General features: G+C 30.9%; 46 protein-coding genes and 1 pseudogene. 37 read left to right on the forward strand and 10 right to left on the reverse strand.

The window, feature by feature from the left end; genetic code table 11:
- Nucleotides 1-180: 180 nt before the first annotated feature.
- From K292_RS0105720 to K292_RS16135, 7 genes and pseudogenes are all read right to left on the reverse strand, one after another.
- Nucleotides 181-906, reverse strand: a pseudogene (locus K292_RS0105720) (RHS repeat-associated core domain-containing protein); the annotation flags it as partial.
- 85 nt (nt 907-991) lie between these two features.
- Nucleotides 992-1,186, reverse strand: coding sequence for a DUF4368 domain-containing protein (locus K292_RS19520; protein ID WP_084145908.1), 195 nt, complete (start codon nt 1,184-1,186; stop codon nt 992-994).
- A 546-nt stretch (nt 1,187-1,732) separates the two neighbouring features.
- The gene (locus K292_RS0105725) at nt 1,733-2,308 is read right to left on the reverse strand and encodes a hypothetical protein (protein ID WP_027399035.1); all 576 of its coding nucleotides are present in this window, start codon (nt 2,306-2,308) and stop codon (nt 1,733-1,735) included.
- Between the two features lie 18 nt (nt 2,309-2,326).
- Nucleotides 2,327-8,224: an RHS repeat-associated core domain-containing protein gene (locus tag K292_RS0105730; protein WP_027399036.1), complete on the reverse strand. Its 5,898-nt coding sequence runs from the start codon at nt 8,222-8,224 to the stop codon at nt 2,327-2,329.
- A gap of 325 nt (nt 8,225-8,549) precedes the next feature.
- Complete coding sequence (locus tag K292_RS19250) at nt 8,550-8,675, reverse strand: hypothetical protein (protein WP_281168534.1); 126 nt, start codon at nt 8,673-8,675, stop codon at nt 8,550-8,552.
- Nucleotides 8,676-9,224: 549 nt separating this feature from the next.
- Nucleotides 9,225-9,980, reverse strand: a complete 756-nt coding sequence (locus K292_RS0105740) for a hypothetical protein (protein WP_027399037.1) — start codon at nt 9,978-9,980, stop codon at nt 9,225-9,227.
- Nucleotides 9,964-12,726 (reverse strand): hypothetical protein, encoded by a 2,763-nt coding sequence (locus K292_RS16135; RefSeq protein WP_051280411.1) that lies wholly within the window; start codon nt 12,724-12,726, stop codon nt 9,964-9,966. The genes K292_RS0105740 and K292_RS16135 overlap by 17 nt, the downstream gene beginning before the upstream one ends.
- Before the next feature lie 669 nt (nt 12,727-13,395).
- Here K292_RS16135 and K292_RS0105755 point away from each other — a divergent pair.
- From K292_RS0105755 to K292_RS0105885, 27 genes are all read left to right on the forward strand, one after another.
- The gene (locus K292_RS0105755) at nt 13,396-13,803 is read left to right on the forward strand and encodes a hypothetical protein (RefSeq protein ID WP_027399038.1); all 408 of its coding nucleotides are present in this window, start codon (nt 13,396-13,398) and stop codon (nt 13,801-13,803) included.
- 149 nt (nt 13,804-13,952) lie between these two features.
- Nucleotides 13,953-15,284: a DNA sulfur modification protein DndB gene (locus K292_RS0105760; protein ID WP_027399039.1), complete on the forward strand. Its 1,332-nt coding sequence runs from the start codon at nt 13,953-13,955 to the stop codon at nt 15,282-15,284.
- Nucleotides 15,285-15,297: 13 nt separating this feature from the next.
- Nucleotides 15,298-16,293: a phage lytic cycle repressor MrpR family protein gene (locus tag K292_RS0105765; RefSeq protein ID WP_027399040.1), complete on the forward strand. Its 996-nt coding sequence runs from the start codon at nt 15,298-15,300 to the stop codon at nt 16,291-16,293.
- 1 nt (nt 16,294) lies between these two features.
- The gene (locus K292_RS0105770) at nt 16,295-16,726 is read left to right on the forward strand and encodes a hypothetical protein (protein WP_027399041.1); all 432 of its coding nucleotides are present in this window, start codon (nt 16,295-16,297) and stop codon (nt 16,724-16,726) included.
- 9 nt (nt 16,727-16,735) lie between these two features.
- Nucleotides 16,736-17,152 carry a helix-turn-helix domain-containing protein gene (locus tag K292_RS0105775; RefSeq protein ID WP_027399042.1) on the forward strand — a complete coding sequence of 139 codons (417 nt, stop codon included), beginning with the start codon at nt 16,736-16,738 and terminating at the stop codon, nt 17,150-17,152.
- 73 nt (nt 17,153-17,225) lie between these two features.
- Complete coding sequence (locus K292_RS0105780; protein ID WP_027399043.1) at nt 17,226-17,483, forward strand: hypothetical protein; 258 nt, start codon at nt 17,226-17,228, stop codon at nt 17,481-17,483.
- Nucleotides 17,484-17,706: 223 nt separating this feature from the next.
- Complete coding sequence (spoIVA, locus tag K292_RS0105785; RefSeq protein WP_027399044.1) at nt 17,707-19,185, forward strand: stage IV sporulation protein A; 1,479 nt, start codon at nt 17,707-17,709, stop codon at nt 19,183-19,185.
- A gap of 268 nt (nt 19,186-19,453) precedes the next feature.
- Entirely contained in the window at nt 19,454-20,839 is a 1,386-nt protein-coding gene (locus K292_RS0105790; protein WP_027399045.1) for a sigma-54 interaction domain-containing protein, read from the forward strand.
- Between the two features lie 300 nt (nt 20,840-21,139).
- Nucleotides 21,140-22,468 (forward strand): purine-cytosine permease family protein, encoded by a 1,329-nt coding sequence (locus tag K292_RS16140; protein WP_037372640.1) that lies wholly within the window; start codon nt 21,140-21,142, stop codon nt 22,466-22,468.
- A 61-nt stretch (nt 22,469-22,529) separates the two neighbouring features.
- Complete coding sequence (locus K292_RS0105800) at nt 22,530-23,183, forward strand: cyclase family protein (protein WP_027399046.1); 654 nt, start codon at nt 22,530-22,532, stop codon at nt 23,181-23,183.
- 655 nt (nt 23,184-23,838) lie between these two features.
- Nucleotides 23,839-24,189: a metal-sensing transcriptional repressor gene (locus K292_RS0105805; protein WP_027399047.1), complete on the forward strand. Its 351-nt coding sequence runs from the start codon at nt 23,839-23,841 to the stop codon at nt 24,187-24,189.
- A 397-nt stretch (nt 24,190-24,586) separates the two neighbouring features.
- Nucleotides 24,587-25,249, forward strand: coding sequence for a Crp/Fnr family transcriptional regulator (locus K292_RS0105810; protein WP_027399048.1), 663 nt, complete (start codon nt 24,587-24,589; stop codon nt 25,247-25,249).
- Nucleotides 25,250-25,546: 297 nt separating this feature from the next.
- Nucleotides 25,547-26,203, forward strand: coding sequence for a MotA/TolQ/ExbB proton channel family protein (locus K292_RS0105815; protein WP_027399049.1), 657 nt, complete (start codon nt 25,547-25,549; stop codon nt 26,201-26,203).
- The gene (locus K292_RS16145) at nt 26,175-26,498 is read left to right on the forward strand and encodes a DUF2149 domain-containing protein (RefSeq protein ID WP_027399050.1); all 324 of its coding nucleotides are present in this window, start codon (nt 26,175-26,177) and stop codon (nt 26,496-26,498) included. The genes K292_RS0105815 and K292_RS16145 overlap by 29 nt, the downstream gene beginning before the upstream one ends.
- Nucleotides 26,499-26,533: 35 nt before the next feature.
- Nucleotides 26,534-28,231 (forward strand): chitobiase/beta-hexosaminidase C-terminal domain-containing protein, encoded by a 1,698-nt coding sequence (locus tag K292_RS0105825; RefSeq protein ID WP_027399051.1) that lies wholly within the window; start codon nt 26,534-26,536, stop codon nt 28,229-28,231.
- Between the two features lie 32 nt (nt 28,232-28,263).
- The gene (locus K292_RS0105830; RefSeq protein WP_027399052.1) at nt 28,264-31,029 is read left to right on the forward strand and encodes an S-layer homology domain-containing protein; all 2,766 of its coding nucleotides are present in this window, start codon (nt 28,264-28,266) and stop codon (nt 31,027-31,029) included.
- A gap of 55 nt (nt 31,030-31,084) precedes the next feature.
- On the forward strand, nt 31,085-31,678 hold the full coding sequence (locus tag K292_RS0105835; RefSeq protein ID WP_027399053.1) for a hypothetical protein: 594 nt from the start codon (nt 31,085-31,087) through the stop codon (nt 31,676-31,678).
- Between the two features lie 179 nt (nt 31,679-31,857).
- The gene (locus K292_RS0105840) at nt 31,858-35,349 is read left to right on the forward strand and encodes a cadherin-like beta sandwich domain-containing protein (RefSeq protein ID WP_027399054.1); all 3,492 of its coding nucleotides are present in this window, start codon (nt 31,858-31,860) and stop codon (nt 35,347-35,349) included.
- 31 nt (nt 35,350-35,380) lie between these two features.
- The gene (locus K292_RS16150) at nt 35,381-36,994 is read left to right on the forward strand and encodes a purple acid phosphatase family protein (protein WP_051280413.1); all 1,614 of its coding nucleotides are present in this window, start codon (nt 35,381-35,383) and stop codon (nt 36,992-36,994) included.
- Between the two features lie 60 nt (nt 36,995-37,054).
- Nucleotides 37,055-37,630: a molybdopterin-dependent oxidoreductase gene (locus K292_RS0105850; RefSeq protein ID WP_027399055.1), complete on the forward strand. Its 576-nt coding sequence runs from the start codon at nt 37,055-37,057 to the stop codon at nt 37,628-37,630.
- A 14-nt stretch (nt 37,631-37,644) separates the two neighbouring features.
- Complete coding sequence (locus K292_RS0105855) at nt 37,645-39,111, forward strand: S-layer homology domain-containing protein (RefSeq protein ID WP_027399056.1); 1,467 nt, start codon at nt 37,645-37,647, stop codon at nt 39,109-39,111.
- A gap of 84 nt (nt 39,112-39,195) precedes the next feature.
- Nucleotides 39,196-39,768, forward strand: coding sequence for an ECF transporter S component (locus K292_RS0105860; protein ID WP_027399057.1), 573 nt, complete (start codon nt 39,196-39,198; stop codon nt 39,766-39,768).
- On the forward strand, nt 39,758-40,486 hold the full coding sequence (locus K292_RS16155; protein ID WP_051280415.1) for an energy-coupling factor ABC transporter ATP-binding protein: 729 nt from the start codon (nt 39,758-39,760) through the stop codon (nt 40,484-40,486). The genes K292_RS0105860 and K292_RS16155 overlap by 11 nt, the downstream gene beginning before the upstream one ends.
- Nucleotides 40,474-41,166 carry an energy-coupling factor ABC transporter ATP-binding protein gene (locus K292_RS0105870; protein ID WP_027399058.1) on the forward strand — a complete coding sequence of 231 codons (693 nt, stop codon included), beginning with the start codon at nt 40,474-40,476 and terminating at the stop codon, nt 41,164-41,166. The genes K292_RS16155 and K292_RS0105870 overlap by 13 nt, the downstream gene beginning before the upstream one ends.
- On the forward strand, nt 41,156-41,890 hold the full coding sequence (locus K292_RS0105875; protein WP_027399059.1) for an energy-coupling factor transporter transmembrane component T family protein: 735 nt from the start codon (nt 41,156-41,158) through the stop codon (nt 41,888-41,890). The genes K292_RS0105870 and K292_RS0105875 overlap by 11 nt, the downstream gene beginning before the upstream one ends.
- 28 nt (nt 41,891-41,918) lie before the next feature.
- Nucleotides 41,919-43,256 (forward strand): Ig-like domain-containing protein, encoded by a 1,338-nt coding sequence (locus K292_RS17770; RefSeq protein WP_051280417.1) that lies wholly within the window; start codon nt 41,919-41,921, stop codon nt 43,254-43,256.
- Nucleotides 43,257-43,858: 602 nt separating this feature from the next.
- Complete coding sequence (locus K292_RS0105885) at nt 43,859-44,389, forward strand: nucleoside-triphosphatase (protein ID WP_027399060.1); 531 nt, start codon at nt 43,859-43,861, stop codon at nt 44,387-44,389.
- A gap of 29 nt (nt 44,390-44,418) precedes the next feature.
- On the opposite strand, the gene K292_RS0105890 is transcribed toward K292_RS0105885, so the two are convergent.
- Both K292_RS0105890 and K292_RS0105895 read right to left on the reverse strand, forming a co-directional pair.
- The gene (locus K292_RS0105890; protein ID WP_207637159.1) at nt 44,419-45,087 is read right to left on the reverse strand and encodes a class I SAM-dependent methyltransferase; all 669 of its coding nucleotides are present in this window, start codon (nt 45,085-45,087) and stop codon (nt 44,419-44,421) included.
- 325 nt (nt 45,088-45,412) lie between these two features.
- Nucleotides 45,413-46,828 carry an MFS transporter gene (locus tag K292_RS0105895; RefSeq protein WP_084145909.1) on the reverse strand — a complete coding sequence of 472 codons (1,416 nt, stop codon included), beginning with the start codon at nt 46,826-46,828 and terminating at the stop codon, nt 45,413-45,415.
- Between the two features lie 195 nt (nt 46,829-47,023).
- Here K292_RS0105895 and K292_RS0105900 point away from each other — a divergent pair, with 195 nt between their 5' ends.
- The 8 genes from K292_RS0105900 to K292_RS0105935 all read left to right on the forward strand — a co-directional run bounded on the left by K292_RS0105900 (nt 47,024) and on the right by K292_RS0105935 (nt 54,635).
- Nucleotides 47,024-47,329 carry a DUF6506 family protein gene (locus K292_RS0105900; protein WP_027399063.1) on the forward strand — a complete coding sequence of 102 codons (306 nt, stop codon included), beginning with the start codon at nt 47,024-47,026 and terminating at the stop codon, nt 47,327-47,329.
- Between the two features lie 637 nt (nt 47,330-47,966).
- Nucleotides 47,967-48,971: an ABC transporter substrate-binding protein gene (locus K292_RS0105905; RefSeq protein WP_027399064.1), complete on the forward strand. Its 1,005-nt coding sequence runs from the start codon at nt 47,967-47,969 to the stop codon at nt 48,969-48,971.
- Nucleotides 48,972-49,015: 44 nt separating this feature from the next.
- Nucleotides 49,016-49,921, forward strand: a complete 906-nt coding sequence (locus K292_RS16165) for an ABC transporter permease (protein ID WP_051280420.1) — start codon at nt 49,016-49,018, stop codon at nt 49,919-49,921.
- Between the two features lies 1 nt (nt 49,922).
- A complete protein-coding gene (locus K292_RS0105915) occupies nt 49,923-50,696 on the forward strand; it encodes an ABC transporter ATP-binding protein (protein ID WP_027399065.1) in 774 nt (257 codons plus the stop codon).
- Between the two features lie 190 nt (nt 50,697-50,886).
- Entirely contained in the window at nt 50,887-51,210 is a 324-nt protein-coding gene (gene trxA / locus K292_RS0105920; RefSeq protein ID WP_027399066.1) for a thioredoxin, read from the forward strand.
- Between the two features lie 44 nt (nt 51,211-51,254).
- Nucleotides 51,255-52,715, forward strand: a complete 1,461-nt coding sequence (cls, locus tag K292_RS0105925; RefSeq protein WP_027399067.1) for a cardiolipin synthase — start codon at nt 51,255-51,257, stop codon at nt 52,713-52,715.
- Nucleotides 52,716-52,854: 139 nt separating this feature from the next.
- Nucleotides 52,855-54,099 carry a serine hydroxymethyltransferase gene (locus K292_RS0105930; protein ID WP_156900482.1) on the forward strand — a complete coding sequence of 415 codons (1,245 nt, stop codon included), beginning with the start codon at nt 52,855-52,857 and terminating at the stop codon, nt 54,097-54,099.
- 125 nt (nt 54,100-54,224) lie between these two features.
- Nucleotides 54,225-54,635 (forward strand): GNAT family N-acetyltransferase, encoded by a 411-nt coding sequence (locus K292_RS0105935; RefSeq protein WP_027399069.1) that lies wholly within the window; start codon nt 54,225-54,227, stop codon nt 54,633-54,635.
- 95 nt (nt 54,636-54,730) lie between these two features.
- On the opposite strand, the gene rocF is transcribed toward K292_RS0105935, so the two are convergent.
- Nucleotides 54,731-55,630, reverse strand: a complete 900-nt coding sequence (gene rocF / locus K292_RS0105940; RefSeq protein ID WP_027399070.1) for an arginase — start codon at nt 55,628-55,630, stop codon at nt 54,731-54,733.
- 420 nt (nt 55,631-56,050) lie between these two features.
- Between rocF and K292_RS0105945 the strand changes: the two genes are divergently transcribed.
- Both K292_RS0105945 and K292_RS0105950 read left to right on the forward strand, forming a co-directional pair.
- Nucleotides 56,051-56,947, forward strand: coding sequence for a deoxyribonuclease IV (locus tag K292_RS0105945; RefSeq protein WP_207637160.1), 897 nt, complete (start codon nt 56,051-56,053; stop codon nt 56,945-56,947).
- Nucleotides 56,948-56,984: 37 nt separating this feature from the next.
- On the forward strand, nt 56,985-57,593 hold the full coding sequence (locus K292_RS0105950; RefSeq protein WP_027399072.1) for a LysE/ArgO family amino acid transporter: 609 nt from the start codon (nt 56,985-56,987) through the stop codon (nt 57,591-57,593).
- Nucleotides 57,594-57,671 lie beyond the last annotated feature (78 nt).

The following is a 57,671-nucleotide window of genomic DNA, read 5'->3' on the forward strand; positions in this document are numbered from 1 at the left end:
TTCTTTGCCATAAAAATAGCCTCCTATAATAATTTGATTTTATCATAGAAAGCTATATAGTTTTAATATTTTACAGACTTTTTTTCACAGTCTCTTTTTCATATAGAATCTATCTCCTTTAATTTTATTTTAAACCAATCCATAAAATAATTCCTTTTATGGATTGGTTTATTATTATTCTTAATCTAAGCCAAAGATTATATCTGCACCTACTCCAAAGTGAACTCCTGATTTAAATTTCCCATCTTTATAATAATATCCTCCACCAAAAGAAAGAAAATCAATCTCTCCTCCTACGACTAGTTTATGATCAGTTATTGGTAACGGAATTTTTACCGCTCCGTTTGCTTTTGCTGTGCTTATTTTTCCATAAACACCCATAGATTTTTCGTTTTCGCTATATACAATTCCTACATTTCCTTGTGCAGATTGTCCAGTTAATCCCCATTGTCCATATTTATAATCTCCGTTTACATTTACAAGTCCAGCTTCTCCTCCAACTAATTGCAATGCAACTTCTTTTTTATTAATACTTGCTCTAGGTCCATTACCAGACGTGTAAAATGATTCCGCTTTCACTTTTGGATGTCTAGCGTTCCACACTTCATCATTAGTATAAGCATTTCCATATTGATCAACAAAAAATGCTTTTGAATTAATCTGATTTAATGCCCATTTACGTTCTCCTTCACTACCATGATTTGCCTGCCAATACAAATAGTTATATTGATCATTACTCCATTTTGTAGTTTTAGCTGAATGACCACTAGGATCAGTATATAAGATTGGATTGTTTTTGCAATATGTATACAAATTCAAACTTAATGGATCTTCGCTCTTTCCATTAAAACTGTCTTCTGTAATAAATCGTCCTATACTTGGATCATAATACCTAGCTCTTAGATAGACACTTCCAGTTTATGTATCAAAATACTCCCCGCAGTACTTGTCATAAAGAAGTGGGGATATATACTTGCGATTTCGGTGTAGGTCAGGCTACAGATTGCTCGACCGCACCGACAAATTGGTAATAAATCGTCACATCAATAATTTTCTCGCCGTTCTCAATTCGGGCCTCGCCCACGGTGATTTTTTCAATCAGCTCGCTAAGCACAATGAGGTCGAGTCGAGTGCCTGCAAATCGGCGTAGTGCTAATCTGAAAAAGCGCCGGACGAAGAAAAACAGTCTGTGCTGAGTTTTCTCAGCCGTTCAAAGTTCGCCCGGTTTTTCAGGAAACGCAAGTAGAGAGGCGGGGACGGTGGACGCAAAACGGAAGTTTGATATGCCAACACGTTTTTCTTATCGATCCAATCCTATTCGCCAATTTTTATGCACCTGTAAAGTGAGGAAGCAGCCGTGTTAATTAAGCATAAATGGCACGGCTATCTGCCCTGGTCAAGTGTCGAAATTAATGGCTTTGTCTCCCTTGACTGGGACAGAGGACTGTGATATCTGGTAGTCAAGCAGGATTAAGGGCTGCATCGAAGGTATAGGTCTTGGTAATGGCATCGGTTACTTCGCTTTCTGCTTCCCTAGTTAATCTTCCTAAACCGTCATATTGATAGTTTGTTAATCTTCCTGTTTGGTCTGTCTTGGTCGATTAATTAGCAAAATATACTGCTTCCATTTCTATAAATAAGGCCGTAATCGTCAAAGTGACACCTACGACCTTACTTACCTTTTTATGCCTTAGAATATGTCATTACTACCCTAAGCGCCTCAGCTTAAATTTTATGGTTGTACTAAGTATTCTCTTATTCTAGTTTGAAAATCATATTTTAAATCATTAGTTATTATTTTGCCATTTTCTTCTACGCTTATATTTATTACAATTCTTATTCTACTTTTTTTATTTAGCTTCATATCGTAGCTATTTATTGCATCAATGAGTATCATATCACCGCTCTGTATCTCATTATTATCAAAAGCTACTTCTTGATTAATCTCTTTCTCGACTTTATTAAAGTATACATCTTGCATTTCATCTATAATCACATAATTAATAACGATTTTATTATTATTTTTTTCTTTATATGATGCTAATTTTAATGAATAAGTGTAATATTTCTCATCATTACTTTTGGGTGTATTCTTTACCATATAAGGAATAAATAAAGTTTTATTTATTTCATACTTATTTAAAATAGGTTCAGAAAAATCAAATCCTTCTTCCACATTTAATGTATCAGTATCTTTATTAATTAAATCAATAATCTGTGTAACTCCGCGGGATGTTACAACTGTAAGTATACCTATAGCAAGTATTATTATTACTAAAAGTATCATAAAAAGTTTAAATAATTTCATTGTATGACCTCCAAGATTTTACTGGATTCTATCATTTTTATTATTTGTAAGATAGTATGGTAGCATATCTGTTACAAAATGCCCTGCTCCTTTTCCTGCAAACTTTGCCCAGCCTTTAATATCTGTGGCTTTCGAAGGTTTCGGTGCAGGGGTTACATAATTATAGGTTGCTTTATATTTAGAATCAGTTATAGGTTTTAAAGTGTCTCCATCAAATACAGCCTCTCTACCATTAGGATTGATAAACTTTAATTCTGGTTTACCTTTCCCATTGTCATGATATACAGACATATCTTGACTTAATAATATCCATCCTGAATTTCTTTTAGTTACTTCTTCATATGTCGGAGGGACGCCATTCAACTTATCCCTATTTTCAAAATGAAACTTTGTTGCTTTTATATATATACCATCTATAAAATTAGGGTGCTTATATTCCCAGACTTGTTTATTAGTATAAACATGTCCATCATTATCAACATATACATTATTTTCATCAATTTGTTTTTGAGCCCATTTATTTCCCTTAGAAGCTAAGTCTTTATAGTAATTATATTGATTCTGGCTCCATTTTGCATCAGCAATACTATGACCACTAGGATCAGTATATAAGATTGGATTGTTTTTGCAATATGTATACAAATTCAAACTTAATGGATCTTCACTATTTCCCGTATAACTGTCTTCTGTAATAAATCTCCCTATAACAGGATCATAATATCTAGCTCTTAGATAAACAGTTCCTGTTTCTGCATCAAAATACTCTCCGCTATACCTAAATGGGTTTGTATCATTAGTATATATATTCTTTTCGTTTCCAAATGCATCATAGACATATTCTTTTGTTACATTTCCTGTGCTGTCAGTTAATTGTACCACATTTCCATGTCCATTGAACAGATACCATCCGTTATTATCGCTATTTATTAATCCTATTCCTCTTATATAACGGTTAATTACTTCATCATTTTCATTCAATTCTAAGGTTATATCCTGTCCTTCCCATACTTGGGTTGTTTTTTCGCCATTCACTGTCTTTGACAGTCTAAGTCCATCTGGTCTGTAAGTGTAAGAACTTCTGCCTTTACTATTTTGAACACCAGTCATTCGGTCAAAGCCATCGTAGCTGTACAGTTCTGCTCCTGTCATATCAAGAGAAATAGTAAGAGTTTCAGCGCCACTGATGGCACTTAAGGTTCCTGTGTTCTTTGCTATGGTATTTCCGTTATTGTCATAATAATAGTCCATAACTTCAGTTTTGTCACTTAATTGTTTTGTTTCTGTAGTCAGTCTATTATTCAAATCATACTGATAGCCTGTGGTATAATTCTCTGCTCCAGTCACTGTTATTGTAGCTCTATTTCCTGCTGCATCGAAGGTATAGGTCTTGGTAATGGCATCTGCTGTTCCGCTTTCTGATTCTTTAGTCAGCCTTCCAAGGCCATCATAAATATAACTGGTCTGTAGTCCATTATTATCAACTTTTGCTGCCTGATTTCCGTTTAAATAATATGTATAATCATAGCTTGAGATTGTTTCAGTTCCTTTTTTATTTTCAAGAGAAGTAACAAGGTTTGCCAAATTATATGCATAATCTACACTGTTACCGTTTCCATAAATAAAGCGTCTTCTATTTCCATTTGCATCATAAATATACGTTGCTACTAAATTCCCGGCTTCATAAACTTCACTTAATCTGTCTTTTTTATCATATACATAAGACATTGTTTTCACTACTGCATCATTAACCTTTACAACCGAAGTCTTTACATTGCCGTTTGCATCATAAGTGTAATTCTTTTCTATTCCATTAGAATCTACCTCTGTGATGACTTTACCCTGTTCATCATAGGTATAACTTGTTTTCAGGTTTTCATTTTGGACATATGCTATAGCTCCTGTTAAAGTGTATGCTTTTATTTCTTGCTGCTTAGTTCCCTCCTTGGTAATGCTTTGACTAAGATTTCTAGATAGTCCATCATAAGTATAGGCTGTAGTCAGACCATTCTTGTCGGTTTTGGAAATCATGTTGCCGTTGATATCATAGCTGTAGGTCTCTTTCTGCCCAAGTGGATCGGTTAATGTTTTTAAATATCCAAAGCGGTCATATTCATAGGTTGTCCTTTGAGTACCGTTACCTGTTACCATGGTGGTCATATTTCCTGCAGTATCGTATTCATAATTTACTTCATTTGCAACGTTACTACCATCATAACTTTTTACCTGTACCAGCTTGTTTTGATTGTTATATGTATATTCAATCTTTGTAAAGGCTGCATCTGCTCCTGGAAGGCTGTTTTCTATTTGTTTTTGAATTAGATTCCCATTTTTATCATAATAGTATTTTGTTACTGATGCTGCTCCTGCAGTAAATGGTGTTTCTTCTTTTATGAGTCTTCCAAGTGTATCATAGGTGTAAAGGGTACGATAGCTTCCTCCTGATGCATTGCTTTTAGCATCTGTTTGTGATATCTTTCTTCCTGCTGCATCATAACCTGTGGTGATAAAATTTCCTAGGACATCATATTTTTTTATGACTTTTCCATCATGGGCATATTTATATTTCGTAGTAAAGTCCTCTGGATAACTTTCCTCATTAGCACGAGCAGAATTTTCTTTTATCACTTCTCCAAGGTAGTTATATACAAAAGTACTGAAAACTTCTTTTCCGTTATTACTTCTTCCTTGTTTTATTAATCTGCCATACTTATCCATATATTCAGTAGTGACAATGGTCTTACTGTTTGCATCTCCTAAGATAGTCTTAATCACTTTATCATCATAATAGCTATTGTTTTCCTGTGATAAAATCTGATTAGAGGCATTTACAGAGCTTTTTTTAAGAATACGATCAAGATAGTCGTAGCTATAAGTAGTTGCTCCTCCTCCTTCTGAAAGATTATTCTGGTATTTTATGAGCCTATACACCCTGTCATACTCGTTTGCTTTGAGTAAAGTAGCATTTCCTCCATCTATGCTGTAGACAGCAGTCAGGTTTCCTGCAGGATCATACTTATAACGAGTTGCGTATCCTCTTTCATCAGTTATAGTAGTTTCATTAGACACTGTATTATAATTATAAGTCTTTGTGCTATTATTTGGATACATAATTTTTATTACTCTTCCAAGGTCATCATAGGTATAGGTAGTCACATTTCCTTTGCCATCTGTTTCCGTTAGAATTCTTCCATAGATGTCATAGGTTGCTTGTCTTAAGATTCCCCCTAAATTGATTCCATCTGCATTTTTTACATTTTGCACTGCAATATTTGAGAGGTAGGTACCATTCATATAGGTATGGTCTGTTTCAGTATATATCCCTGCTTGGAGGTCTGTATATTGTTTATTTTTTATTACGTTACCGTAAGTATCATAGCTAAGTTCGCTCTTTGCTTTTAAATTACCATTTTCATAAGTCAAAAACTGAGCAATACTTTTTTGATCTGCAGTCGGTACATACTTTTCATTAATTGTACTAGCCACATCTCTCTTATAAGTCTTACCTGTTAAATAGTTATACTGATTATTATAAGTCATTGTTACCTTATACTCTGTATCAGAAGTGTTTCCTTCTGAAAGTGCCGGCCAATAGCTGATGACGTTCCCTTTATTGTCATAGTCATAGCAATCAATAGTCGTCAATGTTTGAACATTTGATGTATTATATCGGTTTGTTGTTACTTTGGATTTGGAAGGGTGAACAAACAAATTAAATGTATGATAATCAATAGTGTTTTTCTGGGTTAAACCGGAACCTACATAGATATCTTCTTCAACACAATTTCCTCTTCTATAATCAAAAGTGTATTTTGTTGTAATATTTCTATTAAGATCTGTTTCTTTTACCCACCAATTCATCCAATCATCAAATGGGTTACTTTCTGAAAGTTCATTGTGGTATCCATCAGCATTGTATAGGAAATTCGTTAATACACCATTTTTCTTATATCGATATGAATAATCATACTCTTTTTCATTATACAATGTTGTTCCCTGTTGATCATACCTCCTTTTTAGTGCAATATCCTCCATACTTCCATAGTCATACCAATTATTTCTTCTTTGATAATATTCATAGTTTACCATTAAACCTGTAGGATATATAATCTTTGTAAGCCCGGCATAATAGTTTGGATAATATGTATCTTCATCATCAAAAGGCTCCACACTTAGAAACTTATTACTACTAGTCAAGTGAAAGCGAGCAGCAAAATCTGAAGCACACTTTATATCAGAATAAGTATAAGATGTTGCTTCTCCTTCTTGGTTAATTGCTTTCATTAAGTTATATTCATTATGCTGTCCTGCAAAAGATTCATATTTATCAAAAGCATTTAAGGTTCTTGCAGTATTATGATTTAGTATATATGTGATTGTTTTTCCGTCAGGTAACCTTAAAACCTTATTATATCCAGAGGCAGTCACTTCATTTTTTAGAGTTATAATTCTTCCAAGAGTATCAGTTATCTGCATCTCCAACATATTGTTAACAGTTGTATAGGTAAAAGAAATGGTATTCCCAAATCGATCTACAATTGCAATTAATCTGCCTGCAGAGTTAAAATATTCTTTTTTACCATCAGCATATGTAACTGTATAAGATGAACTCTGTCCTGCTATTGTATTTGACTCTGTTGCAAAAATTACATCTTTATAAAGATAATACCCTAGATTATTTACCCAGTTTGAAGATACTCCAAATTCTCTACCATCAGATAGATGTAATTTTATAAAGTCATAGTAGAATAAATCCGTATCTATATAAGAAAAATTAAATTTCCATCCTGCACCAAGCTGCCATAATTCTTCATTCCTTGTAATAGGATTTGATATCTGTTTAGCAAACATATTACTAGTAAGACTGGTGCTCATCGTATTTTTATATAAATGAGCAGAATAATAATCTCCTTTATCTTCTATTTGCTTCATATTATAAAGGCCTTTAAAGGCTCTTGACTCCATATAATCTTCACCTATGGCGTCATAGGAAGTAGCATCAATTTGTTCCCCCATTGTGTCATCTGCATTTTTTTCAAAATATTTTTCTCTTTCATATACATTCATATAAGAATATATTGGTTTCCCTCTAGAGCTTGTCCCATATGCCAGTTTGCCACTTATATCATAATAATTAGCCTGCTCAGTACTATATTGTCTTTGAATTACCAAATCTAATCCCCCAGCACCTGGTAATATAACATCTGTTACAATATACTTCAATGTTCCTGAGCCTAAGTCAATCTGTTCATTTGCAGTATTATTATGATTAAATGGTGCTTCTAGTGTTTTCTCTTTATCATATTTAACATCTGAAAAAGGATCTTCATCTGTTGAAGATAGTCTTATAAGATTTTTTTGAGTTGAATTTAAGTGGCTTAATTGTTCTTGTTTTTTTGTAGATATTAACGCATCTCTTGTATCTTCTTGGATTGATTTTTCTATTTTTTCATCTGTCAATCCATATCCCAACATATTTGAATAAATAAGAATAGCTTTTTCTAAATTTTCACCTTTTTCTTCTGAATAATTAAAAAAGTTTTCGCTAATTCCAAAGAACTTACATAGTTTTAATTTGTTATCCTCTGTCAATTGGCTGTAAATTGAGCTTGACAGTGTGAGGATTTTTAGTATACCTATAGACTCAACAAGGAGTTCATCTTTTGTTCCTTGGTAATCTATCATAGTATAATATAATTTACGAGCCAATTCTGTTGAAAGAGATGAGGTATCTAACTTATTAAATATCTTTTCTGCTACAAAATCCGGTAAACTATTATTTTCTGAACTTATATTACTCTGTTTTTCTATATTCGTATTTATTTTATCTTCTTCTGCTGTACCTGTTTTGATTGTTCCTTTTGAGTTTTTATTATCTGGTTGTTCTTTTGTTCTTGTATCTTTTTTATTTTGTCCCATTTCTGTTTAATCCTCCTTCTGAAGTTATCTTATTTGTATTTGTTTCATCTTTTTATGCTGTATCTGTTTTTATTGTTCGGGTTTATTAATGTTTATAAATATTATGTATCTATATTAGAAAAAGTTTTGAATAAAGTTAAAAATAATAATCTGTTTTCAATAAATCTTTAGGGCATATGGCATTAAAAAGAATATAGCCTGTATAGAAATTATTACTATTATCTGAATAGAAATTAGAAAATATAGATAAAATTGAATTTGTTTCTACAAAGAAATTTTCTGCTATTTTATAAGGATAAATATATGTATATAATGTATCTTCTGGTTATATATTAATATTATTAACAAGAAAGTCAGATTCGTTATTGATTAATGCTTTAAGTAATAACTCATCTCCAATAAGCTTTGATGTAATAATATTTTTATAATCAGTAATTGTTTTACCAGCCATTAAATACACCTCCTATATTTCATAGTTCTAAATAAAGAATATTTTCTCAAGTATATTCTTGTTGAATACGTAGTTTATATAATATAATAATTTGCAGTAAAATTTTGTGGATAAATATTCTAACTAGTCTAATTATAATAATCACCTCCTTTATGTATAAATTTTTTAATATAATCTAAATGTAATACTCCCTAATTAATATTTATATAATTTAAATTTATATATTATATTAATGTTTCATTGGGAGATAATCTATGAACTTAGAACTATGATCCTTTCATATTAGAAAAATTGTTAATATGATTACAAACATTTAATTTTCAATATTTCCATAAATTTTTGAAGTTTGGATAATATCAAATATAAAATAAATGTAAAGTAAAAGATTTATTTTAAGATACATTTAGAGCGATTTTCCCTTTTAAATTAAAAACCAGCAACTTTAATGTGCTGGTAATACATATTTATATCTTTCATATTAGATAGTTTGCTAATATATTAGTAAATATTTAAAATTCAATAACTATATATTTTTTTAAAACTTGGAAGTTATTTATTTCTATTTCTTTTTTTACTATTCCTCCATAATTCTTTTTCTCTTTCTTTCCAGCAACTATTGCAATATTGTTTTCTATTACTTGTTATTTTGAATCTATTTCCACATTTAATGCAATAACCAATTTTCTCGCCCTTCCACTTTAAATATTCATATACAAAATTTCTAAAGTCACTTAATATTATTACATTTTTGCTATTTTCATTTATGAAATTTACACAAATATTTGTATTATCAACTTTTTTTGCCGGACTAATTAAATTTGTTTGAAACAATTTATGTAAGGCCAATCTTTGATCTACAATTTTTAAAGTTAATTTTGCGTCACTAAATATATCTTTATCTTTACTGTTAGTCCAATTATTATTTTCGTTATTTATTTGATTAAATATTTTAGCATAAACTAATAATACAAATAATATCTTTTCTTGTTTAAGATTATTTAAATTACTAATAGTTACTAATTCAATTTGAGTAATTTTTATGTTATTAATTACTAATAATTTATAACTATCATTTGCATATTTATTTATTAATTTATTAATAATATTATCCCATGTAATATTATTAAAAGATATATAATTTTTAGACATGAAGCTTTCAATTTCTATTTTTATATTTTTTTTATTGTAGCCTAAACTATAGTAATATTTGATTAATGCTTTAATAGTTATAGTGGGTTTTTTATGTATTATATTATATTTTAAAGCATTATTTACTATATCGTTTTCATTAATTATTATATTCATAAATTTCCTCATAACTTGTAATATATTTCTTTTTCATTATAAAACGCATTCCGCAAAATAATATATCTCCATTTTTATCTAAAGAAGGATAATTATAAGTATTATTATTTTTATTTAATAAATTTTCTATTATAATATTGCCAACAATATCCCACGCAAATTGTTTTGAATTATTGTTTTGATAACAAATATCAAGAATTATATCGCATAATTCAAATTTATTATTACAGATTTCAAAAGATTTTTGCTTAAATGTATTTTTAAATAAACTCCTTTTAATTCTTTTCTCACTTTTATCAAGTCTATCTTTTTTAGCTAATTTAGAAAATTGTTGCAGATTATATTTGTATTCTTCATATAGTTCATAAATTTTATTATATTTACTTTTTGAATATTTCACGTGTGATTTTAATAAATTATAATCAAAGTTATTTATTTTGATTTTAGATTTTATACAGTCATCAAAGTAATATTCAATTTTCCAACATATTTTATTCATAATAGAATTGTTTATAAATACAGGCATTAGCGTATAGTAGTAATCAAGAAAAGTTATTTCTTCATCCGATTTATTATCTTTTTCTATAAGATTATTTATGCTTAAACCAAATCTGCCTAAGGAATTTCTATTGGTTTGTTTAATGTAATTTTTATAGTTCTTCATTAGATCTGGATATATATAAATAAAAAAGTAAGGCTTTTTATCAGCAAGAATATTTAAATTAAATTCCTTTTCTTTTATTGTGTTTAATGTATCCTTTTCTAAAATTTTATTTGGTTTAAAATCATACCATTCTTTTGGCATGTCTTTACATATGATTCCTTTGGTTTTATCTATTGAGTTTTGTTGATAATTTTGTCCGCAGGATATTCTATAAATTAATTCTTTATATTCTTTAGTATCTTTATTAAACTTTGATAAAACATCAAACATAGAGGTGATTTTATTTGTAATAGTCCCAATTTCATTACCAAAATTATTTTTATTTGATTTAATTAGATCTTCCTCCTTAACAATAATTTTTTCTGCTGATTTCTGCATACATACAATTGCAGGCATTTGAGTAATACCTTTCAATATTATAGGATTATTTGTTGTTAATATTGTATCTCCATCTTTATCTAACCCATTTAAAGCGTATGCAGTTGCGTCCCAAGAATTAAAAATTGTTACAGTATTCATATATCTATACCAATATTCTGTATCAGTATTTTTTTTAAAATCAAGTATCCTGATATTATTGTGACATGTCATTGGAGCTCTAAAACAAGCTACTTTATTAACATTAAGTTTGTTCCAATAATTTGAATAAAATTCGCCTGATTTTAATAAACCTGTTACTTTTAAGTTAAATATACTTTGGCATAAACTGTAGGGATCTCCGGATACAGTTGAAAAGTTTCCATTAATTTTTAAAACACCTATTTTGGCATCGTTTATACGTTTTTTTATCATTTTATGTATGCTATTTTTAACAAATGGATCTTCAATAATTTTTTTATCAATCATTAATGCTTTTATAAAATTATAATCTCCAATATCAACATTATTTTCATTAATATGATGTCCCCTTAGAAATAATATGCTTTTTCTGTAATCACCATATAAAACATCTTTAATTTCATCAACTGTTGGTTTAATTAATTGCTCAATATCATTATCATTTAAATTTAGGGATTGAATAAACTGATAGTTTAAATTTCTTTCGTTTTCTAATTTTTCGGGCATTACTTTTGTTATACTGAAATTATATTTGTTTTTTTCACAATTACTTATGTAATGACTTAAATTTTCGTAGGAATCCCATAGTTTTAACATTGATGTTGTAAGAATTATATCTATTTCATTTATATTATATTTGTTTCCCCAGACATCAACTGCAATAATTTTTTTTGCAATTTTTCTGGCAAATTCTTTAAAATCAAAAGTAAATAGCATACCTTTACAAAAACTGTTTCTAATGCAATATCCAGAAGGTTCATATTTAAGACCCAAATATGAACTCCATTTTTTGCTAAAATCAGGAGATATTAAGCCATATCCATCACTATCATTTAATTTAAGCTTTGCATTTTTTTCTAATTGCATAATAGGATATGTACCTTTGCCATCATCTATTTTAATAATATCTTCTGTAAAATCAGTGATACAATCATTAACTACTAATATATTTTTTGTATTTATCATTGGTATACTAGCACTACAAATTAAAGCTTGATAAGCTTCTAATTTTCCAGGTATTAATTTTTTATTTAAGTTTCTACCGTTATCTATTCTTTCTTTAAGTTTATTATATATCTCTACTAATACATAGATTATAGTTTTACTTTTAACACCTCCGGTAGATGCTAGTAGTCTTTGGAATTTTAATCCGTTTATAAAAAAACCTTTATTTGCTCTATCAAAGTCACTATTTTTATCAATTATTATATTTACTATATCAGGAATGAATAAAATTTCATCTAGTTGCGAATATAACTTTTTTATATTATTAATATTATTCATATTTGTATCCAATATTTTAATCTGCTTAATTTTATTTTTTATATTTTCAACTTTTTCTTCAGAAAAATTATAATTTTTAATATTATAAATAAATCTAATTAATTCATTATCTGAAATTGTTATTAATTCATCATTTTTTCTTGCTTCACTAAGTGTAATTTTTAAGTCCCAATTAGCATTTCTTAATCTAGATGAGTGTATTTTATAAACAAATTTTAAACTTGTACTTTGTTTTATCAATTTACTAGCAACCCCTTTATTATTTTTTATCTTGGATATTCTAAATATTTATTATATTGCTTTATTTTATATTGTTTTTAGATTCTTCCAATAATAGTGATTAAAATAATATTTTCATATTGTTTTAAACTTCAATAATGATATCAAAATATTATAAACAATGTACCATAATAAAAAATATATGTCAATTTATATAAATATTTTTTATTTCTATTTATTAAAATTGCGAAATAATAATGATTTAATAATTTTTTATTATTATTTTTCTAATTATTTGATTTAAAACACATGATTTTTATAAATTAAAAGACTATTTAAGGCTACTTAACTTATCAATTAAAATATTAGTAACTAATATTTTGAAAAAGATATAATAGTGACTTAAATAAAACTAATAATAACAAACAAAATATAATGATATTGATAATAATCGTTATTATTTTATATAATAAAAATAAAAAATAATAGTAATAAATTTGACATGTAAAATTTTTCGTGTTAATATAAATTAAAATAAAAAATAAATTTTAATTTATATTTTATATCTATATCTTTTAATAAAATTTTAAAATTTATTATTTTATTCGTCAATATATTAAGCTTTGACATAATTTTGTATTTTTCGACATAATTTTCATTTTTTTAATTATAATAATAAAGGAGATAAATATGTATAAAAAAAATAGTACTAATAATATTGATTTTTCAATTAATAATCTTACTAATGAAAGTGATTTTAAAAAATTGCAATTAAAAATAGAAACAGAAGAAGAATTACATAAATTACGTGATTATATAAATATAATGAAAGGTTTTTATGCTCCTAATTTAATTTTAAAGACTTTTATTAAATATAAGGATAATATTAATAAAATTATAATGTTAGAATACAAATTAAGAGATTTAAATATAACTTCTTTAATAGATAGATTACATATAAGTACATTAAATGAACTGTTGAAAACTATAAATTCTGAGCAAGATTTAAAGCTATTTTATGAAATTTGGAATGAAAATAAAAACAAATATCATATGATTTATATAATACATTTATTTAAAGAAAGAAAGGCAACATAGAGCCTTTAAAATATAGAATAAAAATAAAAAATAAATACAAAAAAATAATAAAATAACACCTTTTAAGATTAAACTAAATAGAAATAAAAACTATTGACTAAATAAATAATAAATAGTATATTATTTATAAAAGCAATGGAGGTGTTAGAATGTTAAAGGAGAGGTTCGAATTAGAGAAAAATCTTGATAGTATCATTACAACATATAACGCAAATAAAAAAGTAGCCGATGCTGTTAAAAAAAATATGAATAAACATAATATTTTAACTGGAGAATTTCAAGAAATTTGGTTCAAAAATACTCCGCTGGATACAATAGATGAAGTTACTTTGTATTTATTAACTAAATATTTATACGAAAAGACAAATGAACCTTCAATAAAAAAAGAAGATTATTTTACGGAAGTAGAAATAGATGATGGAAATAAATATAAAAAACAGATTATAGATAATACAATATCATATCCTATTATATTTAATAACGTTTTGAAAGGTAAAGATGATCAATATATTTTATATCTACCAATACAAAAAATTAAACAACTACAAGATAGCAGTATAATAACTTATAATTTTGAAACGCAAAGATCTCCTAAACATAAATTAAGCAAAGATGGAGATTTAATAAAAGTAGCAAACGTAAATAAACAATCAGTTTCAGAGATTGCTGATTTTTTTTTGGAAGGAAGATTTATTCCCAATACAATTACTTTAAATTTATTACAAGATGGAAATGACGAATTTGGATATAATGATAAAACAAATGAATTAGTTATAGCCTCGGGACAAATAAATATAATAGATGGTTTTCATAGGTGTTTAGGTATAATAAAAGCTTTGGGAGAAAATCCAGATTTAGACTATATTATGGAGGTTCGTTTTACTAATTGGGATGTACAAAAATGCAGGAACTTTATTCATCAGGAAAATATTAGAAATAAGATAAACTCAAAATATATACAATCAATTATAAATATTAATAAATGGGGGAATAAAGTCGTAAATAAAATTAATGATGGACAAGGTGATTTAAAAGGTAAGATTACTACTGATTTTACTTTGATTAGAATGAATAAAGCTTTTACAATGTTTGATATGATGTCAAATACTATTGATATGTTATGGGAAATTAAAACTAATATGGAAGTAAACAATTTAGCTAATTATTTAACTAATTTTTTTGATTATGTAATAGGTTATAAGGTTGAAGATTTTATTGATGATTTAAAGGGTTCTAAAAGTCAAAGTGTTGTTACTATGCCTGCAATGTTTGTAGGATATTTATGTGTAGCAAAAAAGTTACAACATGAGGAAGATTGGGAAAAAAGGTTAATTGATTTTTTAGATAATACTAACTTTGATATTAATAATCCAGAATGGGTGAAAATAGGTATTATAAATAAAAAATTAAATCCAACAATAAGTTTGACTAAATCAAATTTAAAAAATATTATTAGTTATTTCAATGAAATTATATATTGAAAGGATATAACCTATGTATAATGAATCATTAAAAAATAGATTTCTAAATATCTATTCCGATGATACAGCGAAAATCTATAAATATAGTTTGTTACAAATTAGTGAATCCGAAGAATTTTATAAAAAAGATATATTTGATTTTAATTATGATCAATTAGATAATGCTTTTAAATCAATAAGATCAAAAACAATGTCTGGTGTTAGACGTAATGTTAGTCCTATTTTAGAATATATAAGATGGGCAAATAAAAATGGATTTGTTAAATCTAAAATTGATATAACTAATTTGTTTATGGGAGATAAATTAAAAGATTATGTTTGGAAACATGCACATATTAATAGTTATATTTATAGAGAAGAAATGTATGTAATATGTGAGCAGCTAATAAATCCTATTGATAGAGCCATAATAGTTCTAGCTTTTGAGGGTATAGATGGTAAAGGTCATTTTGAAATGATTAATTTAAAATATAGTGATATAGATTTTCAGACAGGTAAAGTTCATGTTGCTAATGAAAAAGGAGATATAAGAGAGATAGTTATAACTTATAAAAAAAGTTTAGATATTTTAAAAGAAGCACAAAAACAAAATACATATTTGATAGGAAATGGTGAAGCAAATAGAAGTAAGAGAACAGAATTTGAATTAACTGACACACCTTACATTATAAGAAAAATAAATAGACCTAATACATCAAAGAATAATGAACTAGTAAGTTCAGGTTTTATTGCATCTAAAGCTACTAAATTTTTTAAAGGAAAAAGAGATGTTGTTACTGGTGAGTTTGTTGAAATACCATTTGTTGGAGATTGTGAATTTTTAAATTTGCAAAATATATTTAAAAGTGGATATTTTGATTATTGTATGAATTTGGAGAATGAAAAGGGAGAGTTAAAGACTCAGGATTATAAAGATATATGTATTAGATTTGGTATAAATCCTAATAATATTCAAAGCTACAAAGCACAATATTTAGATTGGAAAAAAATATTAAGTGAGCGTGATTAATATGATAGAGTATTTAAATATTAACGATCTAATTATTAACATGAATAGAAATAAAGATTTTTTATGCAATTACTTATATGAAGTTAATAAAATTGGATATACAAAAAATGAAACTCTTTATATTAAATTACAAATTGAAATAATAGATGAAATTATAAAACAATTATCCTATAAGAGTCTATGTGATCTACTGATTAAATCTTCTAATCGTCGATTAAAAAAAATAATTTCTGGAGAAGAATATTTAGCAAATATTTTAGAGTGCCCAGAAGATTATAATTTAGTAATTGATCTAGAAAATTTAAATAATGTAGATGTAAGAAGAGCTTTAATTTTTATTGATTTAAGACAAAAATATTGTTATTTTCAACATAAAAATTTATGCAATATAGGATTAAATTATATTAATGGGAAATGGCAATTGTTAAAATAGAGGTAAAATATGAATTTTGGAGAAAAAATCAAGTATTTAATGGTAAAAAATAATGTAAAATATGTTAATGAATTTGCTGAAAATGTAGGTCTTAGTCCAGACACAATTAACAAATACATGAAGAAAGATACTTTGGAAGGTATTGAAGCAGTTAAGGTTAAGAGAATTGCTGATTACTTTGGTGTATCTATAGACTATTTTTTTAATATAATAGAAGATAAATATGATTTGGAAATTGCTAAATATGACTATTTTAAAGAAGATGAAATTAATAAAATTATAATTGAGGATTTTATTAAAGAAATAAAAAGCGTGTTAAATAATGCAGATATTTTTTTGTCAGATGGTAAAATTATTAATAGTGAAAGAAAGTATATTATTGATAGTATTGATATTGGACTTAAAATTATGAAGCAGAATATATAGAGACTGCTTCATAATTTTAAACCTAATAAATAAAAATAAAAAATAATTATTAAAATAATAGAAGGGGTAATGTATGAATGCCAATATTTATAAAATAGAAGTAGATAAAAATAGTAGATGTCCGTTTGGATTTATTAGATTGTTTTGGGATAAAGGTGATTTGTCAGGTCATTATGATCTATTATTAGGTGAAAGCTATTATGATAAAAATTCAGATAATTTTAAGCAAAAATTAATAGGAATGAGTGATGAAATGGATAATGAAAATAATAAAAGTTTTTTAAAAGAATTATTAGATTCAATATTAATTAATATAAAAATTATTGACTAACATATTTTAGGAATTATAAAAAACTATCTACATTTTAATTACATAAAATGTAAAGACTTATTAATTATGTAAAATTTATATAATTGATAAGCCTTTTTTGTTTCAATATATATTAAAAATTAATTTCAAATGCAATTATGATACTTTTATAGTCATAAACATGGCCTGCCTATAATATATTGTACAGACATAAGTGGAACGAATATTAGAGGAGGTTAGAAAATTGGAAAACCTAAACATATATGAAAGTATATCCGAGCGGACGCAAGGCGACATATATATCGGCGTAGTAGGTCCCGTTCGTACTGGTAAATCCACATTCATAAAACGTTTTATGGATTTATTAGTCATTCCAAATGTGAAAAATTCTTATGTAAAAGAAAGAATTACAGATGAATTGCCACAAAGTGGCTCAGGAAGAACAATTACAACAACTGAACCAAAATTTATACCGGCAGATGCAGTACCTTTAGAATTACAAGGTAATACGAAATTTAAAGTAAAAATGGTAGATTGCGTAGGGTATATGGTTAACTCTGCTATTGGCCATATGGAAAATAATAAGATGAGAATGGTAAATACACCTTGGCAGGAAGATAAAATTCCTTTTGAAGATGCCGCAGAAATAGGAACAAGAAAAGTTATAACAGATCATTCAACTATTGGTGTTGTAGTTACTACTGATGGGACAATAGGAGAAATTGAAAGAGAAAACTATGTTCCGGCAGAAGAAAGAGTTGTAAGAGAACTAAAAGAATTAAAAAAACCTTTTGTTATAATATTAAATTCTGTAGAGCCTGAGGAAGAAGCAGCACAGGATTTAAGATGCAGTCTGGAAACAAAATATCAAGTTCCAGTAATAGCAACAAATTGTGCAAGAATGAATGTAAATACTTTAAATCATATACTCAGCGATACGCTTTATGAATTCCCAGCTACCCAGATAAGTTTTCATTTACCTGGATTTATTGAAGGTCTTGGAAGTGACCATTGGATTAAAGCTACAATTATAAATAACATTAAAGAATGGAGCAAGACTTTTGATAACGTAAAAGATATAAGAGACAGTATTAATACTTTAGAAGATGGTCAAATTATACAAGGAATTTCTATAAGTAATATGGATTTGGGAACAGGAAATATTGAAGTAGAAGTAGAAGCTGTAAAAGGATTATTCTATAAAGTACTGGAAGAAATCATGGATGAAGAAGTTAAAAATGATTATCATTTCTTTAAGTTAATTAAAGAATTTTCGCAAGCGAAAAAATCTTATGACAAACTGAAATCCGCAATGGAACAAGTTGAAGACAGCGGATATGGTATTGTGCAGCCTAAACTTACAGAAATGGTACTTGAAGAACCCGAAATTTTTAAACAAGGTAATAAATTCGGAGTTCGTCTTAAAGCGAAAGCACCGTCATTACATATTATAAAGACGGACATTACAACAGAAGTATCCCCTGTAGTCGGGTCAGAAAAACAGTCGGAAGATTTAATAAAATATCTGCTTACCGAATTTGAAAATGATCCGTCTAAAATTTGGGATACAAATATATTTGGAAAATCCTTATATGAAATGGTTACAGAACAGATGGAAAATAAATTATCTAATGTTCCCGATCATATTAGAACTAAAGTTCAAAGATCATTGCAGAAAATTAGTGATGAAGGAAAGGACTATTTCATTTGTATCGTATTATAAATATTGTAAATCAGTAAATAAATATATAAATATAAAAAAGCTTCAACAAACCTCTTGAAAACTACAGCAATTTGTGTAGAAACAGGAGGTTTTCCTTGTGTTATAATAAAAATTAAAGTAAAGTTAGATATAAGATTCAAAATACCTTACAAAGATTATTAAAATTTTAAATTTGTTATATAATATTAATTGAATACACTGTTAAATAATTTCTATAAATATATAATATACGTTAAAAGTAGTAAAATTTAGGATTGAGAGGTTTAAAATGTCGGAGAATAATAAGGCGTATGAATTTGAGAAAGAATTAGATAATATATTATCTGCAATCCATGATGATATTTTAATTACTGACGGAAAAGGTATCGTAATTAATGTAAGTCCTACTTTTGAAAGTGTATACGGTGTCAGCAGAGAAGATGCAATTGGTCAGAGCGTTTATGATATGGAAAGACAAGGAGTATTCAAACCATCTATAATTGCTATCGTTTTGAAAACCGGACAAAAGGTTACAATGACACAAATAAACAATAAGAACAGAGATATCATAGTTACAGCAACGCCGGTTAAAAATACACAAGGCGAAATAACCAGAGTGATCAGCTATTCAAGAGATATTACAGAATTTAAAAATTTGCAGCAGCAGCATGAATTACTTGAAAATAAATTCGAAAAATATGCTGAAGAGTTGGAGCTTTTGAGAAGCGAAAGCTTGGAAATAGCAGGTGTTGTCTCAAAATCAATCGTGTCACAGAATGTAATAAAAACAATAAATAAAGTGGCAAAATTTGATGTTAATGTTTTACTAACAGGAGAATCCGGTGTAGGAAAAACGATGTTTGCAAAATTGATTCATAATAAAAGTAATCGGGCAGAGGGCCCTTTTATAGAAATAAATTGTGGCGCTATTCCGGAAAATCTTCTTGAATCCGAACTGTTTGGTTATGAAAAAGGGTCATTTACAGGAGCAAATAAAGAAGGGAAAATAGGTCTTATTGAACTAACTGAAAATGGAACATTATTTTTAGATGAAGTAAGTGAAATACCGCCTAGCTTACAAGTAAAACTTTTAAAAGTAATTCAAGACAAAACAATAATCAGAGTCGGAGGAACAAAAGAAATCCAAGTGGATTTTCGCTTAATAGCAGCCTCTAACAAGGACTTTAAAGCCTTGATTAGAGATAATCTCTTTCGTGAAGACTTATATTACAGATTAAATGTAATAACCATAGATATACCACCTTTGAGAGAAAGAAGAGAAGATTTAATCCATCTTATTAAATTATTCTTAGAAAGATTTAATGAATCCTACAAATTAAAAAAGAAACTGTCACAAGGCGCATTTGATTTATTATGTGAATATAAATGGCCAGGTAATATAAGAGAATTGGAAAATGCCCTAGAACGTTTAGTTTTAACATCTGAATCAGACTTTATACTGCCTTCACATTTACCCAAATATATTAACAAAAATATTACTATGTATGAATTGGATAATAATGTATCATTAAGACAGAGGTTGGAAAAGTATGAGAGGGAAATTGTTTGCGAAGCATATAATAAATGCGGCTCAACTATAGGAGTTGCTAAAATACTGGGCATAAGTCAGCCTTCTGCGGTGAGAAAGATACAAAAATATGTAAAGAAAATATAAGAAAGAAATAAAGGATATTCAAAAATGAATATCCTTTATTTGTTTTTGAATAATTAAATATATTTTGCAATATTGCGATATGTTTGATTTTTCAGTTAATTAAAAAATTTAAAAGGAAAATTAAAAATAAATTTATTAAGTATTATTCAATAATGAATAAATTAATGATTAATAAATGTTAATTAAACCCATCAATATAGTTAAATTGTTGAAATTTCAATAAAATTATCTTGGCATTGGTCTTGCATATTTAAAAATTAAGCAATAGGTTTTTAAAAATGATAAAGGGAGGATCTTTACATGAAAGAAAATCAAAATTCAGAGGCCTATCAAGATGATGTAATGCCTATAGCACTGGAAAACAGAACTTTGTCAGGAGTTTCAAACTTCGCTATATGGTTTGCATGCAACTTAGTTGTTACAACTATGTTGACGGGTATGTACATGGTTCCGGACTTGACTTTTGGAACAGCATTAAAAGTAGTCTTTATTGGGTCCATTATTGGTGTAATACCTTTAGCTTTAATTGGTGTAATGGGAACAAAGACAGGACTTGTTACAATGGTATTAAGCAGAGCAGTTTTCGGAGAAAAAGGCTCTTTGCTGCCATCATCTGTTAATATCTTTATTTTAGTAGCTTGGTCATGGGCACAAGCCGGTCTTGGCGGTTTAGCGTTAAATTATGCAGTAAACTATTACACAGGATTTAGCAGCCCGGCACTGTTTACTATTATTACTGAAATTTTAGTTGTAGTTATTTCTTTATATGCAATTAAAGGTATAGCGCTTTATGAAAAAATTGCAATGATTCTTATTATAGTAATTACAGGAAGCGTTATTGTAAAGGCTTTTACCTCAATTGGAATGGATCTAATTCTTTCTGTGCCATCAGATAATGTAAGTGGATTGACTGCAATGGCAGCTTTTGATATTGTAGTTGCTACGGCTTTATCTTGGACTCCTATGGCAGCAGACTATAACCGAAATTGTAAGACAATAAAAGGTGCCGCAATTGGATGCGGAGCAGGATGGGCTTTAGGCACGACTCTTTCAATGGGTGTTGGTGCACTAATGATAGGTATGATTTTGGCAGGTAACATGAATTTAACTTATGAACCATCTCAAGTGTTTGGAGAAATTGGATTTGGTCTTGCAGGTTCTGTAGTAATCTTTATGTCAGTAATTGCTGCAAATGTAATGTGTGTATACAGTGCAACAATGTCATTTTTAAACGTGTACCCAAAACCAGGGTTTAAAAAAACTGCAATTGTAATTGGTGTAATTTGTGTTATCGGAGCTTTATTCAGCGGTATTTTAGATGCCTTCTTGAGCTTTGTAAACATAATTGGAGTTTTATTTATGCCTATATTCTCAATAATGATTGCAGACTTTTTTGTTATTAAAAAATGCAAATATAATGTAGAAGCTATAGTGAATCCCCAAAAATATAAAGACTATCGTTATAATAACGGTGTGAATATTATTTCTATGATTGTTTTTGTGATTTCGGCAGTAATAGCTTACTATCTGAGTATGATTCATACTGTTGCAATAGGAGCGACCCTTCCTACTTTCTTTATTGCATTTTTCTTATATATTATTGCAATGAAGCTATTTGGAAAGAAATAAATAATCAATTTGTTTGTAAATATGAACTGCAGTGCAGTAGAAAAGAAAGTGAGAGATAAAAATGTTTAAAGTAAAGAAATTTGTAGATTTAACTTGGGATTTAACAGAAAATACTCCTATTTATCCTGGAGATCCTGAACCTAAAATTGAAGTCGCAACTACATTGGAAAATGAGGGGTATAATCTTTCAGGTGTATATGTAGGAACACAAACAGGGACACATGTAGATGCACCTTATCACTTTAGTAATGAAGGAGCAACAATTGAACAGATGGAATTAGATTTCTTTTTCGGAGAAGCTGTTATTATAAGAGTAACTGATAAAAAAGCAAAAGAAGAAATTACAATGGAAGATTTAAAACCATATAGAGATAAGATTACAAAAGGGAAAATTGTACTTTTTAATACTAATTGGTATAAAAAAGTAGGTACAGAAGAGTTTTTTGATCATCCTTATGTTTCTGCTGAAGTTGCACATTTTCTTGTAAACCAAGGTATTAGATTTATTTGTATTGATACAATCAATGCGGACAACACAGGCGGAACAGAATTCCCTGTTCATGATCTTTTTTCTGAGAAGAGACTTATGATTGGTGAAAACATGGCTTATTTTGATCATATAGATTTTGATAATGTGGTAGTTGCAGCTTTTCCAATGAAAATAGTAGGAACAGATGGTTCTCCGGTAAGAGCGGTGGCTATGGAAATAGAATAATTATAAGGTTGAAAAAATTATAAGTCTTAAAGATAACCTGCTACTCAAATTAATAAAATATTGGCAATGTTTATAAAACAGAAAATATGAGTTTTTATTAACTCATATTTTTTGTTTTTGTGAATTATTAATGATAGAATAATTTTTATATAAAAATTAATGATAAAATTTAAATATTAAAAATCTCAGAGTAAAATATTTAAGAATTTACAAAGTAATGTTAAGGAATCATTTTCCAAGTGCAATCCACTTTATCAATATTTTTAGTTAATATTTATTTTCTGATTTTTGCTTTTATTGTTAATACTATTATTATAATTATCTCTATTCTTAGGATTTAAAATAAATTATAAATAATTTTTTACTTTGTTTTAGTTTGGATTTTATCTCTTAGATAGTTAATGAAAATGATATTTATCATAGTAAATAGTTTTTAAAATATAATTTACAAATCATTAACTAAGGCACTTTATTTTATAAACTAACACATAAAATAAGTAGGAAATTTAAAAAATAGACTAATTTAAAATTTTTTATAAACGCTTTAATAAAGTATGTATTGATAAATCAAACAATTTTAGATAAAATAAGATAGCTTAAAATACAAATATTATTAATTATTCAATATATAGATTTAAAAGGAGATAAGTTGATTATGAAAGAAAATGGAGAATTCCATACCCATACGGCATCTGACGGAACAGAGTATTCACACAGTCACGATGAGATGCATGGTCATAAACATAGTCATAAGCATACGAAAGCAGTATTAAACCGCATATCTCGTGCAAGCGGTCACTTAGAATCAGTAAAGAGAATGATAGAAGACGGAAGAGACTGCAGTGAAGTTTTGATTCAATTGTCAGCCGTAATAGCTGCTTTAAACAATACAGGCAAGCTGATATTAAAAGATCATATTGAAAATTGCATAGTAGATGCTGTGGAATCAGGTGACAGAGAAGTTATAGATAATATGAATAAAGCCATAGATCGATTTATAAAATAATTAATTTATAGTTTAAAATAGTATTAATAACCATACCATATTGAAGTAAAATTCAATGTGGTTTTTTTATTATACGGACAATACGGTAATCTTTTTCAATCACTGCCTATTAATCATCCTTTAAAACGTGAACTATTTTCAAGATGTTTTAAATCAGTTATTTAATGATTATGAAAAAATGCAAATCATACAAATATTAAACCAATATAACTATGAATATTTAGTTATATTGGTATTTTTGTATAAAAAATTTAATGAATTTAATTGTAATATTATTTAGAATTTTAACAAAAAAAGAAATTTAATTGTTGACAATAATATTAAAATAGTTATAATGAGTTTTGTATAATTGTATTTAGTTTGTTTTTGTTTGTGAGGTCAGAGGGGTTTTATCAGTATGGATAAGGAAATAAGTGTCATGTTACAATCAAAGCTATTTGAAGGTTTTAATGCTTCAGATTGCATGATTCTTTATTCTCTTTTAAAACCTACAATGAAAAGTTTAATAAAAGGTGAAGTTATTGTTCATGAAAAAGAAAAATTACAATATCTCGGAATTTTGTGTAAAGGTAAACTGACAAGTGTAAAATATGACTATGAAGGAAATATGCATTTAATGCAAATTATAGAAAAAGGAAATTTTTTTGGTCTTGAAATTATGGCTACAAAGACATGTATAAGTCCTGTTACTATTATCAGCGTGGAAGATTCATCAGTTTTGAAGTTTTCAAAAAATAAATTAATATTGCAAGAAATTTTACCTCCTAAATTTCAAATTAAATTATTATCTAATATGATTAGATTAATTGCAAATGAGGATATGAAAAAAATATATAAGATAGAGACCCTTTCCAGCAAATCTTTAAGAGGAAGGATTTTAACTTATTTATATTTAATTAAAAATAAAAGAGGCACATCAACATTTTCCATTGGCATGAACAGAGAACAGTTTGCTCAATACTTATGTGTAAATAGAAGTGCTTTATCTCATGAACTGAGTTTAATGAAGAAAGAAGGAATAATATCATTTAATAAAGATGTATTTACTTTTTATGACTAATTAACGAAAAAATAAATAAGAATACTTAGAAAATTGCAAATATAGTATAATATGATAGAACTTTGTTAAAAAAGTGAAAAATATGTGAAATTTGTCAGAAGTATGTTGGCTTGCCAACATACTTTTTTTATTTATTGTGATAAAACATATTGTGGAATATTAAAAAAATTATTAATTTAAAGTAAAAGTCAAAGGATAGGAGGACATTTTGGATTTAAGTAAATTCAGCTGAATTATTTATTTTTATTATAGGTGAAACAATAGGTTATAAAAACATAAACAGGAGGATTATTAAGAATGGGTTTTTCATCATCCATAAGTAATGCAATACATATTATCTCTTCTTCATTGAAGATTCCGGCAATTATTATATTACTTATATTTGTAGTAGTTGTGGTTTTTGAATTGGGAAGTCTGGCAGTAGAAATAATTTTTGAAAGAAGAAAAGAAAAAACTAAGGTATCAAAAATTTTAAATGAGATTCAAAATAAGAAGATAAATCAAATACAAGAAATCATAAGAGGCAGTAATCTTCTTAAACGTCAAAGATTGGCTTTAGATGAATTACTGCAAAATAATCAATTATCGCCGTCTTCAGGGCAGACATTGGCAAGAAGAATATTATCCACTGAAGATTTGCAGTATCAAAAGACTATTTATCGAACGGATGTAATTGTAAGATTAGGACCTATGTTTGGATTAATGGCTACATTAATACCCTTAGGGCCGGGATTACTTGCCCTAGGACAAGGAGATACAAAAACTTTAGCGGATTCTTTGCTTACAGCGTTTGACGCTACAGTGGCAGGTTTGGCAACCGCAGGAGTAGCCTTTATTATATCTAAATTGCGTAAAAGGTGGTATGAGGACGATATGATTTCAACAGAGGCAATAATGGAAGGAATTTTAGAGGAGATGTATGGTAATGAAAGCAGGATTAAGGAACAACAGTAGCTTATACCGCAGAAAAGTATATGAGGAAGAAATAAATCCTTTAGACGGTGTGGTAAATATAGTAGATGCAATGTTGGTTTTTGCTTGCGGATTAATGTTATCCTTAGTAATTTACTGGAATGTTGATTTAGAAGGAAGCAAAATGGTTCAAATTGACAAAGGGACCGACGTAACACAAGTGGAAGAGATACAAGATAAAGTAGAAGAAAGTAAAAATGGAGGAGACAGTTATGAAAAATTAGGTACAGTATACAAAGATCCCGTAACTGGGAAAATGTATATGTTGGAAGAATGAATATAAGAAAACAGAAAGCAAAGAGGTGAATTTAAATGAAAAAGTCAAATCTAATAAAAGTACTGATTTGCGTAATGGTAATCATAAGTATGATATCTATAATTCCCGGGAATTTTACATATGCTGATACTGAATTTAATGACGATGATATAGTTTTGACTATTTCCGGAGATGGCGTAGAAAAAACCGTGGACATTACTTTGGCTGAGCTTAAAGCATTGCCGCAGGTTACTTACACATATTCAGGATATAATCATTGGCCGTCTCTTCAGGTTTTTAAAGATACGACAGGACCAACACTTCAATCTATTTTGGCTGTGGCAAGATTAAAGGATAATGCTACTATAATTAAATTTGAAACAGCAAGCGGAGGATATGCAGATTATACTGTAAAAGAATTATTAAAAGATGAAAGGTATTATTATCCTGATGGTACTACGGGAGATTTGGTGGAATGGCCTCCTAAACGTACAGAAGAAGGAAAAAAGATTGTTCCCACTATATTAGGACTTAGCTATAAAGATCAAAATGAGAAAGAGATTACTTTGGAGGATGGCAAGCTTTGCTACGGACAAAGATCTCCATTAGAACCAACAGCCTGTAAGAGTGAACAGATGAATGGGCTGCTCGGCGCTAAAATTAAAGTTATGACCCAGACTCCTAAAAAATGGGATGCTCCACATGCTTCTATTGAGTCTGGAACTGTTGTGCCGGGTACAAAGGTGAAGCTGCAGCATGGAGACGGAACACCCTATGGTGCTTTAGTGTATTACACGTTAGATGGAAGTGAACCAACTGTGAAGAGTAATATAGCGAATATCAGTTATCCTTATTTTCAGCCTGCGCTAAATGCTCCAATCCCAATTACTGAAGATGTGACTATTAAGACTAGGACTATAGGTCTTGGAAAGTTGGATAGTGATGTAGCGACCTATGAATATAATTTAGGAGAATTGGCATGTACTATCGAAGGAGAGGGATTGATTGATACTACTAAATATGCTTTGGAAACTTTGAAACAAATGACTCCTGAAACAGGCACTTATAAAACTTTAGAATCGGAAAAAATCGTTGAATTAAATGGAAAAGGAGTATTTTTAGAGACACTTCTCAATAAATTTTCAGTTTCTGACAGATGGAAGGTGAAATATATAAGCACAGACGGAAAAGAATATGACGGAGGAACAGTAGCGGAAGTGAAGAATCACAAGTGTTTATTGGCATATGAAGTTAACGGTGCTGCAGTGGAAGATGAAGCAGGAGAGGCAACCTCATATATTCAGATATTGCGAAATTACAGTAACAGTATTTCAGAAGATAACAGGTTAAAAAATATTACAACTATAAAGTTGGTAAGCGTTGATGATGAAATTACGATAAACAGTGTCAGGTTAATAAATAAAGCAGGTAATAATATTTCTTCAGTAGCAGCCGGCGGATGTTATCGTATCGAAGCAATGTTTGCTAACAATGTAGACTATGTAAAGGATGCATTATTAATATTTCAGGTACGAAACGGAGATGAGGCAACAGCACTTAACGGAGGTAAGACCATAGGATATGTTGCTATGCAGACAAAGGTACCTGTAAATGGAGGTAAAGCTTTGGCTGAATTCACCATGCCGTCAGGATTAAGTGGAAATGTATATGTGGATGTTCTTGTCTGGAATAATGCAGTAGATGGAAAAAGCCTTGGTAAAGCCAGTCATGACCTTAGCTTTAACATAGAATAAATTTTACTTCTTTGAAAGGAAAGGAGAAAGAAATGAACCTTTTAAAGTTCAAGAATAATAAGATTTTATATATTATTTTGATTTTAGTGACCTTATTTTCAATGACGGGAATAAACTATGCTGATACTGCTATAAATGTAATTCTGAGTAATCCTACTGTTAATCAAGTATACAAACCCGGTGATACAATTGAAATAAGCGGCGAAGCATCTGGATTAAGTGAAGTTGCTTTGAAGGTTAAAAATACTAAGAATGAATTAGTATTTGCAGCACAGCCTAAGGTAAAAAGCGGAAGCTTTAGTGAGAAATTTACTCTTGATTCAAATGCAGATGAAGGTAAGTATACACTTATTGTAGGCAGTATTGGTTTATATGATTCTAAAAGAAATTTTATTGTAAGTAGCTCAACAGAAGCTTATCTCAGCATTGATGATAACGTAGCAAGCAAAGAATATAAGCCGGGAGAGGAAGTAGAAATAACCGGTATAGCAGCAAATGTTGATTCTTTTACCCTTTGTGTTCGTAATAGTGAAGGTGGCAGAATTTTTGTGGATCAGCCATCTATTGAGAATGGAGCATTTACAACAAAGTTCAGCTTGCCTGATAATACAGTTTCAGGGCAATGTAAAATAAATCTCAATGCTTACGGTATGACAAGCATTACAAAAGATATTTTTAAAGTAGATTCATCAGGAAGCGGTGATTCGGGAAATCCTGGTGACTCAGGTGATTCGGGAAATCCTGGAAATCCAGATGATCCCACTGGTCCTACTGTCTTAACTATTAAAGGAAATGGTGTAAAAAATGAAGTTTCTTTTTCATTGAGTCAGCTTGAAGCAATGAGTCAGGAAAAAACTGTTTTCTCAGTAACAAGCGATTTACCGGAGGACTTAAAAGTAGCAGCTAAAGGAGTTTTGCTTACCGATTTATTGGACAAGGCTGGATTAAAAAGTCAAGCAAAAATGATTTCTTTTAAAGCAACTGATGGATATACTGCTGATTTTACGGTGGATGAATTGTTAAATCAAAGTCGCTATGTCTTTCCCGGTAAAGAAAGAGTAGGAGCATTAGTTGCATTGGAAAGGGCGGAGAGAACTTCAAATTTCAATAATTTGTCAACTGATGAAACGCCGGTTTTATGTTTTGGACAGCGGGCAGAAACAGATCAGACACTATTTTCTTTTGTAAAGTATTTAAAAACTATTACCGTAACCACGGATAGCCCAAAGCAATGGGACGAGCCTACAGCAAAAATAACAACCAAAGATTCAGAAACAAAAGTTGAAACAAAGGGAGGTCAGGTGGAAAGCCAATCTAAAGTTTATCTTGAATGTGATTCAGGTGGAAAAATTTATTATACCACAGATGGCAGCACTCCCGATCTTAACAGCACAATTTTCAATCCTCATGGATGTGGAGCAGACGTTGGGAAATACGATCCTATCGTTACAAATAATAATACTACTGTAAAAGCAATGGTAGTAGGAAGAGGCAAAACAAACAGTGATGTGATTACATATGAATTTACAGTACCGGGTTCAACTGATAAAACTCCAATACCTGAAAAGAAAGTTGATGAATCAAATATTAAAAGAGAATCTTCAAATTTGGGTAACGGTCGCAGTGAGGAAAAAATTACTTTACTTACCGGTGTTGTGAATGATATTACTAATGCGAAGAAGGGAAGCCGATTGGCAATTGCTTCAGATAGTAGTGCAGATAAAGTGAGGTTAGAGATTTCTTCTTCCAACATTAAAAAAGCTAAAGAAAAAGAATTATTCATAGGATTGGATAGTCAAAATGGTGGCTATACATTACCATTAAGTACTATAGATATAGATAAAATAGCAGCTGAATTAGGTGTTAAATCTGATGATTTAAAATTAAATATAGTAATTTCTAAAGAAGATGCAGAAGTCAAAAACAAACTTGCAGCTAAAGTGAAAAATGGACAGCAAATGTTGACTGACCCTATAGAGTTTAGTGTAGAAATATGGGATTCTCAAAGTAAAAAGAAAGAACTCAGCTACTTTAACGGTAATTATGTGGAAAGATATATTTTGTTAAGTAGTGATGTAAACATCAATAGGGCTATAGGTGTACGTTGGAATGAAGAAAAAGGCAGCTTTACACCTGTTCCAACCAGATTTGAAACTAAAAACAATAAAAAGCATGCTGTAATATTAAGCAGAAGCAACAGCTTATATACAGTTTTACAATCTGATAAATCTTTTGAAGATATTAAAAATAACTGGGCAAAAGAAGATATAGAATTGCTGGCATCCAAAATGCTTATAACAGGTAAGAGTGATACCTCATATGCACCGAAAAGCAATGTGACAAGAGCAGAATTTGCAGCCCTTCTTGCACGAGCTTTAGGTTTAGAGGAAGTAACATTAAAAGAAGGTCAATATAAAGATGTGGCTGTTGATGCATGGTATGCAGGAAGTGTTGCTGCAGCTGCAAAAGAAAATATTATTACAGGTTATTCCAAGGATGAATTTAAACCTAACAAAAATATTACAAGGGAAGAAATGACAGTTATGATTGCACGTGCGGCAGTTGTGGCAGGTCAAAGTACAACTTTATCGGAGAGTGAACAGGCAAAGATTCTTAAAGATCTCAAAGATAATACAAATATTTCATCTTGGGCTAAGGAAGATGTGGCATTAGCTATAAATGCAGGAATCATAAAAGGAATGGCGGCGGATAGTTTTTCTCCGAAGTCTTATGCAGACAGAGCGCAAAGTGCAGCCATTTTAAAGAGATTTCTTATATATATTGATTTTATGAGTTAAAAGTAAAATGTCTTGGGTCGCAGCAGGACGAAAGGAATTTTAGGAGGTACTTAAAATGGGATTAAAAAATAATAAATTACTGAGAATGTTAGTTGTAATGGTATTAGTTGTGGGGATGTTCAGCATAACAGCTTTTGCTGATACAGATTCAGTTGCAATTTACGTGCATGATATAAGTGCTGATACCGATACTTTGGTAGCAACATATGACCTTACAGATTTGAATGATACAAGCGAGTTTACAACAATTGCAAAACATAATTATTCATCTATTACATGCCATAATACTTATCAGTATTATACTGCAAAGGGTCCTGAACTTCAGGAGATTTTTACTAAAGCTTTATCTGGTTCAGGTGTATCACTAAATGATGTTGAAGATGTGGAAATCATTGCTTCTGATACATCAATTGAAATTTCAAAAGATGATTTGTTAGCATCAAGATCTTGGTATAACACTGATCATAGTTTTGGTGGTACAACAAAAGCTATACTTGCTACAAGCTATACGTCAGGATTAAACGCAGCTGACAATACATTAAGTACAAGTAATACTCTTAGAGATTTTTATGGACAGACTAGCTTTACTGATTATGTAATTGCGAATTTTATTAAGAACACAGCAACAATTACATTATATGTTCAGTAAGATAAAAAGAACAAAGAGTATAGAGTAAATTAATTCAAATTTGCTGCGACCCAATATTTATTAATAAATTTAAGACAAGTAAAAATCAGCAGCTTGCCTGCGTAATACATAGATAAAATATAATATTAATTATAATATTTGAAAATCAATAATGAAATAAGAAAAGGGAGGTTAATTACGTGAAAAAAATAATATCATATATTATTTGCTTTACCATGTTTCTAACTTGTATACCCATGAACCAAGCTTGGGCAGATGATACTGCCCTGCCGCAGACTCCGGAAGCATATGCACAAAGTGATTATGCTAAGTACAGAGCAAGGATGACTGCAGGTGAAAATCATATGGCAGCTGTAAAGGCAGATGGAACAGTAGTGGCATGGGGGGGAGACAATATATATAAACAGGCAGATGTACCGGAAGGTTTGTCAGATGTAAAAGCAATAGCAGCAGGAACGTATAATACGCTAGCGTTAAAAGAAGACGGGACAATTGTAGGCTGGGGAAGTGTATTAAATGAAAGTGGAGAGACTGTTACTTATACAATTCCGGAAGAATTGAAGAACGTAGAATTTAAATCAATAGCTGCAGGGAATTCAATGTCTGCTGCCGTTAAAAAAGATGGTTCAGTTGTTGTTTGGGGATCTAACCATTCTGGCGATTACGGACTAGAAAATGTACCAGACTTATCTGATGTTGTAACCGTGGAAATTAACGATTTTCAGGTAGCAGCATTAGATACATCAGGGAAAGTTACATGCTGGGGAGAAAGCAACAGAATAAATGGTGCACCCACCGGCGAAGGTTTTGTTGATATAACTTCAGGAGGCAATATTTGGCTAGCATTAAAAAAAGATGGAACAGTAGCAATATGGGGTGTACTTAAGTCTAAAGAAAAGAAAATTATAAATGAATCAAATGTAAAAGCTATAGCAGCGGGACATAGATTAGCATTGGCATTGTTTGAGGATAGATCGATTGAAGAGTTTACAAATTATAGAAGTTCAATACCGAGTGATTTAAATAAAAATAAATTAAATGAGGCTGAAAATGTGGCAGCAATTTTTGTAACAACGGAATATCTACAAACATGTAATGCACTAATAATGCAAACTAATGGTAAGGTAGTTGCTTATAGCAGTGAAGATACTCTGTTAAAGAATATTCCGGAAGGTTTGAATTTATTGTCAAATTCAACGCCGCAGTCAAGCGATGCTGATTTAAGTGATCTTGCTGCTTTAGACTATAACCTAAGTCCTAAATTTGACAAAGGAGTTACACAATATGCAATTAGCCTGCCTAATAATGTCTCTCAAGTAGCAGTAACGGCAACAACTTCAAGTGTAAAAGCTGCATTGACGGTAAACGAAGAAATAGCGGAAAGCGGCACTGCATACACAGTTAAAGACCTTAAGGTGGGAGATAATAATATAACTGTAAAAGTCACAGCAGAAGACGGAACCGTAAAAACGTATACAATAAAAGCTGTAAGAGCAGGCGACGGCACAGAAAAGAGCAATGATGCTGATTTAAGTGGTCTTGATGTTGAAAGCTATGAACTAAGTCCTGAATTTGACAAAGGAGTTACACAATATGCAATTAGCCTGCCTAATAATGTCTCTCAAGTAGCAGTAACGGCAACAACTTCAAGTGTAAAAGCCGCATTGACGGTAAACGAAGAAACAGCGGAAAGCGGCACTGCATACACAGTTAAAGACCTTAAGGTGGGAGATAATAATATAACTGTGAAAGTTACAGCGGAAGACGGAACTGTAAAAACGTATACAATAAAAGCTGTAAGGGCAGGCGACGGCACAGAAAAGAGTAATGATGCTGATTTAAGCGGTCTTTCTGTGGAAGGTTATGACTTGAACTCGGATTTTACTTCCGAAGTGATCAATTATGAATTTAATGAAGTTCTGCCTAATAATGTTACTCAAGTAGCAGTAACGGCAACAACTTCAAGTGTAAAAGCATCAATGACGATAAATGATGAAGAAGGGGAGAACGGTACAGCATACAATGTAAGCCTTTACGTTGGAGCTAATGATATTGATATAAAAGTTACAGCAGAAAACGGAGATGTTAAAACTTACACTATAACTGTCAATGTGGAAGAATATGACGGACCATCACCGGGAATACCTCAATCTATAAAAGCTTACAATGACAGTGAATATGCCCATGCTTTAGATAAAGTTGTTGGTGAGGGAAACTTTATTTTTATAAATCAAGATGGTTCCGTTACAAGATACAAAAATTTGGGCAGATATCCAGTAGCTATGGGGCAGTACGATTTGCCTGATAATCTAAATCATGTAAAGAAAGTAATAGAAACACTTAACAATCTTGTGGCGTTAAAGGATGACGGTACGGTGGTTGCATGGGGAAGCCCTGATACCGGTCTATGTAATGTACCAGAAGGCTTAAAAGGAGTGACAAATATAGAGACAGGTTTTAGTTCTGATTTCTGTATTGCATTAAAGGAAGATAGCACGGTGGTAGTTTGGGGAAAGAATGATAAGAGTCAGTGTACTGTACCGGAAGGATTAAGCGGAGTTAGACAAATATTAGGAGGCTATAATTGCTGTTTAGTTTTAAAAGAAGACGGCACTGTAAAAGCATGGGGATCAAATTATTATGGTCTTTGTGATGTACCGGAAGGTTTAAACGGAGTTACAGATATAGCAATAGATTCAGATGGTAAATTTGCTCTTGCGCTAAAAGAAGATGGTACAGTGGCAGCATGGGGATCAAATGAGCATGGTGAGTGTAATGTACCTTCGGATTTAAATAATGTAGCATATATCAGAGCAGAAATCTGGAATGCAATTGCCGTTAAAAAAGATGGTTCAGTTGTAATTTGGGGTGACAATGATTATGGTCTTTGTGATGTACCGGAAGGTTTAAGAAATGTAGTTTCAATTTCTAATGTTGTTACTGGATGTATTGCTGTATTAAAAGCTGACGGTACAGTTGCAGCATGGGGCAATGATAGCAGCGTGGTAAAGAATATGCCTGCAGGACTTCATGATATAGTAGCAGTAAGAGTTTATAGTGCCAGTGCCAGTGGCACAAAGCGTATTCATGCTCTGAAGAAAGATGGTACAGTATCAATATGGGGTTCCAATTGGGAAAAAAAGGAAGTATACTTGAGTCAAGCAAAAGATGTGGTATACATAGGAGATAGATTTGTCATTTACCGAGGCGGTGACTTGGATTGTTACTATAGAGCTTCTCTTAATTCTACTGAGTTTGCAGAGTTGCAGGAAATTGCAGGAAAAGTAAATGTCTTATCAGGTCACTATTTTTCAGCACATGATGTAGAATTGAACGATTCAGAAGGAAAAAGTGCAACTTCGGTAACCGCCAATGGAACATATAAGATAAATGCAAAGATTGATAACTATTATTGTGAGGATACAAAATGCAATGTAATCATACAGGTACGAGGAGGCGAAGGTGCAGAAGCTTCCGGAGGGGGAAATGTGATAAGCTGCAGCGAACAGAACATTGATGTACCCCTTGAAGGAAGTACAGTAAGTGCTGACTTTACCATGCCTGAAAACATAAGCGGACATGTTTATGTAGATGTATTTGCATGGGATAAAGGTGATAATCTGGCTCCGAGAGCTGAAGCTAATCAATCTCTAAAGATAAAGGTAGATTAATAGAAGAAAATATTAAGGAGGAGAAATCCCTATGAATAAGAAAAAAAGCCTGCTGAAAAGGCTCACCGCTGTTTCAATAGTATTTATCTTATTGATGGCTTTAAGCGGAATTACAGCAATGGCAGACAACACTTCTTTACCGGATCAAGTAGCTCTGTCTTGGACAGCCAGTCCACAGACAACGCAGACAGTATCGTGGAGGGCAAAGGCATCTGAAGGAAAAGTACAATATATGAAAGAAAGTGAAAAGACTGATAATTTCAGCGGAGCCATGGAAAAAGCTGCCCAAAGCAGTACCTTATATGACGAATATTATCATTTTGAGGTACAGCTGGACAATTTGGAACCGAGAACTGCTTATGTTTATCGTGTTGGAAATGGAAGCTTATGGAGTAAAACTTTCAGTTTTGAAACAGAAGCTCTCTCCACAGAAAAATTCACATTTATGGATTTGGGTGATGTTCAGGAAGGTGAGGATACCAGTGAATTTAAAAAACTATTGGAGCATGCTTATACCAATTACCCGGATATAAAATTTTCACTTGCTAACGGTGATTTAATAGATGATCCAACAAGTTCAAAACAATGGGAAAAATTTTATGAAGCAGCTGAGGGTACTTTTGATCATATTCCTCTATTTACCGCTTTTGGAAATCATGAATCAGAGGATAATGCACTTTACTACAAATCAATGGTACTTCCGCAAAACGGACCGGAGGGATATAAAGAGCAATTTTATTCCTTTGATTATGGCAATGCTCATTTTGTAGTGTTGAACAGTAATGCTATGGGAAATTCAGTACAGTGTCAGCCTTTACTTGATTGGTTAAGCAGTGATCTTGAGCAAAGTAATAAAAAATGGAAATTTGCTGTATTTCATCATCCCCCTTATGGTGTTAATTCGGGAAATTCCGGAGATAAAGAAAGAGCTGCTATGATTCAGGAAAAATGGCTGCCTATATTAGAAGATAACGGTGTTGATATGGTCTTTGTAGGTCACCAGCACATGTATATGCGTACTTATCCTATAAAGAATGGAAAGATACAAGAGAATCAAGCAGATGGTATTACATACGTAATGGAAAATTCAACAGATAAATATTATGTTAATCCTGAAACACATGATTATATTCAAAAGGTATATTATGGATCGGAGGAAGGTACTAACATTTACGGAATCATAAGTATTGATGGTGATATGCTTAAGCTGACAAGTTTAAACTCGGATGGTGTAATTAAAGATGAATATGTGATTAATAAAGGCAAGACTATGGATTCAAGAGTGGCAGTCAGCAGTGTGAAGCTTTTAGACAACTCTTTTAATGAAATTAATTCTGTAGCCTCAAAAGGGAATTTTAAGATAAAGGTTCATCTTAATAATAACAGCAGCAGCTCGCAGAAGGTGCAGACTGTTGTTCAGGTTCGCTGCGGAGATGGTGCATCATCAACATGCGGCGGTAAAATTTTGGGAGTTGTAAGTGTGAATGCAGATGTTCCTACAGATGGTGCTGATGCATATGCACAGTTTACATTGCCGGATATTTCTGAAGGTACAGCCTTTGTGGATGTCTTTGTATTAGATGAGGGAAATGTGCCTATTGATATGCCATATCATAAATTCAACTTTACAGTATCAGGTGATTAAATATATTTATTGAAGATTTAAGATAGGTTTTCAATAAGAAAAGAAGAGGTAATGAATTTCATGGAATATACTGATAAAGTTAAAAAGGGTGGAAAATCAGCAAAGAAACTGATTTTAATAATAGTTGTTCTTATTCTTATAGTTGTAGTTTCATGGTATTTCAGCAGTAATAATGATGATTTTAAAGAAGGTACAATTGTCATAAAAGCAGGGGATATTGTAATTGGCAGATTGACATTGGATGATATTGAAAAACTGCCAAGCTCTGAAATAGAAATGAAGGTTTTTACAAGCTGTAATAATGGATGTAAAAGCAGCAGCAAGGATGACAGCAAAAAAGATGGAAGTGAAGACCATGTTTATACAGGTACACCTCTAAATGAAGTGCTTAACAGCATTGATCCCAATTTAACATTAAAATATAAAAAAATAATTACAAAAGGGGTAGATTATTATAGTCAAGTTATGGATATGGAAGATGTGCAAAAGCCTGACAATATATATATAGTTTACAAAGACTATGGCAAGCTGCTAACGACAAAAGATAATAAAGAGGGTGGTATGCAGGTGATTGTTACAGGAGATAAATACGGGCAGAGATTTACAAAATGGCTTGTAAGTCTTGAACTTCAGTAAGGAGGATAAAAAAAGTGATAAGTACGGAAAATTTTAGGTTAAAAAAGCTCTTTATTTGCTTAATTATAATTACAGTTACAATTGCATCATTATGGTCAATTACTCCACAAAATGTAAATGCAGCTGAACCTGTGGCGCTTACTGTAAAAGGAGATGGAGTTTTAAAGGAAGTAGAATTTACAATGTCAGATTTGAAAGCGCTTCCTCAGAAAAAGTATACATACTCAGGGTATAATCATTGGCCGGCTCTTAGAGTTTTTAATGAAGAAGGCCCTACACTTAAAAGTATTTTGGATGTTGCTGGTTTGAAGGATAGTGCCACATTATTGAAATTTAAACCAAATGGCGGTAAGTATGTTCATGTGGATTTTACAGTAAGTCAGCTTCTTGAAGAACAGAGATATTATTTCCCTGATGGCGAACAACCGGGGGATGTTGTTAGCTGGCCTCCTGCTCGGAGTGAAAAAGGAAAAGTACCTGTTGAAACTATTATTGGTTTAGATGATTCCAACGGCAGAATATGTTTTGGACAAAGAGCCCCAAATGAACCTACAGGGGGGGATTGTGTAATGATACAGGAAATAGTCAACAATGGTGTTCTTGAAGTAACAACTGAGCAGCCGGATAAATGGGAGGCTCCTACACCTGACATAGCTCCGGGCAAGGTTGAACCGGGAACAAAAGTTTCTTTAATAAAAAAAGAAGATGTTCCTGATAACGTTATGATGTATTATACAGTAGATGGCAGTGATCCGGATTATGGAAGCAGTATTTTTAATATAAGCTATCCTACATTTCAGCCGGCGTTAAATGCTCCAATACCAATTAATGAAAATACTACTATCAAAGCAAGGACTATAGGTTTTGGAAAATTAGACAGTGATATTGTAACCTTCCAGTATAATACTGACACATTTTTCTCCGATGTGGACAATCATTGGGCAAAAGATGATATAAATTATCTGGCAGGTAAAGGTATAATTGAAGGCACTCAAGATATGAAATTCAGACCAAACGATCAAATAACAAGGGCTGAATTGGCAGAAATGTTAGTAAATGCTTTAAATCTAAAAAAGGATGAAGATGAAGAACTTTCTTTTAAAGATGTCCCTAAAGATTCTAAGTATTATGATGATATAGTAATAGTCAATAAACAAGGATTGATAACAGGATACAGAGATACTAGTTTTGCACCTGATGATAAACTTCAAAGGGAACAATTGGCTACAATTGTGGCAAGAACTCTAAAAATGAGTGCAGGTACAGTTGTATCGGAGAGTATTACAAATCAAGTTTTGCAAAAGTTTAATGATCAAGATAATATTTCGTCATGGGCAAAGGAAAGCGTTGCACTTGTTGTTAATCGTAAGATGATGAATGGAACCAATGAAAATACATTTAGTCCTAAAACAGTGTTAACACGTGCACAGGCTGCTTCTGTTATGGCACGTCTATATAAACATATTAATCAGGAAACATAAATCAAGAAGCAGAAAGAGTAAGAATTTATATAGAAAATTCTCATGTAAATGCGTATATAAGGTTAAAGGGGTGTAATTAATAAAATGAGTTTTTGGCAGAGTAATTTGAACAGATTTAATATTTTTGATTTAATTGTTATCGCCATGTTATCATCTCTTGGAATCGCAATAAAACCTATTATTGCACCTTTGAGTCATATTCTTATAGGACCTCTTCCAATACCTCCCGGTGCGGTTACGGGCGGTATTTATATGTTGTGGCTGGTGTTGGGATTTGGTATAACTAAAAAAAGAGGCACAATGACACTTATGGGATTGGTTCAAGGTATTTTGGTCATGTCTGTGGGTTTATTCGGATCACAAGGAGCGTTAAGCATAATAACTTATACCATGCCGGGACTTGTGGCAGATATTGTAATGCTGCTTATTGGGCACAGAGCTTGCTGCATGATGTGTTCGTTTACAGCAGGAATGACTTGTAATGTTGTGGGAACGTTAATGGTCAATTTAACTAATTATCGATTCCCTTTATTCCCTTTGTTATTGAGTTTAGGTCTTGCAGCTTTATCAGGCGGTATTGGAGGTATAATAGCGTATAAAATAATAGAGCAGATATCTAAATTAAAAGAACAAGGCTGGGAAATGAATGAAGAGTGAGACAAAAAACAATGCTGTAGTAATCAGGGGACTTACATATCAGTATAGAATAAATGGTTCTATTGTTTTAAAAAATATAGAATTTTGTATACCAAAAGGAGAATTTACATTAGTTACGGGTCTTAGCGGCTGCGGAAAAAGTACCCTTTGCCTTTGTATCAGTGGAGCAGATGAACTTATGAATCCGGATGGTATATTAACAGGAGAAGTTATCATAAACGGAAAAGATATACATAAGATAAATGCAGCAGAACGTGCTTTGGAAGTTGGGATTGTATTTCAAAATATGGATACACAGCTTTTTTCATTTACAGTTGAAGATGAGATTGCATTTGCTCCTGAAAATCTTTGCCTGCCTCCTGAAAAAATCAAAGAAAGGGTAGATTATTTATTAAATCTTTTAGGAATTGAATATCTAAGAGAATCGCATCCTCACAGGCTTTCAGGGGGAGAGAAAAGCTTAGTGGTACTAGCGGCGGTTCTGGCACTTGATCCTCCTGTAGTAATTATGGATGAAGTTATGTCACAGTTAGATAAAAAGAGTAAAATGAGGGTTATTGATGTAATCAGGATGCTTTGTGATATGGGTAAAACTATTATCGCTGTTGAGCATGACATTAAAGCAATTGAATCTGTACATCATATTATGGTATTACAAGATGGTAAACTGAAATCTTTCAGGGATCTAAACGGAGAGGATAATACGTGTCATATATAGAATTAAAAGATGTAAGTTATTTTTATCCCCATGAAGAAAAGATAGTTTTATCTGAAATTAATTTAAAAATTAAAAAAGATGGAATAACAGCACTCATTGGTTCTAATGGAAGTGGGAAAACTACTCTTACAAAGGTTATAATGGGGATTATTAAGCCGTGCAATGGAGAAATATTCCTAGATGGACAAGCTGTAACTGATTATACACTGGCACAGGTGGGTCAGCATATTGGATATGTTTTTCAAAATCCTGAAGTCCAGTTGTTTTGCAGTTCAGTAGGTGAAGAAGTGGGTTTTTCTTTAAGGAATCGGGGTTATCAACCTGAACTTGTAAAGGAAAAGGTTGACTTTTATTTGGACTATTTTGATCTGAAAAAATATAGGAATACTTTCCCTCTGCATTTAAGCCAGGGAGAAAAACAACGGATCGCCATAGCTGCTGTTCTGGCTAATGATTCGGATTTTTTAATACTTGATGAGCCTACTACCGGTCTTGATGGTTTACGTAAAAAAAAGCTGGAAGAATATCTTAAAAAAGCAGCGCTACTTGGCAAGGGTGTTTTATTGGTCAGTCATGATGAAAATTTTGTAGGAGATCTAGCACAAAGGATTGTGACCATGGAAAAAGGAAAGATTACAAGTGACGTTATATTGAAAGGGGTTTTAGGCAATGAAGCTTGATCCTCGTACAAAAATGGTTATAGCAGTTTGTATCTCCTCATTAGCTGTTATTTATAATACGCCAGACAAGCTTTTTTTCCTGCTTTTACTAACTATGTTATTGCTGCTTGTTTTTCGTATTAATTTAAAATCAGTATGGGGCAGCCTAAAACCCTTTTTATTTATGGTTTTTAGTCTTTTTTTTATCCAATGTGTATTTATACGAAGTGGCAGTTCACTTTTAACTATTGGAAATGTAACGATTTTAACAAGTGGTGGATTATTACAAGGAGTGGGAGTTGCTTTAAGAATAATGATACTTGTCGCAGTGGTACTATTACTTACAACTTTCAGTTCAAGGGAATTTATTTTGGGACTGACACAATGTAAACTTCCTTATGAACTGGTTTTTATGGTCTCTTTAGCTATTCGTTTCCTGCCGCTTTTTAGGGATGAAGCAGTAAATACATTTACTGCACTACAGCTAAGAGGAGTTGAATTGAAAAAGATAAAATGGGGAAGAAAAATAGAAATTTATATTCATTTGCTTCTTCCTTTAATCTATGGAGTATTGATTAAAGCTAGACAAATGGCTGTTTCAATGGAAAGTCGAGGATTTAGAGTATATCCAAAACGTACCTATATGAAAAAATTGATATTATCCTCTTTAGATATTTCAGTAATGCTCTTATCTTTTTCAGTTACGCTTATACTTATTGTTATTTATATAAAAGAAAGCTTTTAGGATAGATTAGGTCATAAGGAGAAATATTATGAAATCACTCATTTTTGTATGTAAGAAGCTAGGCTTTTTTAACTTATCATATATACGAAAATTTTTTGCTGCTTTTATGGCTGTGACTTTACTTGTTGCCTTACTGTGGTCAGCAGATATAAATGAAGTAAGAGCAGTTTGCGGAAGTACAGGTCTTCCTTCAGATACGTTGACTATAAAGGTAGGCTATTTTGGTGGTCCTTATTATACAAAAAAGGTATATACAATTACAGATTTTGATAAACTTCCGCAGGTACAGCAAGCTTATACTTACATTGATAATTTGCCAGCTATCTGCGTTGATTCGGCAGAAGGTGTAAAGCTGTCAGATTTATTGGAAGATGCGGGAATTGATATAAATTCAATACAGAAATTATATTTTTATTCCACGGATATAGAAAATGGATGGTATCAGTGTCTTGATAAAACTTATTTGTTTGATACACCACGTTACTATTATCCTAACCTTCCGTCAAAATGGAATTATGATACTCAGTCTGCTCCGCCGGAAGCAATAGCCGGTGCAGTGCAGGTAGATACAATAATGGCTTATAAAGATAATTGGCAAAGGTATGCCGATACTCCGGATTTTAGCAACTTTGACACTTCAACAAGATTTAGGCTGCTTTTTGGTCAAGTGGGCACAAATGAACATAATGCATCTATGTCGGCTAAATGGGTACATTCAATTGAAGTAATGCTTGGTGGTATGCCGCCTTCAAATATTTCTTTAGATCAAAATAATATAAATCTCAAAGTAGGCAGCACGTTGCAACTAACTGCAACGGTAGCTCCCGACGATGCCACAGAAAAAAGTGTTAATTGGAGCAGCAGTGATACAGATGTGGCTACAGTTGATAAAAATGGTGTTGTTTCAGTAGTTGGAGATGGTACTGCCACCATTACGGTAAGTACAGTAGTCGGTGATATAGCAGCAACTTGTATTATAAATGGTCCGAAGAATAGTTCTAAAGCAGGCATTACAACTGCCGGTACTGATGGCTCAAAAAAAGATGCCCAAGAGGTTAGTGGTGAACAGCTTAAACTTATAGAAAAGATAGATTCACCAAAAAAGGATGATAATTCATCAAGCAAAGAAGAAAAGAAAGATTTATCAGAAAGTAAATTGCTCACTGCTGTTAATTCTACTAAGATTTCATCCGATAAGCAAGGAGGTATTCAGCCTTGGCGTATTTATGAGATGTCAGCAGATGCAGTACCTTTACAGAAGCAGAAAGAATCGAAAATTCCAAGCATTTGCATAGCCGCAATATTTATAATGCTGTTTACAGCAGGAGCAGTAAAGAAATATTTGATTTATTTAAGGGAAAACTAATAAATTTTATAAAAAAGTATAGATTATGCAAATTTTTTATAAGTATGTTGTCATGGCAACATACTTTTTTATATTTATATGTTAAATTATAAAAAAACTATTAGTTCCTGATAAAAAGTTTAGCAGCAAAAGGAAATAATAAATAATGAAAAATTGCCGTATTATAATATAATTCTTATAATTTCATTATGTATCCTTACTAATGATTTTGCAGCATTAAGTATGTAACCTTCAAAATTAATATAGCCGAAAACCTTAAAAATACAATAATTAATATCAGTCAGTTTTTTATCAAAGCCTCAAATACGGCAAATTTTTTCATCATTAGATGAGATCTATACTATCAAAGAAGAAAAGATGCAGCTTTTCATTTAGTTACATTTTCCAGAGTAAATAGTAAATAAATTTACTAAATTATTAAAGCAAAACAGTTAGATAAATTTTGGGAAAGACATATAAAAGATACTATGATATTATAATGCTGTAATCATAGTAATTGAATTAATTTACAAAATGCTTATAGAATTTTTGTAAGAATAACGATATAGAGATAATTAACGATATAAATTAAACTTGGAGAATAAGAAATTAGGTAAAACTTTATGCATATTTTTTTATCAGGTATCCCTGGTGTGGGAAAATCTACAATAATAACAAGTATAACAGAAAAACTGCCAATAGAAATTAATGGTTTTTGTACACTGGCAGAGAAATTTGAAAAATGCAGTTCCTCATATGTTTATATGTACAATATTATTAAAGGCAATAAAGACAGCAGAGTTGCTGTAGCGTACAGATATGGTGATGGACGTTTTAAAGGTTACAAAGAAGCTTTTGACGATTTTGGGAGCAAAACTCTTTCAAATTTAGAAGGGTCAGACCTTATTATAATGGATGAACTGGGATTTATGGAAAATGAAGCAAAAATATTTCAAGAAAAGGTTATAAGCGTTTTAAATGGAAACATTCCGGTATTAGGTGTAATTAAACCAATGAATACTGAATTTCTAAATCGCATAAGAAACCATAAAAAAGTAAAAGTATTTGATGTAAATGTTGAAAATAGAAATAATTTAAAGGAAGAAGTCTCAAAATATCTTTATGAAAGCCTTAATGGAAAAAATATATTATAATCTACATCTTAAGAAAATTTGGCTTAAAATTATTTAAAAGGACCAATTATAAAAATTCCAAATTTCCTTGTTTTAGGAAGGTAATAATAACCTTCTTTTTTTATTAAATTTTTATTTAGATACTCTTTAGCATAATTTCTATCAGATATATTATAATAATGACTTATAAAATTAAAAGCGTCTTCAATTTTATCAAAGGGTTGCCCAAATTCGATTTCATCTTTCATAAGTTTAAAAGGTATTTTTTTCTCTGTTAAAAATTCTGTTACATTATCAACTGTTTCTCGGTTATATGTAGCTAAATCTTCATTTGATACTTTGTCTTTTCGGTAGGTTTGAGGTAAAATAGCTATTATATATTTAGAGGCAATTGATTTAAGTAAAGACCAATCGTTTAATATTGCACCAAAATAGCTTAAAATTACCACATCAAATACCTTTTCTTTACAAAGCTTCCTCCAATCTCCGCATGAAGTATTTATATTTTTTATTGAATTTTTTTCTAAATATGTATTCATAAAGTCAATGGCTTCCGGACTTATATCAATGGAGAGAACTTCTTTAGCTTTTTTTGCAAGCTCCATAGAAAGGAAGCCTAAGCCACATGCAATTTCACAAATTCTATCACTTTTTTCTATATATTCTAAAATCGGAATACTTAATTTTGAAAAATATTGTGTCTTTTTATTTGCATTCATATACCATTCAATAGTTTGATCTTTCCAAATCAGCATTTTAATAATTGTACGATGTATTTAAAACCAAATACACCAATACTCTCCTTCCATTTCAATTATAATTAATCTGTAATTTTAATTTTTAAATATTTTAAATGATTTCTTCCCTTTATAATTATTATATATTTTTTATTACTTTTATATCTGATTCTGTTAATAATTATTACAAGAGTATAATTTTAATTAAAAACCAGTTGGTTTTAATTAGTTATAATTATAAATAATTAGTCAATATTTGTAAAGTATAAAAATTAAATATTATACCTTGAAAATATAGGTCAAAATATTAATTGGTATTTTTACGCTTTAAAGATATAAAGATTCCAACGGTACATACACAGGTAAATACTATAAAAGAAATATGCATTGTGGAAATAAGCATTTCAGGAGTGGCTTTTGCAAGAGGTATAGCATCCATTTTTAAAGCTACAATAAATGTTACTACTGCCATGCTAGATGTATGACCAATAGAACGCATAGTTGCTAAAATAGAGGATGCAACTCCATAATTTTCTTTCTCCACACAAGCCATAACTGCATTGGTATTTGGTGAAGAGAAAAAGGCAAAACCAACACCCATAACAATTAAGTTAACTATGATAAGCCAAAGAGGATAATCTTTTGATATGAATATAAATGAAAACAGTCCTAAGGCACATAATGCCATACCAAATGATGCCAGCTTAAAAGGTGAAATCTTATCTGACAATTTCCCGGCATACGGGGATAAAACTGCCATAAGAAGTGGTTGACTAATTAAAATTAATCCTGAAATTTGTGAATCAAAGCCCATAATCAATTGAAGATAAATAGACAGTAAATATCCCAGTGCAAAGGTTGCTCCATAATTTAAAAGAGCTGCTATATTTGAAAAAGTATAGCTTATATTATGGGCAAATAATCGAACTTCAATAATAGGATATTTTGTTTTCAGTTCATGCATTACAAATAAAATAAAAAGTACTACACCTGATATTATTAAATATTTTGCAAACCATACAGATGTAAATGAGGAAAAACCGTACATAATTGTTACAATCATTGTCATGTAAAGAATATTTCCTAAAAAGTCTATACCTTGACCACTTGCATCTTTAATTGATTTTGGAAGATATTTTATGGCGATTATAAATACTGTTATACTTATTAAAAATGTAACTGTAAATATAGAACGCCAGCCGAAGTGATGATTAAGCATACCACCAATAACAGGACCGGCGGAAAGACCTATATAAGTGGAAGCTATAGAATATCCTAAAACTTTACCTCTTTTTTCTGAAGGGAAAGCACTTATTAGAACAGCGGTATTTGTACTGAAAATCATAGCTGCACCAATACCTTGAACAATTCTGAACAGAAGAAGGATTTTAATAGACCATGCGAAAGCAGCAGCACATGAACAAAGTGCAAATATTAATATCCCAATAACTAGAATTCTTTTACGATTAGTTAAGTCAGAAATTCTGCCAAATGGTACAGACAAAGTTGCAGATGCCAGCATATAACCTGTTATTATCCAGCCAATAAAACTGGCACTTGCATGAAATTCAGTGCCAATAGTGGGAATCGATAAATTTAAAGCGCTTCCTGTAAATGTTGTAATAAATGATGTAATAATTACAACAAATAAGGTCGCCAGTTGATGGTTAGTGGGAGAATTATTAATCTCTAAATTATTTTTATTTTCATTTGTTTGTTTCATATAAGCTAAAATCCTTTTATAAAATAGTATAATGTATAGTATGTGAATATTTTAGTAAATAAATCAATAAAAATTTTTATACTTTATGACATGGTAAATAAATACTGTTATAATTATATAATAAAACAATAATAAATGTAATTATTTAGATATATTTTAATTTTAATATACTTACTAAAGAGAAAGGAATAGAAGATGAAAAGAAAAATAGTATTTATGTTTGTAAACGGAAGTATCGAAGAGCCTCAAAGAACGGTTATGCAAGTTGGAGAAAATGGAGAAATGATTACTGTAGGAGTAGCAAATTATGACATGGCTTGCGTAGAGGCAAAAAAACTTGTAGATGAAGGAGCTTTAGTAATAGAACTTTGCGGAGGATTTGGAACGATAGGTCATGCTAAAGTTACGGAAGCAGTTGAAGGAAAGTTACAAGTAGGAGTAGTAAGATTTGACAATCATCCCGGTTACGATGGAGCTTCAGGTGATTCAAAGTGGATGTAAAATATTTTAAATTTATTTAATAATATGATTTTTAATTAGTTAGAATATAATATTTTCAGATAATTAGGTAGATGTCAATATTTTTAGATTGACAAAATGAATATGCAATGCTAACATATTTATAAACTGTTGACGAGGGAGTTAAACTGTAAAACGATCTAACAGCGAATTCGGATTGGTGGAAGCCGAACAGATGACGATACAGCAAGTGGGCCTCTGAGGGTGAAGCGAAAGGGTTTATCTTAGTAGCGGAGACGCTGGCCAGCGTTATAGGGCTGAGGGTGTGATGGCACTCTGCAAAGAGGATATGCAAAAGTATATCAAACAAGGTGGTACCGCAGGTTAACACTTGTCCTTGAATATGGGATAAGTGTTTTTTTATTTGAATTATTTTTTACCATATTGATGGGATATCAAAGAAAATACATTAATAATTAACAGGACTTAAAGTATTAAGCTGTCAATATATGCAAATTGAAATCTTGTTTGGCATTGATTTTATTGACTGGACAGTATTATTAAAGTGATATCTATATTATACTAAATGCAGAGAAAACCCTTTTCATTTATTTTTTATTAAATTACATATAATATGTTTTGTGCAAACAAAAATAAACAAACAAAAAAGGAGAAAAAAATGAAAAAGATAGCAGTATTATTAATGGCAGTTATGCTAATGACAGTTGTATTTACAGGATGTGGAGGAGAAGATGTCCCAAATACAGATAATAAAGATAAGGTAGCTTCAGATCTTCCTACTATAGGTATTGTTCAGATTGTTGAACATCCATCATTAGATACAATTCGTGAAAATATTATAAAACAACTTGTAGATGAAGGCTTTATTGATGGGGAAACAGTAAAAATTGATTATAAAAATGCTCAGAATGATACAAATAATTTAAAGACTATATGTCAATCATTTACAGCAAATAATTATGATTTGATTATTGCCATTGCAACACCATCAGCTCAAGCAGCCCTTGGTGAAACTACAGAAATTCCAATCGTTTTTTCAGCTGTAACTGACCCTGTAGGAGCAAAACTTGTAGACAGCATGGAAAATCCGGGAGGAAATATAACAGGTACTTCTGATGCGGTGTCAGCTTCTAAAATTATGGATTTAGCTTTACAGATAACACCTGATATTAAAAAAATAGGTGCCATATATAGTACAGGCGAAGTAAATTCTGTATCGGTTATAAATGAACTTAAACAATATGCCAAAACAAAGGACATTGAAGTTGTTGAAGCAACTATTATGAACAGCAGTGAAATTCAACAGGCTGCACAATCTTTAATTGGTAACGTTGATGCAGTATTTTCTCCGATAGACAATACAGTTGCTTCATCTATGCCTACTATTGTAGACGTTTTAAATAAAGCAAAAATTCCTTATTATGTTGCAGCCGATTCAATGGTGGCAGATGGAGGTTTAGCAACAGATGGTGTTAATTATGTGGCACTTGGAAAAGCAACAGGCAGTATGGCGGCAGAAGTATTAAACGGAGCTGATACAGCAACTATGCCGGTACAAGTTATGTCAGATACACAAATTTATATTAATAAGAAAACAGCAGATGATATTGGTATTAAAATTCCAAAAGAAATTTTAGAAAAAGCCACAGATTTATCAGAATAATTTATATTTAAATTATCTGATGCTAGATAAACTTGGAGGAAATTATGTTATTAACCTTTGCAGCGTTCATGGGTTCTTTGGAACAGGGAATGATTTATGCAATATTAGCTTTGGGAGTATTTCTCTCATTCAGAACATTAAATTTACCGGATTTAACAGTAGACGGCAGCATCGTAACAGGTGCTGCTGCTTCTGCTGTAATATGTAGTATTGGCGGCAATCCTTTGTTAGGATTGCTTTTAGCATTTATATGCGGTCTTTTGGCAGGTACTGTAACGGCATTATTGAATACAAAATTAAAGATTCAGCCTCTTTTAGCGGGCATACTTGTAATGTTTGGACTATATTCGATTAATTTGAGAATTATGGGAAGCAGACCTAATATACCCCTAACAAGAAGTGATACTTTATATAAATGGGCAGAAAATTCATTACATATAGAATATCCAAAATTGATTATGGGTGTTGTTATATTGGCAATTATTATTATCTTATTTTTTTTCTTCTTAAAAACACGAATTGGCTTTGCACTTCGTGCTACTGGAGACAACGAAGATATGGTGAGAGCTTATGCAATTAACAGTGATGGAATGAAAGTATTGGGACTAGCACTTTCAAATGGATTTGTTGCACTTGCAGGAGGAATGCTGGCACAATATCAGTCTTTTGCAGATGTAACTATGGGAACAGGTATGGTTGTAATCGGATTGGCTTCAGTAATATTAGGCGAAGCTATTTTTGGCACAAAATCATTATTAAGAAGGTTAATTGCTGTTTCTTTAGGTGCAGTAGTATATAGATTAATAATAGCGCAGGCATTTAAATTAGGTCTTCCAACTAGTGATTTAAAGTTAGTGTCGGCTGCAATTATAACGATAGCATTGGCTGTTGGAGCATTCGGTGGAAACTTCTCCTTGAACTCGTTATTTGCAAAAAAGGAGGCAAAATAATATGCTTAAAATAGAAAAAATGCATAAGACCTTCGGCAAAGGCACAATAAATGAAAAAGTTGCAATAGATAATATTGATTTTAATTTGAGACCGGGAGATTTTGTTACTATAATAGGAAGCAACGGTGCGGGTAAATCAACTCTTTTAAATTGTATATCGGGAGTATTTCCCATAGATAAGGGCAAAATTATTTTAGATGGTAAGAATATAACAAGACAGCCGGAATTTAAGAGGTCAAAATTCATAGGAAGAGTTTTTCAAGATCCTTTGAAGGGCACAGCTTTTGATATGACAATTGAAGAAAACTTATCTATTGCATATAATAAAAATAGTTTTCGAGGACTTCAATCCGGAATAAATAGGAAACAAAAAGAAGTTTTCAGGGAGAAATTAGCTTTACTTGGCATGGGTCTTGAAGATAGGATGAAACAGAAAGCAAAACTTTTATCAGGAGGTCAAAGACAAGCACTTACCTTATTTATGGCAGTTATCTCTAAACCAAAGCTTTTACTTTTGGATGAACATACGGCTGCACTTGATCCGGGAGCAGCTAAAAAAGTTCTTGAATTAACAAATAGATTTTCGAAAGAACCAGGTCTTTCTACTATGATGATTACACATAATATGAAAGATGCCCTTCAGTATGGAAACAGAACTATACTAATGAAGGAAGGTAAGATTGTTATGGATATTTCAGGTGATGAAAGAGCAGATATGACAGTAGAAAAACTTATTGAACAATTTGAAATTGACAATGACAGAATGTTATTATAATGGTATAATTGAAAAAAATTAAACATAATTTATTTGAAGACGATTAATCTTCTGAGGTGGATTGGTTTAATTGATCATTATTAAATATATTATAAATTAAATTTTATCATAATAGGTTTAATAATATCAGATTGAGGTATAATTATTATATATAAATTGGAATTATAGTTACATTTGGAGGTAAGAAAAGATGGAAAATATGATTAAATTAACTAATGATAATTTTGAACAAGAAGTAATGAATTCTGAAGTTCCGGTAATCGTTGATTTTTATGCTGATTGGTGTGGACCTTGTAAAATGGTAGGGCCTGTTCTTGCTGATTTAGCCGCAAAATATGAAGGCAAAGCAAAAGTTTGCAAGATCAATATTGATGAAGAACGTAAGCTCGCAATAGAACATAAGGTAATGAGTATTCCTACTTTGTTTTTTATTAAGAACGGAGAAATAAAGGAAAGAATTACAGGTGCATTACCACAAAGAGATTTGGAAGAAAAAATAAAAGCATTAGTATAATATTAAATCTCCTTAGTTTAATAAGGAGTTAAGGGGGATTTCTAATGTTTTCGTTTGGATTTTTCAATATGCCTAATCTTATAACAGTTCTTTTTATTGTAAATATTGTAATTGCTTTAACAATTATTTTTCTTGAAAGAAAGAACCCTTCGGCAACCCTTGCTTGGATTATGATTTTATTTCTTCTTCCTATAGTAGGGATTGTCTTTTATTTTTTGTTTTCGCAAAATATTGCCAGAAAGAAAATTTTTAAATTAACTAAATATGAAGCTGAAGTATTAGGAGGGTCTCTCCATGAACAGACTAATAGTATGATTAATGGAAGTTTTGAATTTACAAATAAAGAGTCAAAAAAATGGTATGATATGATCAGACTCAATCAAACAAATGCTTTAGCTTATTTCACACAAAATAACAGCATTTCCATTATTACTGATGGAAAGCACATGTTTAATAGTTTACTAGAAGACATTAAAAATGCAAAGGAAACTATAAATATTACATATTATATTGTAAAATATGATAGTGTGGGAAGAACTTTAATTGATGCTCTTATTGAAAAGGCAAAAGAAGGAGTTGAAGTAAGACTTCTTTTAGATGCCATGGGGAGCAGGCAGATAAATGAGAAAAGATTACAGGATTTTATTAATGCAGGTGGTAAAGCTGCATTTTTTTTCCCACCTAAATTTAAATGTTTGAATATGAAATTAAATTACAGAAATCATAGAAAATTAGTTGTAATAGATGATGAAGTTGGCTATTTAGGTGGATTTAATATTGCCAATGAATATTTAGGTAAGGTAAAGAAGTTTGGATATTGGCGTGATACTCATTTGAAGTTAACAGGAGGCTGCGTTCAGGACATGAATGCCAGATTTATTTTAGACTGGCGTTTTGCATCTAAAGAAAAGTTGGTAATGGCGCAAGCTTATTATAACGAACCTAAAGAAGTGGGAATTACAGGTATTCAAATTGTGGCTTCAGGCCCGGATTCCCCAAGAGAAGAAGTTAAACAGGGCTATCTAAAAATGATTTCTTCTGCAAAGAAGAATATATATATTCAAAGTCCTTATTTTGTTCCTGATGCCAGTATTATGGAAGCTCTGAAAACAGCTGTATTATGTGGAGTAGATGTAAGAATTATGATACCTTGTATGCCGGATCATATGTTTGTATATTGGGCAACGTATTCTTATGTAGGTATTTTAGCCAACTTAGGGGCAAAAATTTATATTTATGATAATGGATTTTTACATGCTAAGACTATGGCAGTGGATGGCGAAGTCGGGTCAATAGGGTCTGCAAATTTTGATATCAGAAGTTTTCGTTTGAATTTTGAAGCTAATGCTTTTATTTATGATGCTGAAGAAGTCTATAAATTAGAATCTATTTTTGAAGAAGATATGATAAAGTCCCATGAACTTACAAGATCGCTATACAGAAACAGGCCACTTATAGTAAAATTTAAAGAATCTGTCTCAAGGCTTTTATCTGATTTATTGTAAAACAATTATTATTATAATTTGTGTTATATTTTTTTATTGTAATTTAATTGAATGAGTAAAATTTTGATAATAACTTGATTACACTACAAAATTTTTATATAATATTCACATTATTACTTGGGTGAAAGGAGAAGTAGAAATGTATTTCAATAATATGGACAAGGTTGATCCTGAAATAAGTGCCGCTATAAAAAGAGAAATGGGCAGACAGGAAAACAAAATCGAATTAATAGCATCAGAAAACTTTACAAGTGCTGCGGTAATGGAGGCGTGCGGAAGCGCTCTTACAAATAAATATGCCGAAGGGTATCCGGGGAAGAGATACTATGGCGGCTGCGAATATGTGGATGAAGCTGAAACTTTAGCAATTGAGAGACTTAAAAAGCTGTTTAATGCAGAATATGCAAATGTGCAGCCACATTCTGGGGCAAGTGCAAATATTGCCGTATATTTTGCACTATTGGAACCAGGTGATACTGTGCTTGGACTGGACCTTTCAAATGGAGGACATTTAACCCATGGAAGCCCAGTAAATCTATCTGGAAAATATTTTAATTTTATACCATATAGAGTGGATAGTGAAACTGAAGTTATTGATTTTGATGAGGTAAGAAAACTTGCAAAAGAACACAAACCAAAGATGATTGTTGCAGGAGCTAGTGCTTATCCTAGAACTATTGAAACTGATAAATTCAGAGAAATTGCAGACGAAGTAGGAGCTCTTTTAATGGTAGACATGGCGCATATTGCAGGTTTGGTAGCAGCAGGACTTCATCCAAATCCAATGGATCATGCACATATTGTTACAACTACTACTCATAAAACTTTAAGAGGACCAAGAGGCGGAGCTATTCTTGCTAAAGAAGAGTTTGGAGCTAAAATAAATAAAGCTATATTTCCTGGAATTCAGGGAGGACCTTTAATGCATATTATTGCAGGTAAGGCAGTTTGCTTCAAGGAAGCTTCTACTCCGGAATTTGTTGAATATCAGAAACAAGTAATTGCAAATGCTCAGGCTTTAGCAAATGAACTTATGGCAAGAGGATTTAAGCTGGTATCTGGAGGAACAGATAATCATTTAATTCTTGTAAACTTAACAAATAAAAATATAACTGGTAAGGAAGCTGAAAAACTTTTAGATGATGCATTTATTACTACAAATAAAAATACTATTCCTGAAGATCCAAATGGTCCGTTTGTAACTAGCGGAATTAGACTTGGTACACCTGCAATGACTACAAGAGGCTTTAAGGAAGCTGAATTTGCAAAGGTTGCAGAAGCAATTGCACTTGTAATTGATAATCCTGGTGATAAAGCTTCAGCGGATAAAGCAAGAGCTATTGTAAAAGAATTATGTGAAGCATTTCCTTTATATAACAAATAAATTTAATTAAAATATCGTGCATTAAAAAATGTTTAGATATGGATTTAACATTAGCATCAGTTTACTGATGCTAAGTTTATTTTGGTAAAGAATAAATAATTAAAGTGTAGGAGATTTCGATTTAAATGGATATTAAGTTTGAAAGTACAGTACCTAAGAAAGAAGATTTTTATCAATTATATGAAACAACAGGATGGAATGGAAGAGTAGGTATATATTCAAAAGAAGATTTATACAATGCCATAGGTAACAGTTGGTATCTTATAGCTGCATACAACGAAGACAAATTTATAGGATTTGGACGTGTTATATCTGATGGTGTATATCAAACATTTATCACAGATGTTATAATTCATCCTGATTTTCAAAGAAAGGGAATTGGCAGTGAAATTGTAAAGCTTCTTATGAAGAGGTGTAAATCAAAAGGTCTGCAATGGATTCAATTGTCTGCAGCAAAGGGGAAGAAAAAATTTTATGAGAAGTTAGGATTTGAGGAAAGAGACTCTGATGCACCTGGGATGCAAATTAGGATATAGTAATTGAACTGGAGAGGAGGCTATGTACAAGCCAGCTCTCATTAGCTTATCTTGAACACAAATAAAATTTGTCTTTAATTATATTTGTAAGAATTTTAATAAATGCTTTTTCCAAGAAGTGATAAAATAAGCTCGCAGGCTAATTCTCCTGTTCTGTTATTATTATCGAGAATTGGATTTAGTTCCACCATATCAAGTGATAAGATTTTGCCGCTTTCAGCGAGCATTTCAGCAGCTAAAAAAGATTCTCTTACTGTTAAGCCATTATAAACTAAAGTTCCTACTCCCGGTGCTTCTTCTGGTGTAATGGAATCTAAATCAAAACTTACATGAATTCCTACGGTATCTGTTCCTGTAACTTCAATAGCTTTTTTAACTATTTCTGCCATACCGAGTTTATCCACATCATGTATTGTAAAAATATTTACACCTGTTTCAACAAGACGTTTTCCTTCCAATTTATCAATATCTCTGCATCCGATTATTGCTACTTTTTTTGGATCTACAAAACAATGTTCTCCGCCAAAATCAACCATGTCGCTGGGCCCTTGCCCGCATACTGCTGAAAGGGGCATTCCGTGCATGTTGCCACTTGGAGAGCTGCTTTCATCATTATAATCTCCGTGAGCATCTATCCATATTACTCCGATATTTTTAAAATACCTGCTGATTGCTGTGACGCTTCCTGCGGATATGCTGTGGTCACCTCCGATGATGACAGGGAAAGCACCGGTCTTTAAGGTATCTGTTACTTTTTCATAAAGTTTTTTATTTGCATCAAAGATTGGTTTAAAGTTTTTTCTCTTTGGATCTTCTGTTTGAGGATCACCGGGAACAATATCACCTTTGTCAATAACATTAAAGCCCATGTTGGTAAGTTTCCCTCCTAGATCCGTATATCTTATGGCTGAGGGACCCATATTAACGCCGCGTTTAGAAGCGCCTAAATCCATTTGCGTGCCGATGATATGTATATTATTAGTTTTTTGTTTCATTGATTCCTCCGTTTAAATTAATAAAAAGATTGATATATAAAATGTTGAATTTAACGTAATCAGTTTATCATATTCTGTTATAAACAACAATATTTACTAAAGCTCACTATTTAGTTTATATTGTATAGTGTATATAAAAATATGTAAGCAAACACTACCATATAAACGGCTAGTATGATATCTTTATTAAGATGGATTATTACAATCTTCATGGATAAAGTTTTGCTTAGGATAAAGTGTAATATAAAAATTAAAAATATTTTAATTTTGCAATTAAGCATTAAATTATCAAAATGTACTAATGAAAATCTTTGATTCTGTAAATTTTACATTTTTAGTTTATAATTGTATAAAAGGGTAAAAGAATATATAGAGTAATATATATTTTGTTTGTTATAAGAATTTTGAAAGGATAATGATATGATAAAATTAGGTTCTCATGTAAAAATGAGAGGAAAAGATATGTTTTTAGGATCAGCAAAAGAGGCAGCTTCTTATGGTGCAAATACATTTATGGTATATACAGGAGCGCCGCAAAATACAAGGCGTAAAAATATTTCTGAGCTTAAGATAGATGAAGGCTGGGATTTTATGAAGGAAAATGGAATAGATGAAATTGTTGTACATGCTCCATATATTATTAATCTTGGCAATGCAGTAAAGCCTGAGACTTTTAAGTTGGCTACAGATTTTTTAACATTGGAATTAGACAGGGCAGAAGCCATGAAAAGCAAAGTTCTAATTGTTCATCCCGGGGCTCATGTGGGAGAAGGTAAAGATGTAGGTGTAAAGCAGATCATAAAAGGTATTAATGAAGTTTTGACTAAAGATACAAATGTTTTTATTACATTAGAAACTATGGCAGGTAAAGGCTCTGAATTAGGTAATTTTGAAGAACTTGCTAAAATTTATGATGGAGTTTCGCATAATGATAAATTAAGAGTTTGTGTTGATACATGTCACTTAAATGACAATGGGTACGATATAGTAAATGATTTTGACGGTGTTATGACAGAATTTGATAAATTGATTGGAAAGGACCAAATAGCTGTTTTTCATATTAATGACAGTAAAAACAAATTAGGAGCTAAAAAAGACAGACATGAAAATATTGGTCTTGGACATATTGGCTTTGAAGCAATTAATTATATTGTGCATCATAAAGATTTTGAATCTGTACCTAAGATTTTGGAAACTCCTTATGTTGCAGCATCTGATGGTAAAACTTTTTTTGCACCATATAAATATGAAATTGAGATGTTAAAAAACGGTAAATTTAATGATCATTTATTAAATGATATTTTAGAGCAAAAGTAAGATATATATAAAGTAGTAATTATATGAGGAGAAATTAATGTTATATTTTTTGCAGGGGCTGACTTTAGGGTTAGCCTATGTAGCACCTATTGGAGTTCAGAACCTATTTATTATTAATTCATCTATAATGAGATCCAGAGTAAAGGCATATCAAACTGCTTTTATCGTAATATTCTTTGATATTACCTTGGCAATGGCTTGTTTCTTTGGAATTGGATTTCTTATGGATCGTTTCTACTTATTAAAGATGATTATTTTATTAATTGGATGTATTGTTGTAATTATAATGGGAATTAAACTTATAACAGAAAAAACCGATTTAGATAATAGTAGGGATGTTAATATCTCCATGGTAAAAGTAATAGGAATGGCTTGTGTTGTGACTTGGTTTAATCCCCAAGCACTTATTGATGGCTCACTTTTATTAGGTGCTTTTAGGGCAACACTTCCTATAGAATCATCCACTAGGTTTATTTTAGGAGTAGCTTGTGCTTCTTGTCTTTGGTTTTTAACTTTGACTACAGTAACTATACTGTTTAGAAAGAAATTCAGCAGCAAGGTTCTTAGATACATAAACATATTATGCGGTATAATAATTTTTGCATATGGATTAAAATTAGGGTGGTCATTTTATAAAATGTTATAATTAATATTACCTTGCTGAAAATAGAAAAAGGATATAAATATACATGGCCATTCTACAAAAGTTATAAGATAAAAAGTT

It is taken from the genome of Anaerovorax odorimutans DSM 5092, assembly GCF_000426305.1.
Classification (GTDB): Bacteria; Bacillota; Clostridia; order Peptostreptococcales; family Anaerovoracaceae; genus Anaerovorax; species Anaerovorax odorimutans.

Bases quoted from the DNA above. Each gene is read 5' to 3' on its own strand.
- K292_RS0105885 (WP_027399060.1), top strand. From the start codon at position 43,859: ATGCATATTTTTTTATCAGGTATCCCTGGTGTGGGAAAATCTACAATA.
- K292_RS0105800 (WP_027399046.1), top strand. From the start codon at position 22,530: ATGTTTAAAGTAAAGAAATTTGTAGATTTAACTTGGGATTTAACAGAA.
- K292_RS0105755 (WP_027399038.1), top strand. From the start codon at position 13,396: ATGTATAAAAAAAATAGTACTAATAATATTGATTTTTCAATTAATAAT.
- K292_RS0105875 (WP_027399059.1), top strand. From the start codon at position 41,156: ATGAAGCTTGATCCTCGTACAAAAATGGTTATAGCAGTTTGTATCTCC.
- K292_RS16155 (WP_051280415.1), top strand. From the start codon at position 39,758: ATGAAGAGTGAGACAAAAAACAATGCTGTAGTAATCAGGGGACTTACA.
- K292_RS0105790 (WP_027399045.1), top strand. From the start codon at position 19,454: ATGTCGGAGAATAATAAGGCGTATGAATTTGAGAAAGAATTAGATAAT.
- K292_RS0105930 (WP_156900482.1), top strand. From the start codon at position 52,855: ATGTATTTCAATAATATGGACAAGGTTGATCCTGAAATAAGTGCCGCT.
- K292_RS0105765 (WP_027399040.1), top strand. From the start codon at position 15,298: ATGTATAATGAATCATTAAAAAATAGATTTCTAAATATCTATTCCGAT.
- K292_RS0105860 (WP_027399057.1), top strand. From the start codon at position 39,196: ATGAGTTTTTGGCAGAGTAATTTGAACAGATTTAATATTTTTGATTTA.
- K292_RS0105935 (WP_027399069.1), top strand. From the start codon at position 54,225: ATGGATATTAAGTTTGAAAGTACAGTACCTAAGAAAGAAGATTTTTAT.
- K292_RS0105915 (WP_027399065.1), top strand. From the start codon at position 49,923: ATGCTTAAAATAGAAAAAATGCATAAGACCTTCGGCAAAGGCACAATA.
- K292_RS0105725 (WP_027399035.1), bottom strand. From the start codon at position 2,308: ATGAAATTATTTAAACTTTTTATGATACTTTTAGTAATAATAATACTT.
- K292_RS0105805 (WP_027399047.1), top strand. From the start codon at position 23,839: ATGAAAGAAAATGGAGAATTCCATACCCATACGGCATCTGACGGAACA.
- K292_RS0105945 (WP_207637160.1), top strand. From the start codon at position 56,051: ATGATAAAATTAGGTTCTCATGTAAAAATGAGAGGAAAAGATATGTTT.
- K292_RS0105950 (WP_027399072.1), top strand. From the start codon at position 56,985: ATGTTATATTTTTTGCAGGGGCTGACTTTAGGGTTAGCCTATGTAGCA.
- K292_RS0105760 (WP_027399039.1), top strand. From the start codon at position 13,953: ATGTTAAAGGAGAGGTTCGAATTAGAGAAAAATCTTGATAGTATCATT.
- K292_RS0105830 (WP_027399052.1), top strand. From the start codon at position 28,264: ATGAACCTTTTAAAGTTCAAGAATAATAAGATTTTATATATTATTTTG.
- K292_RS16165 (WP_051280420.1), top strand. From the start codon at position 49,016: ATGTTATTAACCTTTGCAGCGTTCATGGGTTCTTTGGAACAGGGAATG.
- K292_RS0105730 (WP_027399036.1), bottom strand. From the start codon at position 8,224: ATGGGACAAAATAAAAAAGATACAAGAACAAAAGAACAACCAGATAAT.
- cls (WP_027399067.1), top strand. From the start codon at position 51,255: ATGTTTTCGTTTGGATTTTTCAATATGCCTAATCTTATAACAGTTCTT.
- K292_RS16145 (WP_027399050.1), top strand. From the start codon at position 26,175: ATGAAAGCAGGATTAAGGAACAACAGTAGCTTATACCGCAGAAAAGTA.
- K292_RS0105770 (WP_027399041.1), top strand. From the start codon at position 16,295: ATGATAGAGTATTTAAATATTAACGATCTAATTATTAACATGAATAGA.
- K292_RS0105825 (WP_027399051.1), top strand. From the start codon at position 26,534: ATGAAAAAGTCAAATCTAATAAAAGTACTGATTTGCGTAATGGTAATC.
- K292_RS0105850 (WP_027399055.1), top strand. From the start codon at position 37,055: ATGGAATATACTGATAAAGTTAAAAAGGGTGGAAAATCAGCAAAGAAA.
- K292_RS0105890 (WP_207637159.1), bottom strand. From the start codon at position 45,087: ATGAATGCAAATAAAAAGACACAATATTTTTCAAAATTAAGTATTCCG.
- K292_RS0105835 (WP_027399053.1), top strand. From the start codon at position 31,085: ATGGGATTAAAAAATAATAAATTACTGAGAATGTTAGTTGTAATGGTA.
- K292_RS0105810 (WP_027399048.1), top strand. From the start codon at position 24,587: ATGGATAAGGAAATAAGTGTCATGTTACAATCAAAGCTATTTGAAGGT.
- K292_RS16150 (WP_051280413.1), top strand. From the start codon at position 35,381: ATGAATAAGAAAAAAAGCCTGCTGAAAAGGCTCACCGCTGTTTCAATA.
- K292_RS0105740 (WP_027399037.1), bottom strand. From the start codon at position 9,980: ATGAATATAATAATTAATGAAAACGATATAGTAAATAATGCTTTAAAA.
- K292_RS0105815 (WP_027399049.1), top strand. From the start codon at position 25,547: ATGGGTTTTTCATCATCCATAAGTAATGCAATACATATTATCTCTTCT.
- K292_RS0105780 (WP_027399043.1), top strand. From the start codon at position 17,226: ATGAATGCCAATATTTATAAAATAGAAGTAGATAAAAATAGTAGATGT.
- K292_RS19250 (WP_281168534.1), bottom strand. From the start codon at position 8,675: ATGGCTGGTAAAACAATTACTGATTATAAAAATATTATTACATCAAAG.
- K292_RS0105775 (WP_027399042.1), top strand. From the start codon at position 16,736: ATGAATTTTGGAGAAAAAATCAAGTATTTAATGGTAAAAAATAATGTA.
- K292_RS0105905 (WP_027399064.1), top strand. From the start codon at position 47,967: ATGAAAAAGATAGCAGTATTATTAATGGCAGTTATGCTAATGACAGTT.
- K292_RS17770 (WP_051280417.1), top strand. From the start codon at position 41,919: ATGAAATCACTCATTTTTGTATGTAAGAAGCTAGGCTTTTTTAACTTA.
- K292_RS16140 (WP_037372640.1), top strand. From the start codon at position 21,140: ATGAAAGAAAATCAAAATTCAGAGGCCTATCAAGATGATGTAATGCCT.
- K292_RS0105895 (WP_084145909.1), bottom strand. From the start codon at position 46,828: ATGAAACAAACAAATGAAAATAAAAATAATTTAGAGATTAATAATTCT.
- rocF (WP_027399070.1), bottom strand. From the start codon at position 55,630: ATGAAACAAAAAACTAATAATATACATATCATCGGCACGCAAATGGAT.
- K292_RS0105900 (WP_027399063.1), top strand. From the start codon at position 47,024: ATGAAAAGAAAAATAGTATTTATGTTTGTAAACGGAAGTATCGAAGAG.
- trxA (WP_027399066.1), top strand. From the start codon at position 50,887: ATGGAAAATATGATTAAATTAACTAATGATAATTTTGAACAAGAAGTA.